The organism is Bradyrhizobium sp. 142 (genome assembly GCF_023074015.1).
GTDB lineage: Bacteria > Pseudomonadota > Alphaproteobacteria > Rhizobiales > Xanthobacteraceae > Bradyrhizobium.
Genome location: NZ_JADPKQ010000004.1, coordinates 1 through 57671 on the forward strand (window position 1 = coordinate 1; position 57671 = coordinate 57671).

Consider the following 57671-nt stretch of genomic DNA (forward strand, 5'->3'; position numbering starts at 1 on the left):
TCGCTCGGCTTCCTCGAATATTCCTTCATCGAGACCGTCGAGGCGATGCATCCCTTCTACATCATCCGTGCGGCCGGCGGGGCGTTGTTCCTGATCGGCGCGCTGATCATGGCCTACAATCTCTGGATGACCGTTCGCGTTGGCGAGGCGGAAGAAGTCCAGGTGCCCGTCGCTCTTCAGCCGGCGGAATGAGGAGCTAAAGCCATGTCGTTCTGGACACGCCACCAAGTCTTCGAAAAGAACTCGATCATCCTGGTCGTCGGCATCCTCCTCGTGATCGCCATCGGCGGCCTGGTCGAGATCACCCCGCTGTTCTACCTCAAGAGCACGATCGAGGCGGTCGACGGCGTCAGGCCCTACACGCCGCTGGAGCTCTCCGGCCGCAACGTCTACGTCCGCGAGGGCTGCTATCTCTGCCATTCGCAGATGATCCGTCCGTTGCGCGACGAGGTCGAGCGCTATGGGCACTTCTCGCTCGCCGCCGAGAGCATGTTCGACCACCCGTTCCAGTGGGGTTCGAAGCGTACCGGTCCGGACCTTGCCCGCGTCGGCGCCAAATATTCCGACGACTGGCACGTGACCCATCTGACCAACCCGCGCGCGATCGTGCCGCAATCGGTCATGCCCGGTTATCCGTTCCTCGCGCAGACCGAGGTGGATCCGGATACGATCGCCGATCACATGCGCACGCTGAGGACCGTCGGCGTGCCCTACACCGACGACCAGATCGCCAATGCAGGCGCCGACATGAAGGCCCAGGCCGATCCGGACAACGCCGGCAGCGATGCCTTCGGCAAGCGCTACGCCAAGGCGGTGGTGCGCAATTTCGACGGCAAGAGCGGAACGCCGACCGAGATGGACGCGCTGATCGCCTACTTGCAGATGCTCGGCACGCTGGTCGACTTCAAGCTCTACAACGAGAAAGCCAATCTTCGCTGAGAAGGCAAGAACGATGAAAGCCATCCTGACACTCGACAATCTTGCGTCCGGTCTCGTGACCACGATCTGGACGCCGGTCTTCGTCGCGATCTTTCTCGCGATCATCGCCTACGCATTCTGGCCCCGTAACAAGGCTGCTTTCGACGAAGCGGCACACCTGCCGTTGCGGGAGGAGTAAGAGATCATGACCGATCATCATAACGACATCGATTCCGTTTCCGGCAGGTCCACGACCGGGCATGAGTGGGACGGCATCAAGGAGCTCAACACGCCGCTGCCGCGCTGGTGGGTGATCACCTTCTACCTCACCATCGTCTGGGCGATCGGCTACTGGATCATCTATCCGGCCTGGCCGCTGATCTCCAGCAATACCCGCGGCGTGATGGGGTACTCCTCGCGAGCCGACGTCGCGGTCGAGCTGGCCAACCTCGAGACGATCCGTGGAGCCAAGATGGTGGCGCTGGGTGCGGCCTCGCTGGCCGAGATCGAGAAGGATCCGGCGCTGCTGGCGCTGGCCCGTGCCAAGGGCAAGACCGTGTTCGGCGACAACTGCGCGCCGTGTCACGGCAGCGGCGGCGCCGGCGCCAAGGGCTATCCGAACCTCAACGACGACGACTGGCTGTGGGGCGGCACGCTCGACCAGATCATGCAGACCATCCAGTTCGGCGCGCGCTCCGGCCATGCCAAGACGCACGAGGGCCAGATGCTCGCCTTCGGCAAGGACGGCGTGCTGAAGCCGGACGAGATCGTCACGGTTGCCAACTATGTCCGCTCGTTGTCGGGACTCCCGACGCGGAAGGACTTTGATGCCGCCAAGGGCGAAAAGATTTTCGCCGAGAATTGCGTCGCCTGCCACGGCGATGGCGGCAAGGGCAACCAGGAGCTCGGTGCGCCCAACCTGACCGACAAGATCTGGCTCTACGGCTCGGATGAGGCAATCCTGATCGAGACCATCGGCCAGGGCCGCGCCGGCGTCATGCCGGCCTGGGAAGGGCGGCTCGATCCCGCCACCATCAAGGCGATGGCCGTGTATGTCCACTCGCTGGGCGGCGGAAAATAGCGAATCGGCGAAAAACGGGGCGAACAAATTGCCCCCGCTTGCGCTGGATCAACTGACGCTCCGGCGCCGGGTCTACGTTTAATCGCACCTCTCGAAAAGCTCCAGGCGATGAACAAGACCGTGAACCCGAACGAACTCACATCGGACGACAATTGCGGGCCGCTCTACGCCGCCCGCAAGAAGATTTATCCGCAGAGCGTCTCCGGTACATTCCGCCGGATCAAATGGGGCCTGATGGCGTTCTGCCTCGGCATCTATTACCTCCTGCCCTTCGTGCGCTGGAACCGCGGCCTCGGCGCCCCCAGCCAGGCCGTGCTGATCGACCTGCCCAACAGCCGCTTCTATTTCTTCTTCATCGAGCTGTGGCCGCAGGAGGTCTACTACTTCACCGGCCTTTTGATCGTGGCGGCGGTGGCGCTGTTCCTGATGAACTCGGTCGGCGGCCGCATCTGGTGCGGCTATCTCTGCCCGCAGACGGTCTGGACCGATTTGTTCTACGCCGTCGAGCGCCTGATCGAAGGCGACCGGCGCGAGCGGATGAAGAAGGACGCCTCGTCCGATCCGATGAAGCTCGAGCGCATCTCCGAGATCGTGCTCAAGCATTCGATCTGGCTCCTGATCGCCTGGTGGACCGGCGGCGCCTGGGTGCTCTATTTCAACGACGCGCCGACGCTGGTGAAGGAGCTTGTCACCTTCCAGGCGCCGATGATCGCCTATGCCTGGATCGGCATCCTCACCACGACCACCTATGTGCTCGCCGGCTTCATGCGCGAGCAGGTCTGCGTCTATATGTGCCCGTGGCCGCGAATCCAGGCCGCGCTCACCGACGAATGGGCGCTCAACGTCACCTATCGCTATGACCGCGGCGAGAAGCGCACCTCGGTCAAGAAGGCGGCCGAACTGCGCGCGCTCGGCGAGCACGCCGGCGACTGCGTCGACTGCTATCAGTGCGTCGCGGTCTGCCCGACCGGCATCGACATCCGCAACGGGCCGCAGCTCGAATGCATCCAGTGCGGGCTTTGCATCGACGCCTGCGACAACGTGATGACGAAGATCGGCCGGCCGACCCGCCTGATCGGCTACGACAACGACATCAACATCCACCGCCGTCAGGAAGGCAAGGCGCCGGTCTATCGCATCGTGCGGGCTCGCACCGTCATCTACAGCGCGATCATCGCAGCCGTCGGCGGCATCATGCTCTATACGCTCGCAACGCGCAGCCTGCTCGACGTCAACGTGCTGCACGACCGCAACCCGGTCGCGGTCAGGCTCAGCGACGGCTCGATCCGCAACGCCTATACGGTCCGATTGCTCAACAAGAGCGGCTACGACCGCGTCATCGCGATCGATGTCGACGGTCCGGTCAACGTCACGGTTCACGTCGTCGGCGTGGATTCGGTGACGCCGGACCGGCCGATGATCGTCATCCCGCGCGACACCACCAGCGAGCTTCGGCTGCTCGTCACCGCGCCTGCGGACGGCAATCCGGAGAAGTCGATCCCCGTCCGCTTCCACGTCACCGATATCGGCCTCGGCGAGGCCGCTTCCGCCACCGACAATTTCGTCTCTCCTTGAGAAAGTCCCGGAGTTCGCCATGGCATCCGCACCGAAGCCGCTGACCGGAACAAAAGTCTTGGTGATGCTGGTCGCCTTCTTCGGCGTCGTGATCGGCGTCAACGTGACCATGGCGAAGCTCGCGATCGCGACGCTGCCCGGCACCGATGTCGACAGCCCTTATGCCGCCGGTCTCAGCTACGACCGGGAGATCTCGGCGGCGCAGGATCAGACCGCACGCAAATGGCAGGTCAATGCCCATATCGAGCGCCGTAGCGATGGCGGCGCCACGCTCGAGGTCGAGGCGCGCGATGCCGGCGGCCTTCCCATGAGCGGTTTGAAGTTCGGCGGCCGCCTGGAGCGGCCGACCGACAAGCGGGCCGATCTCACGGTCGAGCTCGCCGAGGCCGGAATCGGCATCTATCGCGGCAATGCCGCTTCCATCGCGCCGGGCCAGTGGGACCTGGTGATCGAGGGCGAGACGCGGGGCCAGCGCGTGTTCCTGTCGCGCAACCGCGTGATCCTGAACTGAAGGAATTCGTCATGCACGTCACGCGGGACTTCTCGCACTACGTCCGGACCGCGGGCGACGGCGTCCAGCACATCGATCTTGCGGTCGAAGGCGTTCACTGCGCCGGCTGCATGGCCAAAATCGAGCGCGGACTGTCCGCCATTCCCGACGTCACGCTGGCGCGTGTGAACCTCACCGACCGGCGCCTCGCGCTGGAATGGAAGCAGGGCACGCTCGACCCGTCTCGTTTCATCGATCGGCTCGAGGAGCTCGGCTACAAGGCCTATCCCTACGAGACGGAGAGCGCGGAGGCGACCGAAGTCGCCGAATCACGCTTCTTGCTGCGCTGCCTCGGCGTTGCCGCGTTCGCCACCATGAACGTGATGATGCTGTCGATCCCGGTCTGGTCAGGCAACGTCTCGGACATGCTGCCCCAGCAGCGCGACTTCTTCCACTGGCTGTCGGCGCTGATCGCGCTTCCGGCGGCGGCCTACGCCGGCCAGCCGTTCTTCCGCTCGGCTTGGCGCGCGCTGTCGGCGAAGACGACGAACATGGACGTCCCGATCTCGATCGGCGTGATCCTGGCGCTCGGCATGTCCGTGGTCGAGACCTTCCACCACGCCGAGCACGCCTATTTCGACGCGGCGGTCATGCTGCTAACGTTCCTGCTGGTCGGCCGCTTCCTCGACCAGAACATGCGGCGGCGGACTCGCGCAGTCGCCGGCAATCTCGCCGCGCTGAAGGCGGAGACCGCGGCGAAATTCGTCGGGGCCGATGAGATTTCACAGGTGCCGGTGGCGGCGATCCATCCCGGCGACATCGTGCTGCTGCGCCCGGGCGAGCGCTGCGCAGTCGACGGCACCGTGATCGAGGGGCGCTCCGAGATCGACCAGAGCCTGATCACGGGCGAGACGCTCTATGTTGTGGCCGAGCATGGCACACAGGTCTATGCGGGGTCGATGAACATTTCAGGCACGCTGCGGGTGCGGGTCTCCGCGGCCTCCGAGGCGACGCTGCTGGCGGAAATCGCGCGACTGCTCGACAACGCGCTGCAGGCGCGCTCGCGCTACATGCGGCTTGCCGACCGCGCCTCGCGGCTCTATGCGCCGGTGGTGCATGCCACCGCGTTCCTCACCATTCTCGGCTGGGTCATCGCCGGCGCTAGCTGGCACGATGCGATCGTGTCAGGCGTTGCCGTCTTGATCATCACCTGTCCCTGCGCACTCGGGCTCGCAATTCCGACTGTGCAGACCGTGACCTCGAGCGCGATGTTCAAATCGGGCGTGCTGCTCAATTCGGGCGACGCCATCGAACGGCTCGCCGAAGCCGATCATGTCATCTTCGACAAGACCGGCACGCTGACGCTGCCGGAGCTCGAAGTGACGAACGCAGCCGATATACCCGCCGACCTGTTCGAGCTCGCCGGTCGACTTGCGCTGTCGAGCCATCACCCGGTGGCTGCCGCGGTCGCGCAGGCCGCGGGCGCCCGATCGCCGATCGTCGGTGCGATTGAGGAGGCCGGGCAGGGCGTGCGGGCAACCATCGACGGTGTCGAGATGCGCCTTGGTCGTCCGTCCTTCTGCGGCGCCGAGGCGTTGATCGGCGCCGACGCCGCTCTCGATCCAGAAGCGTCCATCGTGGCCTTCACCAAGGGAACCGAAAAGGTCATCCTGACGGTGCGTCAGGGGCTGCGCCCGGATGCGCAAGTCGTGATCGCAGCACTGAAAGCACGCAACATCGGCATCGAAATTCTTTCCGGCGACCGCGAGCCGGCGGTGAGGGCTGCGGCCCATGCTCTCGGCATTATCGAGTGGCGCGCCGGCGTCACGCCTGCCGACAAGATCGCGCGGATCGAGCAATTGAAGCAGCGCGGCGCAAAAGTGCTGATGGTCGGCGACGGCATGAACGATGCGCCCTCGCTTGCGGCAGCGCACGTCTCGATGTCGCCGATCTCGGCCGCGCATCTCAGCCAGGCGACCGCCGATCTCGTCTTCCTCGGCCGGCCGCTGGCCCCTGTCGTCGCTGCGATCGACTCCTCGCACCAGGCGCTGCGCCTGATGCGGCAGAACCTCTGGCTTGCGATCGGCTATAACGTCCTGGCCGTGCCGGTAGCGATCAGCGGCGTCGTGACGCCGCTGATCGCTGCGGCAGCCATGAGCGGATCGTCGATCCTGGTCATGCTGAATTCGCTGCAGGCACGCCGCGCGTCGCGGGAGATCGCGTGATGGAGATCCTGGTCATCCTGGTGCCGCTGGCGCTGATGCTCGGCCTTGCGGGCTTGGTCGCCTTCCTCTGGTCGCTCCGAAGCGGGCAGTACGACGATCTCGACGGCGCCGCGTGGCGGGCAATCGCCGACGAGGAGCCGCCGGTCAAGCGCTAGCGCTTCAAGTCGAGCGTGAGCAGGGCCGCCGCCGCGAGGGCGAGACCTACTCCGGCGATGCAGGCGTGCCAGCCGAAGGCGTCGAACAGCCGCCCGAGCACGGCGGTGCCGACCAGCCCCCCACAGAAATAGCAGGCTAGATAGGTGCCGCTGGCAACGCCGCGATTCTCGCTCGCCACCTGTCCGACGAACCCGGTAGCAGCGGCCTGCGCGAAAAAGGTTCCGACACCAACGAGGACCATGCCGGTGAGCACCTCGCTCAGATGAGGCGCCAGCATCAGCGGCAAGCCGATCGCCGCCACGGCGATGCCGCCCCAGATCGCCGGCCGCGTTCCAAGGCGTGATGCGATCCGGCCGGCCAGCAACGTCGTGACCACCGACGGCAGGAAGACGAAGTAGACCAATCCGATATCCATCATGCCGAGTGACAGCGGCGGCCGAACCAGAACGAAATTGACGAAAGTGAAGGTGCCGATGAAGGCGAACAGAATGCAGAAGCCGATACCGTAGGCCGCCCGCAACCGCGGATTGCGCCAATGCGCGATCATGGCGGCAAGCGGCGACCCAGTCGGCATCATCGTGTGCATGGGTTGCGCGCGCTTGATCGTGAAATAGACCAGCATCGCGCCCGCCAGGTTGAGGGCCGCGAAGAAATAGAAATTCCACGCCAATCCGAGGCCGTCGGCGACCGCGGCCGAGATCAGCCGGCCGATAAGATTGCTGGCGACGTTGCCGGTGATGTAGGCGGCAAACGCGCCGCCCGCGTCCATTGCGCTGCATTGCTCGCCGAGATAAGCGAGCGTCAAGGCAAAGGCGGAAGCCATGCAGAGGCCCTGTGCGACGCGCAAGGCGGTAAAGACCGCAAGATTGGGCGCGGCCGCAAGCAGGGACGTGGGGATCGCGAGAAGCGCCAGGCTGAGCAGGATGCCGGTCCGGCGGTTGATCTGCGGACTGAGGAAGCCAATGACGAGGCTGGCGATCGCCATGCCAATGGTACTGGCATTGACGGCGAAGCTCATCGCCGCCGGCGTGACGCCATAATGCCGCGTCAACGACGGCAGGATGGCCTGGGTCGCGAACAGGTCGACCACAGTCAGGAATGCGGTCAATCCGATCACGAGGGAGCGAAAAGCCACGCCCGGCGAATGCTCACCCATCTGCGTGGCTGTCGGTTTCATCTGCGCGGACAGATCGGTCATGGCACGATTCCTGTGCAGCCTTTGCTGTCATTCCGGGACGGCGCACCGGGCGCCAGACCCGGAATGACGGGATACCAAAAGACTCGTTACATGTTGTGGTCGTGCGGATCCTTGCGGACGTCGCCGACATAAAGAATCACGGTTTCCTTGCCGAGGTTCTTCCACCAATGCGAGGTCCCGAACACTTCGGGGCGAAGATCGCCGGCCTTGTGCACGATCTGATCGACGCAGTTGGAGGCATATTCGACGATCTCCCCCTGCTGCACGAAGATCAGGGCAGGGCGATCGTCATGGCTGTGCCAGGGCACGATGCCGCCGGGCTCGATAGTCAGCTTGCGGAAGCGCAGCTCGCGGCCTTCGATATGCGCCGGCTGCTTGCCGAGGTCGATCATGCCGAGTGTCACGTCGGTAACGCCGACGGGCTTGTAGTCGACCATCTGCCGCGCGTTCGGCTTGATCTTGTCGGCCGGGCATTCGCCGGCGAACACCGGTTGCGTAGAGAGCATCAGCGCGCCGACGAGCGCAAAACCCGGTAAGATCGCCCGGGAAAGTCCGATGTTGTTGAACATAGGGAAGTCTCCTCTGTTGGCCGCGACCTCGAATGCCGCGGCTGCGATATCAGTTTGGTCGAGATCTCGTGTTGGTTTAAATGCCGTGTATCTCTCGAAACCATAGCAAGCCGCTATGCGTGCCCAAGCATGTGCTTGATGTCGGCGGAGAAGGTCGGATAGGCATAGACGTTGTCGCGGATCTGGCTGGCCGTGATGCCAAATTTGATCGCAAGCCCGAAGATGTTGATGAGCTCCTGGCCCGCATGGCCGAAAAAGTGCGCGCCGAGAACACGGTCGGTGGTGCGATCGACGATCACTTTGGACCATGCGACGGTCTCGGCATAGGAGCGGGCGGAAAACCAGTCGCGCATGTCGTTGACGTGAACCTCGATGGCGGATCCATTGTGCCGTGCCGTCGCTTCTGTCAGACCGACGGCAGCAAGCGCCGGCACGGTGTAGACCGCCGTAGCCATGCCGGCGTAGTCGGGCGCATGTCGTGGTCCGTCGACGATGTTGCCGCCGACGATGTCGCCTTCATAGCTTGCAACCGGGGAAAGCTGCGGCGAGATCGGCACGGCATCGCCGCAGACATGAACCCGTGGATTTGAGGTCGAACGCAAGTGGCCGTCGAGCGAGATTCGTCCGTTCGTATGTTCGACCTGGCCGGCCGCAAGGTCCAGCGAGCCTGTATTGGCCACCCTGCCGGAACCGTTGACGACACGATCGGCCTCGGCCGCGTGCTCGACCCCATCTCGGGTAAAGACCACCCTGAACCGGCTGCCGGTCCGTTCGATTCTCCGCACGCCCACGCCGGCCTCGACTTTGATGCCGATGCGCTCGCTCTCCGCCTGCAACTGGGCGACGGCATCGGCGTCCATTGCCGGCAGGAGTCGTGGCAGCGCCTCGAGAACCGTCACTCCGGCGCCGGCGCGCGCGTAGATGTGCGCGAATTCCAGCGAGATTACGCCGCCGCCGATAAAGATGACCGAAGCCGGCAAGTCGCGATCGCTCAACATCGCGTCCGACGTGATCATGTGCTCGGCGCCGGCGATCGGTAGCGGCCGCGGCTTCGAACCGGTCGCGATAACGACGTGGTTGGCCTCGAGCACGCGATCGCCGACGCGAATGGTGCTGGGCGCAACGAAGGTGCCATACCCCTTGATCACTTCGACCTCGCGACGCGCCATCGCGCGGGCGAGGTTGGCGGGGATATCCTTGATCATGTTTTTCTCGCGGTCGATCAGCGCCGCCCAGTCGAGCCGCGGCTTGCCGACTGCGATATGATGAACGGCAGCGCGCTCGATGTCGTGCAGCATCTGGCCGGCGGCGACCAGAACCTTCTTGGGCGTACAGCCGCGATTCGGACAGGTGCCACCGAGATCGAGCGGCTCGATCATCGCGACGGAGAGTCCGGCCCGCCGGACGGGGCCGGTCACTCCGATCCCGGCATTGCCGCCGCCGAGGATGACGACATCGAATGTTTGGCACACCATCGGACCCTCGCTATTTGGCGGTGATGGTGGCCGTGATGGACTTGACGACCATGGTCGCCATCTTGAACTGCGCCTCGCGATTCCGGATGTTGTGGCGCTTTGCGATCCAGTCGAAATCCGTCCAGACGGCCCAGACGTCGCCATTGCCATCCTGGGTCAACAACAGGCGGACCGGCCAGTCGAGCCCGGCGTTGGGGTTGGAGGTGATGAACTGCGTGCCGAGCGGCGGATTGCCGAAGACCAGCAGGGTGGAGGGGCGAAGCTTGATTCCAGCGTCGGCGGCAAGCTTGGACTGATCGACTTCGAGGAAGAATTTGATGCCCTTTGCGGCGATGTCCGCCTTGATGCGGCTGATCGCCTCCGACAAAGGGATCGCGCTCTTGACGCGGACGATGCCGTCATCACTGTCGGCTCGTGCAACCGATGTTGCGGCCGACAGCAGCAGGAAAAGCAGCAGAAGCGACGTGGCGAGGTTGGCAAGGCGCGATGCGATTTGACGGTTCATGGCAGTCCTCCTGTGAGTGGCAGCTTGGATCGCGGCTAGGATGGAGGCGGCGCTCTGCCGAGTGAAATGCGAAACGACTCTGAACGCGATAGCCCCGCGCTATCGTGGCGCGATACGTTTCGGCTATCGAACCGATTGTGGATCGGCATTTCCGCCGGGGCGGCTTCCACTGTTTGATGGCGGGGCGGGCGGACCCGTCTATCCGGAGGAGCGTCCCGTGAAACTGTCCAAGATTCTCATCGCCAGCGCCGCATTCGCGGTTGTCGCCACATCGGCCTTCTCCTAACGGCTTCCCTTGCGGGCGGCCGGACTACGCGAGTAGTATTTGAACTGAAAGCGGGAGCGCAAAATGACATCCCTTTCGCCGGCCGATGCCGAACGGCTCAAGCTTGCCTTCCAGCGCTGCAAGGACATGGAGGGCACGCTGAACGAGCAGCTCCGAGCTTATGCCGATGCCGGGCGCGAGATCTTTCCCGCCTATGGCGAGGCGGTCGATCATCTGGTGACCAGATTGAACGGAAACGGCGGCGGCGAGAGCGCGCCGCGTCCGGGCGATGCGATGCCGCCGTTCATGCTGCCTGACGAGAGCGGACGTCTCGTCACGTTGCCGTCGCTGCTAGAGAACGGGCCGGTTGCGGTGATGTTCTTCCGGGGCCATTGGTGCCCCTATTGCCGGCTCAATGTCCGCGCGGTGATCCAGGCACAGGATCGTATCGATGCGATGGGCGCGCGGGTCGTCGCGATCATGCCGGAGACGCAGGAATATACCAGGACGTTCAGGCTCGACGCTGGCGCGCCATTCCCGATCCTGACCGATCTCGACAACGGCTATGCGTTGTCGCTCAACCTGGCGATCTGGCTTGGCGCCGAGATCCAGCGGCTGCTGTCCTATCAGGACATGGCGAAATTTCACGGCAATGATGGCTGGATGCTGCCGATCCCGGCCGTGTTCGTCGTCGGCCGCGACGGGATCGTGAAGGCCCGCTTCGTCGATCCGGATTTTCGCAAGCGTATGGAGATCGACGATCTGCTCGCAGAGCTCGAGATGGCGAGTCGGGAGCGTTGATCTTCACCTCACCCCGCTTGTGCCAGGCAATCGCATATGGAGCGCACGATGCGGCGACATCGGCAGTGGGCTCCCTCTCCCGCTTGCGGGGGAGGGCTGGGGTGGGGTGTCTCCGCGTCGGGATTGTTGAGATTGGGGGAGGATATCCCGTCGTGGCGAGAGCCCCCACCCGCCGCGCTCTGCGAGCGCGTCGGCCTCTCCCGCAAGCGGGAGAGGCGGCCCATGGACAATCCTCGTGAAATCCATATGCGATTGCCCTGCCGCACGCGGGGAGAGGCGAAGAGGCTCCTACAACACAGCCGCCACTTCGGCCGCCGTCGGCATCGACGGCCCGGCGCCCATGCGCTGCACGCTGATCGATGCAGCCGCGTTGGCGAAGGCGAGGGCGTCGCGCAAGGCTGCGCCGCGGGCGAACTGCGCCGCCAGCGCGCCGACGAAGCAGTCGCCGGCGCCGGTGGTGTCGACCGCCTTCACCACACGGCCGGGCACGAAAAATTCCTCATGGCCGGCGAGCGCGAGCACGCCGCGCTTGCCGAGGGTGACGCAAATCGTCTGATCCTGATTAGCCTGAAGCTGACGTGCCGCATCGACGATCCGTACCGCATCGTCGTCCTCGGACAGTTCGACGCCGGCGAGCAAGCCGAGCTCGGTCTCGTTCAGCACGAGCACATCGACGAGCGCGAGCAGTTCGCGGGAGAATCTCTGCGCCGGTGCCGGGTTCAGCAGCGTCGTCGCCTCGGCTGCCCGTGCGCGCCGGAAGAAGGCGGCAATCGCGGGCAGCGGAATCTCGAATTGGCTGACGGCGACGTCGCCCTGCACCAGCGGCACGACGTTGACGTCGTCGGCGCCGACCAGCGCATTGGTGCCGGGAATGACAACGATGGTGTTGTCGGTCTCGGCGACCGTGATGATCGCAGTGCCGGTATGCGCTTCGGCGCTCTCCTGGAGGTAACCGAGATCGATGCCCTGATCGCGGAGGAAAGTCTTCAGCTCGGCGCCGAAGGAATCCTTGCCCAGCCGGCCGATCAGCGTGGTCCCGGCTCCGAGCCGCGCCGCTGCAACGGCCTGGTTGGCGCCCTTGCCGCCCGGAAAATACAGCACCTGCCTGCCGGCGACGGTCTCGCCGACTTTTGGGTGGCGATCGGCTGTCGCCACCACATCCATGTTGATGCTGCCGGCAACGAAGACGCGTCCCATGCGACACTCCAGGAAGAGCTAGACCCTGACTTCGAACTCGTGCCTGACTTTGGCGATATCGACGAGAGTGGGCAGGCCGGCCTCGTTGCCGAGGCGCTGGATCTTGTAAGTCGAAGCGGCGCGGGCGAAGTCGAAATGTTCGCGCCAGCTTTTGCCGGGATGGGCCAGGTACGAATAGACATAGGCGCCGTGGAAGACGTCGCCGGCGCCATTGGTGTCGATCACGCGCTCGCGCGGGATCGGCATCGCCGGCATGGTCTCGACCGCGCCGGTCTCGTTGTACCAGAGCAGGCCCTTCTCACCCATGGTGATGCCGCCGATCTTGCAGCCGCGGCCCTTGAGATAGTCGAGCATTTTCTCCGGCGTCAGATCCATCTGCTCGCACAGCCGCTCGGCGACGATGGCGACGTCGATGTATTCGAGAAGCTCGTGGGTGTTGGTGCGCAGGCCGCCGCCGTCGAGCGAGGTCAGAATGCCGGCCTCGCGGCAGACCTTTGCGTAGTGGATCGCGGCATCGGGCTGATGGCCGTCGACATGCAGCGCGCGGCAGCCGCCGAGGTTGAGCATCGGGAACGGATGGATGTGCTCGTCGTCGCGGCAGCGGACGATGGCACGCTTGCCGTCCTTGGGCATGATGAAGGACAGTGACGACTGGTTGACCTTGCGCCCATGCAGCGAGATCGCGTATTTCGCGCACATGTCCTGGAACATGCGCCCGAGCCAGTCATTGGCGACCGTGGCGATCATGTCGGGCACGATGCCGAGCTTGGCGCAGCAGAATGCCGCCGTCACCGCGTTGCCGCCGAAGGAGACCGCGTAGTCCGAGGCCACGTGCTTTTCGTCGCCGGTCGGCATGTGGTCGGTGATGAAGACGACGTCGATATAGGTCTGTCCGATAAAAAGAGCCTGCATTGCTTGTCCGTGATGCGCTTTGTGGTCCCGGCCGGCTGGCTTTACTCTAGCACCGGTTCCGCTGATGGGACGCTGAAATTATTCGCAAATCGGCCGCCCGAAGCGCTTGAGGTCAGCTTGGGGCCCGAATACGACCATCATCGGGCAATGCCAAGCCCGGACAAATGCCGTCTTTCGGACCGATGTTCCACGTCGACAAAAAGGGGGGGGAGCATGATCACCGGCCTCGATCACGTCGTCGTTCTGGTGAGCGATATCGGTGCGGCCAAGGCGGCTTATCAGACGCTGCTGGGGCGTCCGCCGGCCTGGCAGAATTCCGGCGAGGGCGCCGACCGGGTGCTGTTCACGCTCGCGAACATGACGATCGAGCTGATGGCGCCGAGTGGCTTCAGCGTGGCGGCGGACCGGACACGCGCGCTGCTGGATGACCACGAGGGCGTGCTCGCCAGCCTGTGCTTCCGTGTCGCAGACATGGGCCGGATGCACCGGCGGCTGGAGCGGGTGGCCTTGAGGCCTGAGCCCGTCGCGGAGGTCGAAAGCAGCGACGCCGAAACTGACGCCGTCCTGCACTGGAAGCGCACGCGTGCGGCCACCGAGTTGACGCGGGGCGTGCGCATGTTCTTCCTCGAGCTGGCCGAGGAGCGCCCGCTGTCGGCTGCGACCGACATCGCGCCGATCGATGCGCTCGACCACGTCGTGATCACGACCGAGGATTCCGAGCGTGCCGCCGCACTTTACGGCGCGCGGCTCGGGCTCGACCTGGCGCTCGACCGCTCGCATCAGGATTGGGGCCAGCTGATGTTCTTCCGCTGCGGCGACCTCATCGTCGAGGTGGTGCGCCGCCCGATCGCAGGCGGCGATACCCTGCATGATCGTCTGTGGGGGCTGAGCTGGCGGGTGACGGACATCGACGCCACACGCGCCCGCCTGATCGCCGCCGGCCTTGACGTCACCGAAGTCCGCAACGGCCGCAAGCCCGGCACGCGGGTGATGACGGTCCGGACCGGCACCTGCGGAATCCAGACCGTCCTCTTGGAGCGTTCGCCGAAGCCGGTGGATTAGCCGCCGTTCTCTCCACTCGTCATTGCGAGCGAAGCGAAGCAATCCAGACTGTCTCCGCGCTGGGATTCTGGATTGCTTCGTCGCAAGGGCTCCTCGCAATGACGGCGCCCGCATGTTACATGCGTGTTAACAGCACCTCAGCGAGCAACCGGTTTGGCGAAGGCAAAGGCAAAGCGAAATCCGAGATGGCAGCGCGACCCCGAGGGCATGCGGCTGCGCATCCTCGAAGCCGCCAAGCAGGAATTCTCGGCCCACGGCCTTGCCGGCGCGCGCGTCGACCGCATCGCGGCCCAGGCCGGCGCCAACAAGCGCATGCTCTACTATCACGTCGGCAACAAGGACGATCTCTATCTCGCGGTGCTCGAAGGCGCCTATGACAAGATCCGCAGCGAGGAGCGGGGGCTCGATCTCGAACACCTCGACCCGCCCGAGGCGATCCGGCGCTTGATCGAATTCACCTGGAACTATTTCCTGCGCAATCCCGAATTCCTGTCGCTGCTCCAGACCGAGAACCTCGCGCGCGCAAAACATCTGAAGCGCTCGGCCAAGGTCAAGTCGATGCACTCGCCCTTCGTCGAGATGATCCGCACCGTGGTGCGCCGCGGCGTCGAGAGCGGCGACTTCCCGGTGGCGGTCGACCCCGTCCAGCTCTACATCTCGATCGCGGGGCTCTGCTTCTTTTATCTATCGAACTCGGCCACGCTGAGCGTGATCTTCGGCCGCGACCTGCTCGCCAAGGACGCCAAGGCCGAGCGGCTGGCGCACATGGTCGGTCTCGTGCTGGCGGCACTGACGGGGCAGTCCGCCGCGCTGTTCGATGTGGTGAAGCCGCCGAAGAAGGGCGCGGCTGTGGCGCAGACGGTGTAGCGGCTGCGATTTCGTCGCTTCGGCCCTCGCGCTGATGAGTGCGTTTGACGCGATATGCCTCTCCATCGTCGTCCCGGCGAAGGCCGGGACCCATACCGCGTGATCTATCGACTGTGCGCGGTGCTAATCCCGAACGACCGGTCTTCGCCAAATTTCACCCTGTGGCTATGGGTCCTGGCCTTCGCCAGGACGACGCCGAGGATTTGGCCAGGTCTTCGATCTCAAAAGCCCAAACTTGCCCGGAACCCCCGCGCAAAAGGTCACACGGAAAGCTCTGGACAGTATTTATCCAACGGGTTAATTTCTCCCCGAACGAACAAGAATACCGGGAGTGAGACGTGGCTGAGTTGAAGCCGCAGAGTGCGGTGTCCAAGATGCTGAATGCGGCCTGGATTCGGCCGTTTCTGTTCCTGGTGTTCATCGTCGTGGCCTGGGATCTCGCGATCCGGCTGTTCAAGATCCCCGCCTACCAGATCCCGTCGCCGGGCGATGTCATCGCGGTGCTGCGCACGGACTGGCCGGAACTATTGCGACAGTCCTGGCCGACGACCTATGCCACGGTCTGCGGCTTCGCGCTTTCCGCGCTGTTTGGCATTCCCGTCGCGATGCTGATCGCGGGATCGAAAACGGTCGAAAGCTACGTCTATCCGCTGCTGGTGTTCTCGCAATCGGTGCCGAAGATCGCGATTGCGCCGCTGTTCGTGGTCTGGTTCGGCTTCGGCATCATTCCAAAAGTGATCTCGGCCTTCCTGCTCGGCTTTTTCCCGGTGGTGGTCTCGGCCGTGCAGGGTTTCAAATCGGTCGACCCTGACATGGTCGATCTCGCCCGCGCCATGCAGGGCAGCCGGTTCCAGGTGTTCTGCGCGGTAAACCTGCCGCATGCGCTGCCGGCGATCTTCTCCGGCCTCAAAGTGTCGGTGACGCTTGCCGTGGTCGGCGCTGTCGTCGGCGAGTTCGTCGGCTCCAATTCCGGCATTGGCTATGTGATGCAGCGCTCGATCGGAACCTTCGACCTGCCGACGATGTTCGCAGCCCTCGTGATCCTCGCGCTGCTCGGCGTCGTGCTGTTCTGGATCGTGGACCGGATCGAGAAACTGATCATTCCCTGGCATGTCAGCCAGCGCGAGGACGTGATTTTCGCTTCTTAAAACAGAGCAACCAACGGCCACCAACGGCCGGGCAACAACGACAAGGGAGAGTGACGATGAAGCGGTGGATAGGAGCTGCATCAGTGGCGCTGATGGTGTTCGCGGCGATGCCGGCACAGGCGGCCGACAAGGTCGTACTGATGCTGAACTGGTACGTCTATGGCGAGCACGCGCCATTTTACTATGGCAAGGCCAAGGGTATCTATGCGGCCGCGGGCATCGACCTCGAGATCCAGGAAGGCCGCGGTTCGGCCGCGACCACGCAGGCTGTGGCCGCCAAGACCGCCGACTTCGGCTATGTCGACGTGCCCACCATGATGCGCGCCGCGATCAAGGGCGCGCCGGTGATCGCAACGGGCGTGCTGCTCCAGACCAGCCCGATGTCCGCCATGGGTTTCTCCGACAAGAACATCAGGAAGCCCGAGGACATCAAGGGCAAGACGGTGGCGATCACGCCGGCGGATTCCATGACCCAGATCTGGCCGCTGTTCCTGAAGAAGACCGGCCTGAAGGAGAGCGACTTCCAGACCGTTGCCGGCGACGGCCAGACCAAGCTCAACGCCGTCATCAACGGCCAGGCCGATCTGTTGCTCGGCTACGTCATGGACCAGTCGATGAAGATCAAGGACGCCACCGGCAAGGACGTCTATCCGATCAAGTTCGTCGACTACGGCATCAACATGGTCTCCTCGGGCATCATCGCCAACTCCGACTATGTGAAGGCCAATGCCGATCTCGTCCGCCGCTTCATGTCGGCGACGACCAAAGCGGTCGAAGCCGCGGAGAAGGAGCCGAAGGCGGCGGCGCAGTCGATCCTCGATGCCAACCCGAAGGGCGGCAAGATCGAGACACTGACGCAGGGCTTTGAGTTGACGATTCCGCTCTACCGGACGCCCGAGACCAAGAGCAAGCGGCCATTCCAGGTCACCGACCAGAACATGACCGATAGCGTCAACCTGATGGTCGAATATGGCGGCCTCGATGCCAAGGCCAAGGAGAACCCGAAGGCCTTCTACTCCAACGACTATCTGCCGAAGGGCGATTCGTGAAACCAGCGCCCCTAGCAAATGATACCGTGCAGCCGGCCGCGCATCTGAGACTGGTGAGCGACCGGGCCGCGAGCGGCGCGTCGGGCATCACACTGTCCGGCGCGTCCAAAACCTATCGGACGCGCGATGGCGACGTGCCGTCGCTGCGGCCGCTCGACTTCCACATCAATGACGGCGAGTTCTTCGTCGTGGTCGGCCCAAGCGGCTGTGGCAAGTCCACGCTGCTCAAGCTGATCTCGGGATTGCTGCCGCCGACATCAGGCGAGATCCTGGTCGAGGGCGAGAAGGTGACGAAGCCGCACGGCAATGTCGGCATCGTCTTCCAGAATGCGCTGCTGCTGCCGTGGCGCAACATTCTCTCCAATGTGATGCTGCCGATCGACATGAAGCGGCTGCCGCGGCAAACATATCTCGATCGCGCCAAGGCGCTGTTGAAGCTGGTCGGGCTGGAAGGCTTCGAGAAGAAACTGCCCTGGCAGCTTTCCGGCGGCATGCAGCAGCGCGCCTCGATCTGCCGCGCGCTGGTGCACGATCCCAGGATCATGCTGATGGACGAGCCGTTCGGCGCGCTCGATGCGCTCACGCGCGAGCGCATGAACGTAGAACTGATGCGGATCCAGCGCGAGACCAGGAAGACGGTGCTGCTGATCACGCATTCGATTCCCGAGGCGGTGTTCCTCGCCGACCGCGTGCTGGTCATGACCGAGCGGCCCGGTGCGGTCGCCGCAATCTACGACGTGCCGCTGCCGCGCCCGCGTTCGCTCGACGTGATGGCCGATCCGGTCTTCACCGAGCTCGTGCAGCGCATCCGCAAGCATTTCTTTTCGCAAGGGGCATTGGATTAGATGGGGATGGTCTTCTCTAAACGGACCACATGCTCGCTACGCTCCCTCCCCCGCCTGCGGGGGAGGGTTGGGGAGAGGGTGTTCCTGCATCGGGACTGTCCCACTGAGGAGAGAACCCTCACCCGGCGCTACGCGCCGACCTCTCCCGCAAGCGGGAGAGGCGAGCCGCCCGCGGCCATGCCTGTCGCATCAAATTCACCTCGCGTGGTTTTAGCACCATGGCTCCGCGCCTGAAGCTGCGAGAGATCGCCTTCTTCGAACGTCCCGTGCATTTCGCGCGGCCGTTCCGCTTTGGCGCGATCACGATCAATGCGACGCCGCAGCTGTTCGTGCGGGTCGAGATCGAGGTCGAGGGCAGGGGAAGCGCGGTCGGCGCCAGCGCCGAGCTGCTGGTGCCGAAATGGTTCGACAAGCGGCCGGAGCTGTCAGCGGCGCAGACGGTCGACGGGCTGCGAAGATCGCTTCAGATCGCACGCGAGCTTTATCTGGCGCAGACCGGATTCCAGACGGCGTTCGAACTGCATGCCTCGTGCATGGGCGCCCAGATCGCGGCTTGCGCGAAAGAGAACATTCCGCCGCTTGCCGCCGCCTATGGCCTGGCGGAGATCGACAAGGCGATCCTCGATGCGCTGCTTCGCGCCGCCGAGACCAGCTTTTTTGACGGCATGGCCGGCAACATTGCTGGTATTGATGCGCGGCTTTCGCCTGACCTGAAGGAAACGGACTTCACGACGTTTCTCTCCGGCCGAAAGCCGCTGCCGCGGGTTGCTGTCAGGCATACCGTCGGCCTCGACGACACCATTGAAGGTGAGGGCGGCGTCGCCGATGTCCGCGAGAACGCCGGCGCGCGTTACTTCAAGCTGAAACTCTCCGGTGATCCCGCGGCCGACACGGCAAGGCTGGCGCGTATCGGCAAGGAGCTCGACACGCTCGCTCATGACTACAAAGTCACCCTCGACGCGAACGAGCAATATGCCGATCTCGCCTCGTTGCATGCGCTGATCGATCGGCTTGATCGTGATGCCGCGCTGAGGTCGATCTCGTCACGCCTGCTTTATATCGAACAGCCGATGCCGCGCGACATCACGCGGCAGTCGCCGCTCGGCTCGCTCGCCGGGCGCGACTTCATCATCGATGAGGCCGATGATTCCTACGACGCGTTCCCATCCGCGCGTGCGCTCGGCTATCACGGCATCTCCTCGAAGTCCTGCAAGGGGCTCCACAAGTCCATCGTCAACGCGACCCGTGCGGCGAAATGGAGCACTGGCGGCGAAAAATTCTTCGTGACCGGCGAGGACCTGACCTGCCAGGCTGGGCTTGCCATTCAACAGGACCTTGCACTCGGCGCCTTTATCGGCATCGCGCACGCCGAGCGCAACGGCCACCACTATGTCGACGGCTTCGGCGATGCGCCCGCCGCGGAAGCCGAGGCTTTCGCGGCCGCGCACCCTGATCTCTACGCCGACACCGGGCAGGGCGTCCGCCTCAACATTCACCACGGCGATCTCCTGACGGGATCGCTTCACGCAACGGGCTTTGCGACGTCGGTCCATCCGGACTGGTCGGCGCTGGCCCCGCTCGAACAGCCAAAATCACCTTGGGAGTAATTGGCATGACCACCCAACGCCTCGGCCTCATCATGAACGGCATCACCGGCCGCATGGGGCTCAACCAGCATCTGATCCGCTCGATCGTCGCGATCCGCGACCAGGGCGGCGTCCGGCTGAAAAACGGCGACCGCGTGATGCCAGATCCGATCCTGGTGGGCCGCAGTGCGGACAAGGTCGAGCGGCTCGCCAAGCAGTTCAATATCACCCGCTGGACCACCGATCTCGATGCGGCGCTCGCCGACAAGAACGACACCATGTTCTTCGACGCCGCGACCACGCAGGCGCGGCCCGGCCTGCTGACCCAGGCCATCAATGCCGGAAAGCACGTCTATTGCGAAAAGCCGATTGCGACGAATTTTGAAGAAGCGCTCGAGGTCGTCAAGCTCGCCAACGCCAAGGGCGTCAAGCACGGCACGGTGCAGGACAAGCTGTTCCTGCCGGGCCTGAAGAAGATCGCCTTCCTGCGCGACTCCGGCTTCTTCGGGCGCATCCTCTCGGTGCGCGGCGAGTTCGGCTATTGGGTGTTCGAAGGCGGCTGGCAGGAGGCGCAGCGGCCGTCCTGGAACTATCGCGACGAGGACGGCGGCGGCATCATTTTGGATATGGTCTGCCATTGGCGCTACGTGCTCGACAATCTGGTCGGCGAGGTCGAGAGCGTCATGTGCATCGGCAGTACCGACATCCCCGAGCGCTATGACGAGCAGGGCCAGAAGTACAAGGCGACCGCGGACGATTCCGCCTATGCGACATTCCAGCTCAAGGGCGGAATCATCGCCCATATCAACATGTCCTGGGTGACGCGGGTCTATCGCGACGACCTCGTCACCTTCCAGGTGGACGGTACGCTCGGCTCGGCGGTCGCGGGCCTCTCCGACTGCGTGATCCAGGCGCGGCAGGCGACGCCCCGGCCGGTGTGGAATCCGGACGAGAAGCGGCTGCACGATTTCTACGGCGACTGGCAGAAGCTGCCCGACAACGTCACCTACGACAACGGCTTCAAGGAGCAGTGGGAGATGTTCATCCGCCACGTCTACGAGGATGCGCCCTACAAGTTCACGCTGCTCGAAGGCGTCAAGGGCGTGCAGCTCGCCGAATCCGCGCTGAAGAGCTGGAAGGAGCGGCGCTGGATCGACGTCGCGCCGATCAAGATCTGAGATCTATTGGATAAGTCTCGATGTTTGTTGAGTCGTCATTGCGAGCGAAGCGAAGCAATCCAGAATGCCTCCACGAAGAGAGTCTGGATTGCTTCGTCGCTTCACTCCTCGCAATGACGGGGAGAGGTCCGAAATCATGAACAAGCCCGTCCTGCCGATGTCGTCCCTGTCGTTGAAGCTGCCGAAGGCCGACCGCTCGATCGAGACTTACCGGCTCGCGGCGTCACGAACCTTTCCCGCCAAGCTCGATGGCACGCTGAACCGCATCGCGTTCTCGGCCGTGCATACCGTCGTCGATCCCTTCGCCGACAACGATCCCTGGCTGTCGGTCGCTGTCGACTGGGACAAGACCATCGCCTTCCGCGAGCACGTCTGGGATCTCGGTCTCGGCGTGGCTGAAGCCATGGACACCGCGCAGCGCGGCATGGGGCTGGACTGGCCAACCTCGCTGGAGCTGATCACGCGCTCGGTCGCGGCCGCCAAGCGGCGCAACGCGCTGGTATTCTCGGGCGCCGGCACCGATCACCTTGCGGTGGAGGATGCCAAAAGCCTGGACGACGTGATCCGCGCCTATGAAGACCAGATCTCGGCGGTCGAGAAGGTCGGCGGCCGCATCATCCTGATGGCGTCGCGCGCGTTGGCGAAGCTCGGCCGCAACGCCGACGAGTACGCAAAAGTCTATGACCGTGTGCTGTCGCAGGTCCGCGAGCCCGTGATCATCCACTGGCTCGGCGACATGTTCGATCCGGCGCTGACGGGATATTGGGGCACGAAAGATCTCGACAAGGCGATGGACACGGCCGTCGGCATCATCAACGGCAACGCCGCCAAGATCGACGGCGTCAAGGTCTCGCTGCTCGACAAGCAGCGCGAGATCGACATGCGCCGTCGCCTGGACAAGCGCATCAAGATGTACACGGGCGACGACTTCAACTATGCGGAGCTGATCGCCGGCGATAGCCAAGGATTCTCGCACGCGCTGCTCGGCATCTTTGATGCGATCGCGCCGGCGGCGTCCTACGCGCTGTCGCGGCTTGCCGCCAGCGACGAGGCCGGCTTCCACGACGTGCTTGGGGCGACCGTGCCGCTGTCGCGGCACATCTTCAAGGCGCCGACGCGGTTCTACAAGACCGGCGTGGTGTTCATGGCTTACCTCAACGGCCACCAAGATCATTTCACCATGGCCGGCGGCCAGGAGAGCACGCGCTCGATGCTGCATCTGGCCGAACTGTTCCGTCTGGCCGACAAAGCCGGCCTGCTCGCCAATCCGGAGCTGGCGACGCGGCGGATGAAGATCGTGCTGGCTTCGCACGGGATCGAACTCTGATGCGCGATTTTTCGTCCGACCATCGTTGGCTGTCGCTGAACACGGCGACAGTCCGCAAGCAGGGTGACCTCGTCGAGATCATCGACGCCTGCGTGCGTCAGGGCATCCGCGCCATCGATCCCTGGCGCGACCAGGTCGCAGCAGTCGGCTTAGAGCGTGCCGCGCGTGCGGTGCGCGAGGCCGGCCTCGAGCTTTCGGGCTATTGCCGTGGCGGCATGTTCACCTCGGACGCGTCGCGGCGCGGCGAGGTGCGGGATGACAATCGCCGCTGCGTCGATGAAGCCAAGGCGCTGGGCGCGCCCTGCATCGTGCTGGTTGTCGGCGGCCTGCCGCAATATTCGCGGCCGGGCAGCGAGACCTCGAAGGACATCGCCGGCGCGCGAACCCAGGTCGAAGAGGCGTTGGCCGAGATGCTCGATTACGCCAAACAGGCAAAACTGCCGCTGGCGATCGAGCCGCTACATCCGGCCTATGCGGCGGACCGCGCCTGCGTGAACACGACGAAGCATGCGCTCGACATCTGCGACCGGCTCGATCCTAGTCGCACCGGCATGCTCGGCGTCGCGCTCGACGTCTATCACATCTGGTGGGATCCGGAGCTGATGGGCCAGATTGCACGCGCCGGCCAAGATCGTCTGCTTGCGTTCCACGTCTGCGACTGGCTGGTCCCGACCAGGGACATCCTCAACGACCGCGGCATGATGGGCGACGGCGTCATCGACATCAAACGGTTGCGCGCCGCCGTCGAGGCGCAGGGCTTTGCCGGCTACTCGGAGATCGAGATCTTCTCCAACGAGTGGTGGGGCAGATCAATGAACGAGGTGCTTCGGACCTGCATCGAGCGGCATCGGACGGTGGTGTAGGGCGTGATGAAGTCAGGTTCGATCGGCTGTCTGGGCTCGCCGCAGGGCCAATCGCATATGGCCTGTTGGGCGGCTTGAGCGCGAGCCTCGTCCTTCGAGACGCGCGTTCCGCGCACCTCAGGATGAGGCTAGCGGCATCGGCGCCCGTTGAAACTGCTGCCGCGCATTCCATCGTCATCCTGAGGAGCCGCCAAAGCGGGCGTCTCGAAGGATCGGCCGCAGGGAAACCCGACTCTCAAATGCGATCACACTGTCTCCCTACGGGAGAGGTGATGTCAGTGAGCTCGAGGCTCGGCCGATTCAACCAAACTCATCCCGCTGTCGCGCTGCCCTCATGGGCCTGCGACCTGTCGCAGTGTGTTGAAGGGCGCCTTCTGCTCGCTGCTCAGTGTGGCACAGGACTCGTCCAGGGCTGGTTCGACCGGTCAGTATGGCCCTAATGCTCTGAACCGACTCCCGTTCTCGGCGGCAGTACGGACATTGGTCGGACTTGCTGCTGGCTCGACCCGGTCGCGAATGACCCTCAACAGACGGTATTTGTTTGGTCCGGGAACATGCGCGGCGGGGCTTCTGCCCGTATCCGTCCGAAGCGGGCGACCAAAATCTGAGCCGTCCGCCATTTGGATGAGGTTCGCGCAGGAACCTTGCCCCAGCCTGGGATGTTGGAGAGCGATACAATAACTCAGGAGGAAACTCTCATGAGAACGCTTTTACTGACTGGTGTGCTGGCGGTTGCTGGCTTCGCTATCGCCACGCCGATCTCCACTGTGCCCGCGTCGGCTCAAGTTGCCGTTGAGACTCCGCTCGGCGGCGTAAGAGTGGGCCCGGAGCACCGTTACTACCGGGACTATGATCGACCCGCTTATCGTGCCTACGGATATGATCGCGGATATCGCGGATGCCGCACCGTTACGATCGAGCGTGACGACGGTTCGGTCCGCAGGGTCCGCCGTTGCGACTAGCAGCACCGGGCTAGAAGATCGAGCCTCACAAGAGCGTCGAGCCGGTTCTCGCAATCGAGGAACTGGAACCCACCACTCGGGCCGCGTCGGTTGGGCGGCCTCTTTCATTTCGCTAGTATCGCTTGTTGACGAAGGGCGGCATCAGTACATCGCTCGCACAACGAAACCACCCGCGATGTCGGCATGCCTCAAGCCGGACGCCCAAGCACTTGAAAGATTGCGCGCAGCCTGCGAGTGCACTGGCACCGCTCTCAAGGCCTAGCGCGGGAATCGTTGGTATGCCAATGTAGGGTTGTGCCAAACCCGCGGGAGGTCAAGCATGCGAACGAACATAGTGGGAGCACTTTGCGCCATCGCAATGGTTGCGAGCGCACACGCAGCGGTCAGGGAAGAGCCGGTCACCTACACGGATGGCGAGACCACGATGAAGGGCTTCGTTGTCTACGACGACGCGACCCAGGCCAAGCGGCCCGGCATCGTGATGGTGCACGAATGGTGGGGCATCACCAAGCATATCCACAACGAGGCGCGGAAGTTCGCGGAGCAGGGCTACACAGCCTTCATTGCGGATATGTATGGCGACGGCAAGACCGCCGACAATCCGAAGGACGCCGGTGCGCTCTCGGGGTCGGTGATGAAGGACCCGAAGGTGATGGAGCAGCGCTTCAACGCCGCGCGGCAGCAGCTTGCCAAGCAGGCCTCGGTCAATCCCCAACGGATCGGCGCCGTTGGCTACTGCTTCGGCGGGGCGGTCGTGCTGAACATGGCGCGCGCCGGCGCCGATCTCGCCGCCGTTGCGGGCGTTCACGCAACGCTTGGTCTCAACACTCCCGCACCGGCGCCGGGAACCGTCAAAGCGAAAATCCTCATTCTGAACGGCGCGGACGACCCGTTCGTGAAGCGCGAGCAGTACGATGCGCTCAAGAAGGACTTTGACGCCGCCAAGGCGGATTACCGGATCATCGAGTACCCCGGCGCCGTGCACGCGTTCACGAACCCCGAAGCCACCGAACTCGGCAAGAAGTTCAACTTGCCGCTCAGATACGACGCCAAGGCGGATCAGGAAGCGAAGGCCGAAGCAGCCAAGCTGTTTGCCGCAAACCTTCAAAAATAAGCAGAGGGGCCGCTAGGCGGCCCCTTCTATCTGTGGCCGGTTTAGCCGCGGGATAGTCAAGTCAGGACTGCACCTTCGCGCCGGCACTTTCGCTGCGGACGAGATTGTGAACGTGAGTCCCGCTTCTGTGCCATCTCGGACCTTCGCCCTTCACCGCATTGGGCCGCTCTCGGCCGAATGCCGGACATGCGGCTAACGAGAAGCACGAAGCAGCCCCCCGCAGCGTTGCTATGCCCCGGTCCTGCATCGAGCGGCATAGATCGGTGGTGTAGGGCGTGATGAAATCAGGTTCGCCTGGGCTGGCCGCAGGGCAAATCGCATCTGGCCTTTTGGGCTGCCTGAGCGCGCGCCTCGTCCTTCGAGACAACCGCTGCGCGGTCTTTTCAGGATGAGGCTAAGCGGCAGCGTTCGCTCAACTGCGCTCTCTGCCACGGGCAAGGACTTCGCGATAATATTCACAGCGCTCATGTTCTTTGTGCCGGCGTTCTCGGCCCTGATCATCGGATTCCGTCGCGCCCGGGCATTAAAGCTCGCAAGCATTCCCGCGCAATGATCCAACTAGACGTTCGGCGAGGGTCAGCTTTTGGCCCGTCGCGTCAGTGGGCGCAATGCAGCGACATGTCCGGAGGCCGGGATAAACCGAAGGTCACTCGCCCAGCGGTAAACCGACGCGATTCACCCATCTCGACCATGCTCCGGCGAATGGCCCCTTGAAGCGACAGGCTCGCAAATTGTCGTACAGGCCCGCCGGAAGGTGCTGACCTCGTCACCAATAGCGTCCTACGGGGGACACATGCGACGGCGGGAATTCGTCGGAAATCTCGGCGTCATTGGCGCTGCAGCCGCCTCGACATTATTTGGCCGAGGCTCAAGCGCGCAGTCTGTGCCAAAACGTCCGCTCATCGCGTGGGCAGGAGCCGCGCCTCCGGGCGTGAAGACGCCGCAATTCATAGTGGACTTGACGTTCGGCAGTTTTGTTAAAGGGCTCTTTGAGTTCGGTTACGAGCAAGGCCGTAACCTTGATATCATTCGGCGAACGGAAGTCTTCCGGGACCATGTACCATCCATTGAGGAGATGGTGGCTCTGCTCAAACCCGATATTATCGCTGCGCCTGCAACACTGGAAGCCGTCGCTGCCCGCAAGGCCACATCGACAATACCGATTGTCTGTGCCGCTCTTGCCGACGCGGTTCATCTTGGCTTGATTGCCAGCGAAGCCCGCCCGGGGGAAACGTAACGGGCATTGAGCCCTACATCGTCGGTTTGCCGACCAAACAAATCGAACTCGCGCGAGAAATCGTGCCGACGGCACGGCGCGTCGGCCTGCTTACCAACATGAACGATCCCAAGGGCCCGCCTCAAGTCGGGGATTTGAAGGCAGCTTGCGGGGCTTTGAGCCTCAGCGTGGTCGAAGCCGATGCCAGTACGGTAAAGGACATTCCGAATGCGCTCGCTGCGTTGGCGAGCGGAGAGGTCGATGTCGCCGTTGTCCTTCAGACCAACCTGTTGCTTAACATGAGCGAGCAGATCGGCGCCATTGCTCTTGAAAAGCAACTGCCAACTGTCTTCGGATATCGCGAGCACGTTATCCACGGCGGTCTCGTCAGCTACGGGGTAGATTTGCGCTGGTGCTATCGTCGCGCTGGCTACTTTGTAGATAAAATCCTTAGGGGTGTTCGACCGGGTGACCTGCCCATCGAATTTCCAGCCGAATTATGGTTGGCGGCCAATCTTAAGACGGCAAGGGCTCTCGGCGTGACCGTACCGGCAGGGCTTCTAGCGCGCGCCGACGAGGTGATCGAATAGATATCGCCGATATCCGAGGCTAGCCCATCCGAGAAGCAGCCCACCGCAACGTTGCTGTGCCCCGTTGGATTTGGTTGGACATCAGTCCGTGCGACGCACCTAAGGCTTGCCTACGTCGTGTAGGGCGCCGAAGCGGCCAGATCGTGCGGTTCAGCGAGCTGGTCGGAGTACTACCAACCAAAGGTGGACAGCCATCAGCTTTCAGGCAGAATGTCATCACCCCGTTGCCGCAGCCTCGCCACAGTGTGCGCCAGATCGGATGCGGTAATCAGTGGCACAACGATCAGCAGGCACGGCGGATGTACCCATGCCTGATGATCTTGAATGGCCCCGACGTGTAATCGTCGGGGCCATCGTTGTGACCGCCGTGACAAGGCTGGCGATATTTGCCGAACGCGCCGGCGTGGTCCATCCCCGGACCCGTTTCGGTGCGTCGAAAAAAGAAAGACCGCCCCAAGGCGGTCTTGCAGTCCAATGCGCCGGGCCAAAATAGTTTCGGGATCAAACTTTGTCCGGTCCGGGCTGATCGGAAGCTAACCACCATGCAGGGACGGGCCGCTCACAATTAAAATTTCAGTCCTGAAATGGAATGCACCTGCTCTTAGGAACCGCTCGTCCAAAGCGAGCTTTGTTGCTGCGTACGCAAGCCGAAGGGAGGCGCGGCGCTGTCGGCTCGATTATTCGGTGAAAAGTCAGACGATTGCGCTGTCATCGATTCACCGTCAAACACCGGACTATCACTCCTCAATTCAATCTGCGAAGTTGTGACAACACAAATGCGTTTGTAAGCAAACAAGCGCGAAGGGAGGTTCGCAGTGGAGGCAGTAGAGAAGGTACGACGCTTGCGTGCGATGAGTTCGCTGTGCCGTCAACAGGCCGCGTACAACAGCATGAACAAATGGAAGCTGCTCGCAGAAGCAGAATACTGGGATCACCTAGCCCATCTTGAGCTGTCTTCTTATTTCCAGCAATGCAACGCCATTAGCTCGAATGAGATTGAGCGGCCTCAAGCGATCACGAACACGAATGACGCTCAAAGGGAGACGATTTCCGCCGCGTGAGGACGGAACGAACGAGGCTGTCGCTTGCATGCCGTGCCACCGCACGCCTCACAGGGAGCCGCGGCCCCGACACGGATATTCTCGTCAAGCGTCGAGCTTTGAGGCTGGGCGATTACGTCGTCGTCCACGTCGTTTGCCCGCGGCGCGTTGCAACGAGAGTGCGCGACGCAACCCTCACTCGCGTGCGACCTGTTGCAGCGTGTTGAAGCGCGCCTTCTGCTCGCTGCTCAGCGTGGCATAGAACTCGTCGAGGGCAGGTTCAACCAGCTTGGCGGCCGTCAGCATGGCCTCGAGCCGGTGCTGCATCGCTTCCAGCCGTCCGACCGGCGTCAGCGGCACATCGTTCGGGCAGGCCGCCTGCAGGTCCGCAACGCCCTTCGCCGTCGCTTCGCTGAGGCGGTCGAGCGCTTCCTTCTGCTTGCCTGCGGGGTGGAGCACAGCCTCGATCCGTTGGATCGGGAACTGGGTGAGACCGGACTTCGGCTCGCCGCAGGTCTCGGCACTGGCTTCCTGCTGCTGCGAGCGCTCGCCGACATTGGGGCCGAGCGCGTTGAAGCGGGCCTGCTGCTCGTCGCTCAGCGAGTTGTAGAAATTTTCCAGTGCCGGTCGCACGATCTTGACAGCTTCCAGCGTCGCGCTGATGCGGTTCATCATCGTTTTCAACCGGCCGGGCGGCGTCAGCGCGTAAGTCTCCGCGCAGGAATCCTTGAATACATCGGCAGCTTTGGCCGCCGCGGTCTTCAACTCGTCGAGCAGCGCGCGTTGCTCCGGCGTCGGCCGCACCGCCTGCGCGATATCGGCAAGCGGCCAGGCGGTGACGCCCTTGTCCGGTGTGCCGCACAATTGCCGCAGCGTTTGCGGGCTCACGCTGGCGCGCTGGCGCGCGCGGTAGCCGCCGCCGGCTTGCGGATAGTCATACGGATTGGTGCTGGCATAAGCGGAATACGGGCTGTCACCACCCCAGAACACGGTATCGACGAAATCGTCATACGCGTACGCCCAATAGCCGGGCTCGTAGGCATAGGACCAGAACGTGTAGTCAAAAATGTCGGAATAGGCGTAGGGCCAGAACACCGGCCCGAGCCACGCCACGAACGCCGCGGGATGGCGGTGTCGCCAGGCCTGCCGGGGAGCCCAGCCGCTCTGACGGGCGACGAGGGCCGCTTGGGTTTGCGCAGTGGCCTGCTCGCGGAAGCGCGCGGCAAACCGCCCGCGTTCGGCAGCCTGCGCGGCGGCCGCAGCAGCTGGGGCACGTCCGGCCGGAGCCTGTAATCCAAGCCGCTGCTGGCGCGCCAGGTCACTTTGCTGCGCGCGCTGCTCGCGCTCGAGCAAGCGGTTCTGCGTCTGGAGCATCCGTTGCTGCTGGCGTTGCGCCCGCGCGCCTTCCAGCTTCTGCGACTGCAATTGCTGCACGCGCTGCTGCAGGCGATCGATGCGATTCTGGCGATCCGCCGTCTGGCGCGACAGCATCTCGCGCTGCCGCTGCTGCACCATCTGCTGGCGCTGCTGGATCTGCTGCTGAGGCTGTTGCGCACGCTGTTGGATCTGCTCCCGTCGCGACAGCCGCTCGCTCACGGCCGGCGGTGCGCCTGGACGCGAGGGGGCGGCGATATGCGGCGTCGGCCGCGGTACCATGGCCGGTCGTTGCGGCGCTGCCGGCGCCCGGTGGAATTCAGGCCGGGGCGACGCCACGTGCGGGGCAGGGCGCGGCGGCGCAGCGAAATGTGGGGTCGGGCGCGGCGGCGGTGAGGCGATGTGCGGCGCCGGATGCGGTGCCATGGCGGGGCGCTGCGGCATGGCAGGTGGATGGAATGCGGGGGCGGAGGGACGCGTCATGGCGGGCGGCGCGGCGGGCCGCGCCATGGCCGGTGGCGCCGCCGGACGGGCCATGGCAGGTGGTGCGGCTGGCCGAGCGGCCGGCGCTGCGGCCGGCCCCGGTGGTCCACCCCTTCCGTGTCCCTGGGCGGACGCGTTGACATTCGCCGCCAGCATCGAGACACCTACCAAAAAAGCCGTCAGGCAAACGCCACGCGGCAGCATGATCGCCGCTCCCAGCTCGAAATCGCCCACAAGCATCAACGCACAGGTGGCGGAATCGTTCGTTAATGGCCGCGGCCGGCATTGCGATCTTCCGACGCAGGCAGCCTCAAGAGAAATCCTGCGTCAGGCTCGTGGCGAACTGCTCCAGCGCCCAGTCGGCTTCGTCGCTGGTGATCACAAGCGGCGGCGCGATCCGGATCGTGTGCTCATGGGTATCCTTGGCGAGGATGCCTTTGCCCTGGAGCGCCTCGCAGTAGCGGCGAGCGCGGCCGGCCTCGGGATGCAGCTCGACCGCCAGCATCAAGCCGCGCCCGCGCACCTCGCGGATCGTGTTGGCACGGATGTCTTTCAAGCCTTCGAAAAAGCGCGCGCCCTGCCTGGCCGCGTTCTCGATCATGCCTTCCTCGACCAGCACGCGCATCGCCGCGCGCGCCACCGCACAGGCAAGCGGGTTGCCGCCGAACGTCGAACCGTGCTGCCCGGGTCTCAATGTACCGAGCACGTCGTTGTTCGAGAGCACGGCTGAGACCGGATAGAAGCCGCCGGACAAGGCCTTGCCGAGCAGCGTCACGTCCGCCTCGATACCCTCGTGCTGTTCGGCGAGCAGCTTGCCGGTGCGGCCGAGCCCGGTCTGGATCTCATCGAGCACCAGCATGACGTTGTTGGCCGTGCAGAGCTCCCGCACCTTGGTGAAATAGCCGGCCGGAGGAATGATGACACCGGCTTCGCCCTGGATCGGCTCCACCAGAAAGGCGACGGTGTTTTGCGTGATCGCTTCTTCCAGCGCCGCCGCGTCGCCGAACGGGATGATCTTGAAGCCCGGCGCGAACGGCCCAAAGTGGGTGCGGGTCTCAGGGTCGGTTGAAAAGCCGACGATGCCCAGCGTGCGCCCGTGGAAATTGTTGGCACAGACGATGATCTCGGCCTGGCCGTCCGGCACGCCTTTCACCTCATAGCCCCATTTGCGCACCGACTTGATCGCGCTTTCGACCGCCTCGGCGCCGCTGTTCATCGGCAGCACCTTGTGGGAGCCCGTCAGCGCCGCGATCTCTTCGTAGAACGGGGCGAGCTGGTCGTTGTGAAAGGCGCGCGAGGTGAGCGTCAGCCTGCGGGCCTGTTCCACCATCGCCGCCAGGATCTTGGGATGGCAGTGGCCCTGGTTGACTGCCGAATAGGCCGAGAGGCAATCGAGGTAGCGCTTGCCTTCGGTGTCCCACACCCAGACACCTTCGCCGCGCGACAGGACGACACCTATCGGCTCGTAATTGCGGGCGCCAAAGCGCGCTTCGGTCGCGAGGAAATCAATGACCGACGAATTCATCTTCGTCACTCCATTGCTGCGCCGGCATCGGCCGTTGGCGAGGCGTGCGATCCCGCCGATTTGCCTCCCCTTGTCAAATGGTTATGCGGATCCACAAGGCAATCGTCCGCCGACCATCCGCTACTGTGCATGGGGTTGTTTTCGACTTTTTTGTCGCCAAGCCTCAGCCGATCGAGCAGGGCACGCTCAAAAAGCCGCGGAATCGCACCCGTCCGCCGCGCACCGGCTGGCCGCTCACGGCATAGTTCGGGAAGCGCGCCAGGAAACGCGAGATCGCAATCGCGCCTTCGAGCCGCGCCAGCGCCATGCCGGCACATTGGTGCGCGCCGGTGGCGAAGGCGAGATGCCGGTTCGGCGTGCGCGCAGCGTCGAAGCTTTCGGGGTCCGGAAACTGCGCGGGATCGCGATTGGCCGCGCCGATGCACAGCGTGATCGAGGTGCCGGCGTCCAGCATGACGCCGCCGAGCTCAACCCGTTCAGTGGTCATGCGGTTGCCGAGCTGGTTCGAGCTCTCGTACCGCAGCACCTCTTCCACGGCGGTCTTGATCAGCTCGGGGCTGTCGATCAGCCGCTGCTTCTGATCCGGATTTCGGTGCAGAGCCTCAAGGCCGTTGCCGATCAGATTGGTGGTGGTCTCGTGTCCGGCATTGAGCAGGAAGATGCAGTTGTGCAGCAGCTCCTTCTCGGTCAGCCGCTCGCCGTTCTCCTCTCCCTGGATCAGGCGCGTCAGCACGTCGCGCTCGGGGTTGCCGGGCTTTTGGCGGCGGCGCGCGACCAGCGTCGAGAGATAGGCGAGGAAGTCTTCCACTGCCTTGTTGCCGCGCGTGGCCGCTTCGCTCGACACCACCGGCTCGAGCGCTCCCAGGATCGCCAGCGACCAGTCACGCAGCGGCGCGCGCTGATCATGGGGCACGTCGAGCAGATTGCCGATCACCTCGATGGGAATCGAAGCGGCGAAGTCCTCGATCAGTTCGCAGCGGCCCTTGGCGGCGATGGCATCGAGCAGACCATCGATCAGCTTGATCAGGTCGCCCTCCATGCCGGCGATCGCACGCGGCGACAGCGCGCCCATGATCAGGCGCCGCACCCGTGTATGCGCGGGCGGATCGTTGAAGACGAGGCTCGTGGTGTGGTGCTCGTAGAGCGGGGTGTCACCGTATTTCGGCGCGAACTCGCGTTTCTTGTCCGAGCTGAACGACTTCGTGTTCTTGTAGGTGGCGACGAGATCGTCGTACCGGGTCAGGAACACGGTGCCGTTCGGCAGGCGCTTGACCGGCTCATTCTCCCGCAGTGCACGATAAGTCGGGTAGGGGTTGTCGTAGAATTGCGGCGTCAGCTTCTCAAGGTCGAAGCTTGCCGCCAACTCCTTCGCATCTGCATTCATCCCGTTATACCCGCCGGTTAAACCCGATATGCCGCTTTTGTGGTTCGATCGAGGCGTGCGTCCGTCTACAGTCATGCCGTGATTTGTAGCCGACGGACAGGAAAATGCACGCCCGCGCTGACGCAGCCGACACGGCCCCGAACTGGCCCGACGACATTTTCGCGACATTGCAACGCTACGACGTCCGGCAGGTGCCATACGTGCCCGATGCCGGCCATTCGACGCTGATCCAGCGGGTGCTGGCATCGTCCACGATGCGCGGCATTCCGCTGACGACTGAGGAGGAGGGCGTGGCGCTCCTGGCCGGCGCCTGGACCGGCGGCCAGCGCGGCGTGCTGCTGATGCAGTCGAGCGGGGTCGGCAATTGCATCAACATGCTGTCGCTGATCCCGATCCTGCGCTTTCCGTTCCTCACCCTCGTGACCATGCGCGGCGAGTGGGGCGAGTTCAATCCGTGGCAGGTGCCGATGGGATCGACCACGCAGGGCGTGTTCGAGCTCTCCGGCATCAAGGTGCTGCGCGCCTCCAATGCGGCCGAGGTGCCCGCGGTGTTAGAGGCGGCCGCAGCGCAGGCCTATAACGCGCTGACACCAACGGCCGTCCTGCTGTCGCAGCGCCTGATCGGCGCCAAGGTTTTCACCAAATGAGCAAGGCCAATCTCCTCGACCGCCGTCAGGTGGTCTCGACTCTGCTGGCTGACCGCAAGGATATCGTCGCGATCGGCGGCTTAGGTGCCTCCACCAACGACATCACCGCCGCCGGCGACCATCCGCGCAACTTCTATCTCTGGGGGGGCATGGGCGGCGCGGCGATGATCGGGCTCGGGCTCGCACTGGCGCTGCCAAAGCTGCCGGTGCTGGTCATCACCGGCGACGGCGAGATGCTGATGGGCATGGGCAGCCTCGCCACGATCGGCCTGCAGAAGCCACCCAACCTGTCGATCGTCGTGCTCGACAACGAGTGCTACGGCGAGACCGGCGGCCAGACCAGCCACACTTCAGCGGCGGCCGATCTCGTCGGCGTCGCCAGGGCCTGCGGCATCGCGGACGCCTGCGCGATCTCGACCATGGCGGAGGTTGAGAGCTTCGCCGCAGCCGTCCACGAGGCGTCGGCGGGACCGAAATTTGCCAATGTGAAGATCGCCAACGCCAATTTGGAGCGGATTTTGCCAAGCCGGGACGGGACTTACATCCTCAACCGGATCCGCGGTGAGCTCGGCTTCCAGCCGATTTAGAACCAATAGATACCTTTATTAGAACCAATAGATACCTTTAGGAGATTTCCTTGTAGGTTGCATCGCACCATTTAGCTTGACTTTTGCGTGGGTGAGTGCTTACTCACTCGCATGAGTTCACTGCGAATGACGGGCGACCTGAGGCGTCAATTGATCCTCGGCGCCGCAAAGCGCTGCTTTGCCCGACACGGCTATACCGGCACCACGACCAAGAGCGTGGCGGCCGCCGCTGCCATTTCCGAGGCGCTGCTGTTCAAGCATTTCCCGTCCAAAGCGGCGCTCTACGCTGAAATTCTCAGCGATGAGTGCGAGGCCGATCCGGCGCTGATGGAGTTGCTGGAACGGGAGCCCTCGACCGTCACCTTGGTCGAGCTGATCCGCGGCATGGTCCAGCATTTCCTTCATATCGCCGACGGCCCCGATCAGGAAGAGGCCCAGCGCCTGCGATTGATGGCTACGAGCCATCTGGATGATGGCGAGTTCGCGCGTTTGCTATATGCAAAGGTCGAAATGCTGATCGGCGCGGTCTTCGTCGCTTCGCTCGAGCGCGCGGTCGCCGCCGGCGACGCTCGGCCGTGCATCGGCGAGCCGCTCAATCTGTTCTGGTTTGCGCATCATTCGGTGATGACGGCTGCGCTGACCAGGCTGCCGGCCACGCCTTGCCTCGACTACGGCAAGGCGAACGATCTGGAGCGCCAGCTCTGTGAGTTTCTCCTGAGGGGTATCGGACTTAACGACGCCGCAATTGCTTCGCATCTGGACCGCGCTTTGGCGCCGGGTGTGGGCAAGAAGGCGATTGCAGAAAGTGCATGACATGAACATCGTAACCGAACACAAGATTTCGGGCGAACCGATCGACAAGGCTCCCAAGCGTCCGGTTCGACCGGTGCTGTGGTTCATCATCGTGGGCACGCTCCTGAGCGTGCTCGTCGGTGGTCTCGTCTGGTTCAATTATTTCCGCGGCCAGATGATCAAGCAGTTCTTCGCCAACAACAAGCCGCCGCCGGTCGCGGTCAGCGCGGCCGAGGCGAAGTCGGAGGTCATACCGAACCTGCTCACCGCGGTCGGCGGTCTCGCCGCCGTGCACCAGGTCGACGTCAGCGCCGACGTCAACGGCCGCGTCACCGAGATCAAGTTCGAGCCGGGCACGCATGTCGAGGCCGGCACGCCGCTGGTGCAGTTGTTCGACACGCCGGAGCAGGGCGATCTCGCCAACTTCAAGGCACAGGCAACCGTCGCACAGCTGTCGCTCGACCGCGCCAAGCAGCTGGCCTCGCGCCAGTTCGGTCCGCAGGCGACCGTCGACCAGGCGCAGGCGGCCTATGACCAGGCGCAGGCCGGCATCGCTAAGACTGAGGCGCTGATCTCGCAGAAGCTGGTGCGCGCACCGTTCTCCGGCGATCTCGGCGTCCGCAAGGTCGAGGTCGGACAGTATCTGACGGCCGGTACGGCCATCGTATCGCTGACCGACCTGTCGGAGCTGTGGGCGAACTTCACGGTGACGGAAAAGGACTCGGGCAACCTCAAGGTCGGCCAATCGGTTCGGCTGAGGGTCGACGCCTATCCGGGCCGCACGTTCGACGCCAAGATCACCACGATCGAGCCGCAGATTTCGGCCGACACCCGCAACATCCGCGTGCAGGCCACCGTCGCTAATCCGGAGAAGATCCTGAAGCCGGGCATGTTCGTGACCACCACGGTGGTGCTGCCGGATAAGCCGGCCGTGATCACCGTGCCGGAGACGGCGGTCGACTACACGCTGTACGGCGACTCAGTGTTCGTGATCACCGAGAAGAAGGAAGAAGACGGCAAGACCAGCCTGAGCGCGGTGCGCACCTTCGTGCAGACCGGTAGCCGAGTCGAGGGTCGCGTTGAAATCCTCAAAGGTGTGAAGCCGGGCGACAAGGTCGTCGCCGTCGGCCAGCTCAAGCTGCAGTCGGGCGCGCCGGTGTCGATTTCCACCGACCCGGCCCCGCAGATCCCGGCGCAACCGCCGCGCTACTAACCATACAATTGCGTGATCCGGCCCGGCCGGATCACGCTTCTTGAGACATAGAAATCGAGATCGCCGCGATGGCCCTTACCGATATTTTCATCAAGCGTCCGGTCCTGTCGGTCGTCGTCAGCCTGCTGATCCTGCTGATCGGCTTGCGCGCTGCGATGGTGCTGCCGATCCGGCAATATCCCAAGCTTTCTAACACGGTCATCAACATCACGACTGTCTATCCCGGCGCGTCGGCCGACCTGATCCAGGGCTTCATCACCACGCCGATCGAGCAGGCGGTCGCTTCCGCCGAGGGCGTCGACTACATCACCTCGTCCTCGGTGCTCGGCACCTCGACGATCCAGGTCTACATCAAGCTGAACTTCGATCCGAACCAGGCACTCACCGAGGTTCTGGCCAAGACGAACTCGGTCAAATATCTGATCCCGAAGGAATCCAACGACCCGATCGTCACCAAGACCACGGGGCAGACCACGGCCGTGATGTATCTCGGCTTCTCCTCGGAGGAGCTGTCGGGCTCGGCGATCTCCGACTATCTGACGCGCGTGGTGCAGCCGGTGCTGTCGACCGTCGACGGCGTCGCCTCGGCCGACATCCTCGGCGGCCAGACCTTTGCGATGCGGCTGTGGCTCGACCCAGCGAAGATGGCGGGCCGCAACGTGTCCCCGGCTGACGTCTCGGCCGCGATCGCCGCCAACAACTTCCAGTCCGCCGCGGGCCAGACCAAGGGCTACCTCATCGTCTCGAACATCTCGACGAACACGGGTCTCACCGACGTCAACCAGTTCAAGAAGATGATCGTCAAGGCCAAGGACGGCGGCTTCGTGCGGATGGAGGACATCGCCACCGTCGAGCTTGCCGCCCAAAGCACGGATGCGAGCGTTGCCTTCAACGGCGAGCACGCGATCTTTATCGGCGTGCAGGCGACGCCGCAGGGCAACCCGCTGACGCTGGTCAAGGGCGTGCGCGCGCTGTTCCCCGAGCTCGAGCGCAATTTGCCGCCGTCGATGAAGATGAAGGTCGCCTACGATTCGACCAAATTCATCCAATCGTCGATCGACGAGGTGGAGAAGACGCTGGGCGAGGCCGTGATCATCGTGATCGTGGTGATCTTCCTGTTCCTGGCGTCGTTCCGTTCGGTCATCATTCCCGTCGTCACCATCCCGCTGTCGATGATCGGCGTCTGCACGCTGATGCTGGCGCTGGGCTTCAGCTTCAACCTGCTGACCCTGCTCGCCATGGTGCTCGCGATCGGTCTCGTCGTCGATGACGCCATCGTCGTGGTGGAGAACATCCATCGGCATCTGGAAGAGGGCAAGACGCCGGTACAGGCGTCGCTGCAGGGCGCGCGCGAAATCGTCGGTCCCGTCATCTCGATGACGATCACGCTCGCCGCCGTGTACGCGCCGATCGGCTTCCTCGGCGGCCTCACCGGCTCGCTGTTCCGCGAATTCGCCTTCACGCTCGCGGGCTCGGTGATCGTGTCCGGGGTGATCGCGCTGACGCTGTCGCCGATGATGTGCTCGGTGCTTTTGAAGAACACCGAGGAGAGCCGGTTCGCAAAGCTGGTCAACAAGGTGTTCGGCGCCATGACGCGGTGGTACGGCCGCAGGCTCGATCGCTCGCTCGACTACAAGGCCATCACCGGCCTGTTCGCGGTGACGATCCTCGGGCTGGTCGGCTTCCTCTATATGCACACCTCGAAGGAGCTGGCGCCGGAGGAAGACCAGGGCATCGTGTTCGCGGTGACCAAAGCGCCGAAATACGCCAACATCGACTATGTCGATTTCTATGGCGAAAAGCTCGACGAGAAATTCCAGAAGTTTCCCGAGACCGATCTGCGCTTCGTGCTGAACGGCATCAACGGCCCGCAGGGCGGCATCGCCGGCATGCTGCTGAAGCCGTGGGAGGAGCGCAAGCGTTCGTCGATCCAGTTGAAGCCGCTGGTGCAGGCCGAGCTCTCCAAGATCGAGGGCGTGCAGGCCTTTGCGTTCAACCTGCCGCCGCTGCCGGGCGGACCGGGTGGCCTGCCCGTGCAGATGGTGATCAACTCCACCGCGGGATTCCAGACGGTGTATGAGCAGATGGAGAAGCTGAAGGACGCCGCGCGCAAGAGCGGCATGTTCATCGTCTCCGACAGCGATCTCGCCTACAATCAGCCGACAGTGACGGTGAAGGTCGACCGCACCAAGGCTCAGGATCTCGGTATCAACATGCAGAACGTCGGCAGCGCGCTCGCGGTGCTGCTCGGCGGCAACTACGTCAACCGCTTCAACCTCGAGGGCCGCTCCTACCAGGTGATTCCGCAGGTGCCGCGCGGCAAGCGGCTTTCGCCGGATTCGCTGGGTGGCTATTATGTGACAACCAACACCGGTCAGCAGCTTCCGCTGTCGACGGTGGTGTCGATTGATACCAGGACCGACCCGAACTCGCTGACGCACTACAATCAGCTCAATTCGGCGACCTTCTCGGCGGTGCCGATGCCCGGCGTGACCGTCGGCGCGGCGGTCGACTTCCTCGAAGGCGAGGCCAAGAAGCTGCCGCAAGGCTTCAGCCACGACTATCTCGCTGACAGCAGGCAGTATGTTCAGGAAGGCAATCAGCTCGCGGTCACCTTCGGCTTCGCGCTGGTGATCATCTTCCTGGTGCTGGCGGCGCAGTTCGAAAGCTTGCGCGATCCGCTCGTGATCATGATTTCGGTGCCGATGGCGATCGTCGGCGCCCTGATCCCGCTGTTCTTCGGCATGGCGACGATGAACATCTACACCCAGGTCGGTCTGCTGACCCTGGTCGGCCTGATTACCAAGCACGGCATCCTGATGGTGGAGTTCGCCAACGAGCTCCAGGTCAACGAACGGCTCGACCGCCGCTCGGCCATCGAGATGTCCGCGCGCATCCGCCTGCGGCCGATCCTGATGACCACGGCGGCGATGGTGACGGGCCTGATCCCGCTCCTGACCGCGACCGGTGCGGGCGCAGCCAGTCGCTTCTCGATCGGCCTCGTGGTCGTCGCCGGCATGTCGATCGGCACGCTGTTCACGCTGTTCGTGCTGCCCGCGGTCTACGTGGTGCTGGCGACCGACCATCGCGCGGTTGCCGATTCCGAGCGGAACAAGCAGGTCGCCGATCTCGACCTCGGCTCCAAGGCGCTGCGGCCAACCTGAAGCCTTGAGGCACCTGAATAAGAGGGCGGCAGCGGTCAATCCGTTGCCGCCCCCTTTCTTTTGGCCCCGGGCACCGGCCATGATCCCGCGCTCTTTCCCTTGCTTGCGAGAGACAAGGTCCGGCCTTCTTGCTAGGTTTGGTGGGATGAGCCTTTCCCTCCATCCCGACACCCAGCAAGCCAGGACGCTGCCGAGCGCCGCGGCGGAGGGCGTCGTGTCCGGTGTGGCGGGGCCAGGGATCAGGACCCGGCTATTCACCAAATATGTCGCCCTGTTCGTGGCCGTCGTCGCGGTCGCGCTGCTGGCAAATGGCCTATTCGAGGTGCTTTTTTACTATCGTGAGCACAAGGCGTCGCTGATCAGGGTCCAGCACGAGCAGGCCGAGGCGGCCGCGGCCAAGATCGGCCAGTTCGTCAAGGAGATCGAGAGCCAGCTCGGCTGGACCACGCAGCTACCCTGGTCAGCGGGCTCGATCGAGCAGCGCCGATTCGACGCGCTGCGGCTGCTGCGCCAGGTACCTGCCATCACAGAGCTCGCCGAGGTGGACGCGGCTGGCAAGGAGCGCCTGCGCGTCTCGCGCCTGGCCATGGATGCGATCGAGAGCGGCGTCGACTTGTCGGGCGATCCGAAGTTCACGGAGGCGGTCGCACGCAAAGTCTATTACGGGCCGGTCTACTTCCGCCGGGAGTCGGAGCCCTACATGACCCTGGCGCTGGCCGGCGCGCGCAAGGATGCCGGCGTCAGCATCGCGGAGGTGAACCTGAAGCTGATCTGGGACGTGGTCTCCCAGATCAAGGTCGGCGAGCATGGGCACGCCTACGTGGTGGGATCGCAGGGCCGCCTGATCGCGCACCCCGACATCAGTCTCGTGCTGCGCAACACCGATATGTCCGGACTGGAGCAGGTGCGCGGGGCTCAGGCCGGTGGTGGCACGATGCCGGACGCGTTGCAGGAGGCGACCAATATCCAGGGGCAGAAGGTTCTGACGGCCTCCGCGCCGATCGCGCCGCTTGGCTGGACCATGTTCGTGGAATTGCCAGTCGAGGAGGCCTACGCCTCGCTCTATGCCTCGCTGCAACGGCTCGCGATCGTGCTCCTCGCAGCGTCGATCTTCGCGGTGCTCGCCGGGGTATTCCTCGCGCGGCGCATGGTCGGTCCGATCCAGGCGCTGCGCACGGGCGCCGAGCGGATCGGCGGTGGCGATTTCTCGCAGCGCATCTCGATTCATACCGGCGACGAGCTCGAAGGGCTCGCCAATCAGTTCAACGATATGGGCGCGCGCTTGCAGGAATCCTACGCCGACCTTGAAAACAAGGTCGAGCGACGTACCGCGGAACTGAGTGAATCCCTTCAACAGCAGACCGCAACGGCAGAGGTGTTGAAAGTCATCAGTCGTTCGGCCTTCGACCTGCAAACCGTCCTGGACACTCTCGTCGAATCAGCGGCCCGATTGTGCGACGCGGACGAAGGGACGATTTTCCGTCCGATGGATGAGGGCTATCGGCTGGCGGCAAGCCATGGACTCGGAGACGTACAGAAAAATCACCTCGCCACATTCACGAGCGTGCCTGAGAGAGGAAGCGTGGTCGGACGCACCCTGCTGGAGGCCAGGACGATCCACGTCCCCGACGTGCAAGCGGATCCCGATTATGCCCCCTCTGCGGCTCGAAGGACCTCCAACGTGCGGACCATGCTCGGCGTGCCGCTGCTGCGCGATGGCGTGCCGATCGGCGTGTTCGTCTTGACACGTCACATGGTGCGCCCGTTCAGCACCAAGCAGATCGAACTTGCGACGACATTCGCCGACCAGGCTCTGATCGCGATCGAGAACGTCCGGCTATTTGACGAAGTTCAGGAGCGCACCCAGGAATTGTCGCAATCCCTCGACGAATTGCGCACTACGCAGGATCGCCTGGTCCAGACCGAAAAGCTCGCTTCGCTCGGACAGCTCACGGCCGGCATTGCCCACGAGATCAAGAATCCGCTCAACTTCGTCAACAATTTCTCATCGGTCTCGACTGAGCTGATCGACGAGCTCAATGAGGTCCTTGAATCGCTGGGCCTCGACGGCAAGACGAAGGAAGAGGTCGACGAGCTGACTCATATGCTTAGGGGCAACCTCGAAAAAGTTGTGCAGCACGGCAAGCGCGCCGACTCTATCGTCAAGAATATGCTCTTGCATTCACGCGAAGGCTCCGGCGAGCATCGGCCGGCGGACATCAATGCCATCGTTGAGGAGAGCCTCAATCTGGCCTATCACGGCGCGCGCGCCGAAAGGCCCGGCTTCAACGTCACGCTGAAGCGCGATTTCGATCCGGCCGCCGGCATGCTCGATATCTATCTGCAGGAGATCACGCGGGTCTTGCTCAACCTGATTTCGAACGGCTTCTACGCCACATCCAAGCGCAAGGAGGCGGAGAGTGACGGCTTCGAGCCGACGCTGAGCGCGTCGACGAAGAATCTCGGCAATAGGGTCGAGATCAGAATACGCGACAACGGGACCGGCATCCCGCCGGAGGTGAAGGAGAAGATGTTCAATCCCTTCTTCACCACCAAGCCGGCGGGCGAAGGAACGGGGCTCGGTCTTTCCATGAGCCACGACATCGTCGTGAAACAGCACGGCGGAACGATCGACGTGAAAACCGAGCCGGGTGTATTCACCGAGTTTATCATCACGCTGCCACGTATGCTGGCGGCGCGAGGCACTACTGGAGGCAGGACTTGAACGTTTATATTCTTGTCGTCGACGACGAGCCCGACGTCGAGGCGCTATTTCGGCAGCAGTTCCGGCGTGATCTGCGATCGGGACGCTTCCAGATGGAGTTTGCGCTTTCGGCGCCGGTCGCGCTCGAGCGCGCCGCCAATGTTCGCGACCCATCGCTGATTCTGATCCTGTCGGACGTCAACATGCCCGGCATGAGCGGGCTCGACATGCTGCCGAAGGTGCGCGCCGAGCGGCCGGACGTTCCCGTCATCATGATCACGGCCTACGGCGACGCCGAAACGCGCCGGAAGGCGATCGAGCGCGGCGCCGTCGGCCTCTTGACCAAGCCGATCGACTTTGCGCAATTGCGCCAGGAGATCGATACGAGGCTCGGGCAGGCGGCATGACCCCGACCATCCTCTTCGTCGACGACGAGCCGGACCTCGAGGCGTTGATCCTGCAAAAATTCCGCCGGCAGCTTCGCGATGGTTTGGTCACCTTCATGTTCGCGCGAGATGGGCTCGAGGCACTGGAGTCGATCGAGCGCCATCCGCATGTCGACATGGTGGTCGCCGACATCAATATGCCGCGGATGGATGGGCTGTCGCTGTTGCAGAAGCTCCAGGAGGCCGAGGACAAGAAGTCGACCATCATCGTCTCGGCCTATGGCGACATGAGCAACATCCGTACCGCCATGAACCGCGGCGCGTTCGACTTTCTGACTAAGCCGATCGACTTCGCCGATCTGGAGACCACGATCCAGAAGACCATCCGCCATGTCGAGGTGCTGCGCGAAGCGCGGCGCCGCCAGATGGAGGCCGAACGCGCGCACGCTTCGCTGTCGCGCTACTTCTCGCCGGAGATCGCTAGGCGCCTGGCCGCGGACGTCGGCGGCGACGGCATGGAGGTGCAGTGGCGCGATGTTGCCACCATCTTCACCGACATCACCGGCTTCACGTCGCTGGTGGAGAGCGTTGCGCCCGAGACGCTCGGCGAGCTCCTCAATGAATATGTCGGCGGCATGACCGAGATCGTGTTCGCACACGAGGGGACGGTAGCAAAAATCATCGGCGATGCGATCCAGGTGCTGTTCAATGCGCCCGGCGACCAGCCGGACCATGCGACGCGTGCTGTGGCCTGTGCCCACGATCTCGACGCCTGGGCGGAGGATTTCTGCGCGCGCTGGAAGGCCAGGGGCGTGAACTTCGGGACCACCCGCATCGGCGCCCATGCCGGGCCGGCGCTGGTCGGCAATTTCGGCGGCAACCGCTTCTTCGACTACACCGCCTATGGCGATACCATCAACATCGCTGCGCGACTGGAGGCCGCCAACAAGCATCTGGGCACCCGTATCTGCGTCAGTGCCAGCGTCGCGGAAGCGGCCGAGAATTTCCAGGGACGCCCCGTGGGCGAGCTGATGTTGCGCGGACGCAGCGAACCTTTGCGCGCATTCGAGCCGCTGCCGCCGGCGGAATTCGAAGCGCGGGCGACAGCGCTGTATTCCGAAGCCTTCGCCAAGATGGCGGCCGGCGACACGGCCGCCATGCCCGCCTTTGCCGCGCTGGTCGGGATGCACGCCGGCGATGCGCTGGCCGGCTTTCACCTCAAGCGCCTGCTCAACGGCGCCAAGGGCATCCGCATGCAACTGGACTAGGAGTTCATTCATGATCCGTGAATTCTCTCTGGGCAATTATCGCTTCATTCCGTCCGTGTTCCAGTATTCGGCCGGCGCGGCTGCGAATGACGGCTATGAGATCGAGCGCGTCCGGTTCGACCGTCTCGTGCCGCTCGCCGAGGGTTTTGCGCTTGCGGCGAAGTTCATCCAGGACGCGGGGAGGCCTTTGACTGCCTTCTGTGCCTGCGAGCTGCGCTCGCCGGCGGCCTTCAGCGAGGAAGGTTTTCGCGCGTTCAACCTGCATTATGTGAAGGCGCTGTCCGAATGGGGCATCTTCGACGGCACGACCAATCCGGTGGCTCGCAGCAATGTCTGTCCCGAGATCGATCCGCCGTCGGAGCCGTCATTCTATGCATTCTCGTTCACGCGCCCGACGGGAGCGAAGGCGCCAAGCTTCGTGATTTCGGGCGGGGCGGAGGCGCGCGAAGGCAGTGGCACCTATGTCGAGCGCACGGTGCGTTACCGCGATCTCAGCCCGGAAGGCATGCGCGAGAAGGTGCGGTTCACGACGACCTCGCAGATGGAAAGCCGCATGACGGCGTTCGGCTTCGGCTGGAAAGACACGACCGGGGTGCAGGCCTATTCCGTCCACGATTTCCATCACGCGCTTGCCGACGAGCTGGTTCGCCGCGGCGCGCTTCGCTCCGGTCTCACCTGGCATTTCGCGCGGCCGCCGGTGGTCGATCTCGAATACGAGATGGACTGCCGGCGCGTCATGCGCGAGACGGTGATCTAGCGCTGGCGGGGGTCCAGCGCGTCGCGCAGGCCATCGCCGAGCAGGTTCAGGGATAGAACGACCAGGAAGATCGCGAGCCCTGGCCAGATCGCCATCCAGGGCGCCTGGGTCAGGAAGCGCTGCGCTGCGTTGAGCATGCTGCCCCACGAAGGCGCGGGCGGCTGCTGGCCGAGGCCGAGGAAGGACAGCGCCGCTTCGGCGATGATGGCAGCTGCGATCGACAGGGTGGTCTGCACCAGCAGTGCGGGCAGGATATTCGGCAGGATATGCGAGAACGCGATCCGCCACGGCGGATTGCCGAGCGCTCGCGCCGCCTCGACGTAGTCTTCGGCCTTGACGCTCAGCACCTGCCCGCGGGTCAGGCGAATGAAGATCGGGGTTGCCGAGATGCCGATCGCGATCATGGCATTGGTCAGGCTCGGACCGAGGAAGGCCGCCAGCGCGATCGCCAAGATCAGGAACGGGCAGGCTAGCATCGCATCCGTGATCCGGCTAATCAGCGCATCGACAAAGCCACCGCGATAGCCGGCGAGCAAGCCGAGCGGCACGCCGATGCCGAGCGCGATCGCGACCGAGATGAGACCTGCGAGCAGAGAGGCCCGCGCGCCGTAGACCACCCGGCTCAGAATGTCGCGGCCGAGCTCGTCGGTGCCCAACCAATGCGTCGCGGTGGGCGGCTTGCGCACCAGGCTCCAACTCGTCGCAATGGGATCGTAGGGCACGATCAGCGGGGCGAGCAGTGCAAGGGCGATGAACATCGTGATCACGACGAGGCCGAATACGGCCGCCTTGCGTTTGAACAGCCGTCGTCGGGCGCGGCGCGCCGGGCTGTCCAGCTCGTAAGCTTGCGCGACGGGAACGGCGGGCAGGGCGGCGTCGGTCATGAGGCTAGCCCCGCAGCCGCGGATTGACGAGAATGTAGGCGACGTCGGCAACCAGGTTCAGCGTGATGTAGATCGTCGCCGTCACCAGCACGACGCCCTGCACGACGGCGTAGTCGCGGTTGAACACGGCGTCCACGATCAGCTTACCGAAACCGGGAATCGAGAAGATCTGCTCGGTCAGCACGGCGCCCGAGAGCAGCGTGCCGAGCTCGAGCGCGCCAAGTGTGATGACCGGCGTCAGCGCGTTGCGCAGGGCATGCTTGAGAATCACCGAGCGCTCCGACAAGCCCTTGGCGCGAGCGGTGCGGACATAGTCGCTTTCCAGCACCTGAAGCATCGCGCTACGCGTATGCCGCATCAGGACCGCGGAAATCGCATTGCCGAGCACGAAGGCCGGCATGATGGTGGCGGCAAGACTCGCGCGCCAGTTCTCGGTGAGGGGTACGTAGCCTGAGGCGGGCAACCAGCCGAGCTCGATCGAGAACAGGAAGATCATGAGAATCCCGAGCCAGAAATTCGGCGTCGAGATGCCCCACAACGCGAACAAATTGGCGCCGTAGTCCCAGGCGGTGCCCTTCTTCACGGCGGAGACGATGCCTGCGGGAATGCCGATGAGGAACGCGATCAACATTGCCATCGAGCCGAGCTGGAGCGTCACCGGCAGTTTCTGTGCGATCAGCTCGCGCACCGGCATCTTGTTGCGCAGCGATTCTCCGAAATTGCCGGTGAGGACACCCTTGAGCCAATAGGCGTACTGCACGGGGATCGGCTGATCGAGCTGGTATTGCTGGCGGATCTGCTCGATCACGGCCGGATCGCGTTCCTCGCCGGCCATCACCAGCGCTGGATCGCCCGGCAGCAATTGCTGGAGCGAGAAGATCAGCACCGACACAAAGAACAGCGTCGGCACGATCTGCACGATGCGGCGGGCGAGGAAGTTCAGCATGGTTCGGCTCGCGTCAGAGGCGTAGCCCCGATCACTTGAACTTCAGCCCGACAACGCGCACCAGCCCGTCAGGCATCTGCCGGTAGCCCTGGAGCTTGGTCGTGTGTGCAATCAGGAGCTTGCGGTGATAGATATAGATGATCGGCAAATCATTGAGCACGATCTTGGTTAGCTTTTCGTAGATCGCCTTGCGCTCGTTGGCGTCTGAGGTCAGCCTGCCATCTTCCATCAGCTTGTCGGCTTCCGGGTTCGCATACCCGCCGTCGTTCTGCGGAGCCTTGCTGCGCATGAAGATATAAGAGTTGCCGTCGGGATCGATGCGGCCGCTCCAGTTGATCTGGAAGACCTGGAATTCGCCGGCTTGGGCCTGCTTGAAAGTCGTCGCGAATTCGACGGCGCGGATCTTGATGTCGAAGCCGGCTTCCGCGGCCATGGACTGGATGACCTGGGCCACGGCTTCGTTCTCCGCGCCCTTGGGAATCATGTAGTCGACGGTCACCGGCGGGGTGATGCCCGCTTCCTTCAAAAGCGCCTTCGCCTTCGCAATGTCGCGGCCATGGACCGGAAATGCCTTCTGGTAATAGGGGTGCGTGGGGCTGACCCATTGATTGCCGGGGGTGAATTCGCCATTGAACACGACCTGGTTGATGGCTTCGCGATCGATGGACAGGTCGAGCGCCTGACGCACTTTCGCCGACTGGCTCAGCGGCCCCTTCGCCTTGTCGTTGCCGATATTGACGGTCAGGCCGTAATAGCCGAGCTCGGGCGCCGTCGACAGCACGAGGCGCGAATCCGCACGCACATCCTTGATGTCGGTGGCGAGCACCCGCTCGATCAAATCGAGGCCGCCGGACTTGAGGTTGGCGAGGCGCACCGTTGCATCGACGATCGGCAGGAATACGACGCGATCGATGTGGATGTTGTCCTTGTTCCAGTAGTCGGCGAATTTCTCGAAGACGATGCGGTCCTGCTGGATGCGCTCGACGAATTTGTACGGACCCGCGCAGACCGGATGCAGGCCGAACTTGTCGCCGGCCTCCTTCGCCGCCTTTGGCGAGACCATCATGCCGGAGCGGTCGGTCAGCTGGGCGATCAGGGGCGAGTAGGGGGTTTTGAGCACCAGCTTGATGGTGAGGGGATCGACGACCTCGACGTGATCGACGCTGGCAAGCTCCGACTTTCGGAACGAGGTCGGCAGTGTCATGTGACGCTCGATCGAGAATTTTGCGGCTTCAGCATCCAGCGGTTCGCCGTCGTGGAACTTGACGTTGGGCCGCAGCTTGATCGTCATCTCTTTGCCGTCGGCGGAAGTCTCGTGGGACAGCGCGAGTTGCGGCACGATGTTGAGCTTCTCGTCGATGTCGAACAGCTTGTCGCAGAAGGCGGAGAATACGATGCGCCCGACATAGGTGCGGCCGATGCTGGGGTCGAGGATATCAGGGTCTTCGGCGATGCCGATGCGAAGCGTGGTCTGGGCGTGGGCTGCGCCCACCAGCGATGTCAGCAGTGCCGACGCCAGGATTGCCAAACGCATAGGACTCATCGCTCTCAACCTCTGTTTTACGGCTATGCCGGGTCCGTTCCCAATGAACTAACCCCGCTGCCGCGGACTGCTTCCGGGCCGCCGCTGAAGGCGGCAACCAATTTTTCAAGAACGGGCGAGAAGCCGCCGTCCGCTGGGACGATCGCAGCGGACGACGGTAGTTCCGTCATTCGGTGGCAGGCCGTTGCATGTCCGATGCCATCCGGCAGGAGTTTCGGCATGTCGCTGCGGCAGCGTTCGACCACGTAGGGGCAGCGGGTATGGAAGCGGCATCCGGGCGGCGGGTCGAACGCACTGGGGATCTCCCCCTGCAGCACAATCCGGCTGCTTTTTGCCCGCGGTTTGGGCACAGGGATCGCGGACAGCAGCGCCCGGCTATAGGGATGGCGAGGCGCAGCGAACAGCGCATCCGCCTCCGCCGTCTCGACGATCTGGCCAAGGTTCATCACCGCGACGTGGTCGGCGATGTGCTTGACCACGGCCAGATCATGCGAGACGAAAATGTAGGCAAGGCCAAGCCGGTCCTGGAGCTCGCGCAGGAGATTGAGTATCTGCGAGCGGATCGAGACATCCAGGGCCGAGACCGGCTCGTCGCAGATGATCAGCTTCGGCTCGACCGCGAGCGCGCGGGCAATGGCGATGCGCTGGCGCTGACCTCCGGAAAACTCGTGCGGGTAACGCCGTGCCAGCCGTGGCTCGAGCCCCACCAGCCGCAGCAGCTCCTCGACGCGTTCGCGCCGCTGCGTCGGCTGCACCAGATCGTGCAGTGCCAGCGGCTCGGTCAGGATCTGGCCGACGGTCATGCGCGGGTTGAGCGAGGCGTAGGGATCCTGGAAGATGATCTGCGCCTCGCGGCGGAAGGCGCGCAAGGCGCCCGCGTCGAGCGAGAGCAGATCACGGCCGTCGAAGCGAACGCTGCCCGCATCCGGCTCGATCAGCCGCAGCACGAGGCGGCTGACGGTGGATTTGCCGCAACCGGATTCGCCGACCAGTGCCAGCGTCTTGCCGGCGTCCAGCGCGAAGGAAACGCCGTCGACTGCTTTGACGTGCGCCAATGCCCGGCCGAACAGCGAGCGCTCGGCGACGAAATGCTTGACCAGTCCTTCGACCTCGAGCAGCGCCATCACGACACCAAAAGTTCGAGCGGCGCCCGGATGCAGCGCGAGAGGTGGCCGGGGCTGATTTCCACCAGGGGAGGCGGCGCTCTGGTGCAGGCGTCCAGCACGAACGGGCAGCGCGCGGCGAAGCGGCAACCGGCAGGCGGCTGCGCCATGTTTGGAACCATGCCTTCAATCGTCGCCAGCTGATCGGCGCGATGATCGAGCCGCGGTATCGAGCCGAGCAAGCCGACCGTATACGGGTGCTGCGGCTTGGAGAACAGTTCGTCGACCGGCGCACGCTCGACGATCTCGCCGGCATACATCACCGCAACCTCGTCGCAGACTTCGGCGACCACGCCGAGATCGTGGGTGATCAGGATGATGGCGGCGCCGCTCGCCGCCTTCAACTCGCGCATCAGCTCCAGGATCTGCGCCTGCAGGGTGACGTCGAGCGCCGTGGTCGGTTCGTCGGCGATCAGGAGCCGCGGATCGCAGGCAAGCGCCATCGCGATCATCACGCGCTGGCGCATGCCGCCGGACAGCTTGTGCGGATACTCGTCGATCCGCCGCTCGGGCGAGGGGATGTGAACGCGGCGCAGCAGCTCGATTGCTCGCTCGCGCGCGCTGCGCCGCGCGCCGCCGCGATGGCGCAGGATCGTCTCGATGATCTGCTCGCCGATGGTCAGGCTCGGGTTGAGCGAGGTCATCGGCTCCTGAAAGATCATCGCGAGCCTGTTGCCGCGCAGATCGCGCAGGGTCTGGTCCGAGGTTCGCAACAGGTCAAAGCCGTCGAAGCGGATCGCGCCTGATATCTCCGCACTTTGCTTCGGCAGCAGGCCCATGATCGCCAGCGACGTCACGCTCTTGCCGCAGCCGGACTCACCGACGAGACCGAGTGTGGCGCCATGGGCGACACTAAGATCGACGCTGTCGACCGCATGGGTCACGCGGCCGTCATCGCCATGGAAACGGATGCGGAGATCCTTGATATCGATGAGAGGAGCCGCGCTCATGATTGCCTTGCGTGCGCCGCGGCGATGCTGGCCTCGATGACGCTGCGGTCGGTGTTGCCGGCTGGGTTCCGCCGCGTCGGCAGCGCGTCGCGGAAGTGCACCCAGAGCTCGTGGCTGACTTGCTCGAGCCGTTCAAGCTCGCCGACCGGATCAGGGTGGTCGTCGGCGCGCAGATCGAGTGCCGGCCATTCCTCCTCGCCGTGGATCAGGAGCGCTGCCGATTGCTTGCCGCGCTTGTCGCCACCCGCGGCCTCGCCGGCCCGCATGGCCGCAAGCAGGCGGCGCGGAAAGGGCAGGCTGTCATTGGCGAGAAAGGTTCTTGCCGTTTCGTCGAGCACGTCGCCGCCCGCGAGCATATTGCCGGCAATGGAAAAGCCGCTGCCGGCGATGTGGCCGCACCAGCCGACGCAGTCGCGGCCCGTGTGGGCCGCGATCGCGCCGCTGGCATCCATGATGTGGACCTGGCGGCTGTCGCGGCCATCGTCAGTCGCGAGCAGCGCGGCGAGCACGTCGTGCGCGTTCAGGCCCTCGCGCAACAGCTTGACGCCGTCGATGCCGTAATAGGGATTGACGAAGGCTTGCGTTGCGATGGCGCCAAGGCCGGCGGCGATGAAGGGAACGCGTGCGCCGACCGCAAAGAAGCGCGTCGCAACGCCAATGCCAAACTGGCCGGTGGCAGGATCGCGCGCGATGATCGACCAGGTCATATGTTGTCCATCAGCGCCCTGCCGCATAGCCCTGCATGCCGCGGGGATTGGCGGCGGCGCGGCGGCGTGGGCCGACGCGCGAGGCCGCGGTGAGGCGACCTTCCGACCAGTCGGGGCCGACCTCTACGATATGCCCGCGCTCGCGCAAATTCTCGATCGTAGCCTTCGGCACGCGGTTCTCGACCACGAGCACGCCGGGGCGCGAGGTCCGCGGCCAGAACGAGATCGGGAAATGTTCGGAATGCCAGGCCGGCGCGTCGATAGCCTCCTGGAGATTGAGGTTGCAATGGACGTGCCGCAGAAAGAACTGCGTGATCCACTGGTCCTGCTGGTCGCCGCCGGGCGAACCCCAGGCCAGATATGGCTCGCCGTCACGCAGCGCCATCGTCGGCGACAGCGTGGTCCGGGGCCGCTTGCCCGGCGCGAGCGAGGCAGGGTGGTTCTCCTCCAGCCAGAACATCTGGGCGCGGCTACCGAGACAGAAGCCGAGTTCCGGAATCACGGGCGAAGATTGCAGCCAGCCCCCGGACGGCGTCGAGGACACCAGATTGCCGGCCTTGTCAATGATGTCGAAATGCACGGTGTCGCCGCGCACCTCGCCGAAGCGCCCCACGGTCGGCTCGCCGGCGCCGAGCGCGCCGACCGCCTCGCGGCTGCCCTCGGCGCGGCGCAGCTTCACGACGCCGCCAAACCCTTCGACCGAGCCGGGTGTGAAATCGAGCGAAGCCTTGTCGGTGACCAGCTTGCGGCGCTCGTCGTTATAGGCATCCGACAACAATGTCGCGATCGGGATCTCGTTGAACTTGGGATCGCCGTAGAACTTTTCGCGGTCCGCGAATGCGAGCTTGGCACATTCGATCTGGAGATGGATGAACTCCGGCCCGGTCGGATCGAGCCCGTCGAGCGCAAAGCCCTTCAGTAGCGCGAGCTGTTGCAGCGTCACCGGTCCCTGGCTCCAGACGCCAGCCTTGCAGACGGTGTAGCGACCATAGTCGTAAGTGAGAGGAGCCTCGACCGTCGGTTCCCAGCGCGCCATATCGTCAGCCGAGAGCACGCCGCGATGGGGTGAGCCGCTGACGTCCATCATCTCTTGCGTACGGCAGAACTTGTCGATCGCCTCTGCGACAAAGCCCTGCGACCAAGCCTTTCGTGCGCGCTCGATCTCGGCATCGCGGCCGCCGCCGCTCTCGGCCTCGCTAAGAATGCGGGTGTAGGTCGCCGCGAGTGTCTTGTTGGTGAAGAGCGTGCCGGGTTTGGGCACTTCGCCGTTCGGCAGGTAGACCGCGGCCGAGGTCGGCCAGTGCTGACGGAACAATTGCTCGACGGTCTGGATCGTGGCGCAGGCGCGCTCGACCAGCGGATAGCCGTCGCCCGCGTAGGAGATGGCGGGCTCCAGCACGTCGCGCAGCCGCAGCGTCCCGTAGTCGCGCAGCAGCATCATCCAGGATTCAAACGTGCCGGGGACGCAGGCCGCAAGCAGGCCGGTGCCGGGCACCATGTCGAGGCCTTCGCTCTTGTAATGCGCGATGGTCGCGCGTGCCGGTGCCGGGCCCTGGCCGCAGATCACCTCGGTGCGGCCGCGCCTGACGTCGTGCACGATGATCGGCACGTCGCCGCCGGGACCGTTCAGATGCGGCTCGACCACCTGGAGCGTGAAGGCGGTGGCCACACCGGCGTCGAAGGCATTGCCGCCCTTTTCCAGAATGGCCATGCCGACGGCGGTCGCAATCCAGTGCGTGCTGGTAACGACCCCGAAAGTGCCCTCGATCTCGGGCCTCGTCGTAAAGGGATCAGGATTGACGATGCTAGCCATTGGGCTTCAGTACCTCATTTGCGGCGCGCGCAATTGATCACAGGCAATGTCGTGCCGCCAATGCGCAGGCCGCATGGCACGCGCGCGTCACGCCGGTACCGGCGCAGCGTTGACCGCATGGCAGGCGACGCCGTCGATCAGTTCCGGGGCTTCCTTACGGCAGAGATCGAATGCCAGCGGGCAACGCGGATTGAAGGCGCAGCCGGGGGGCGGATTGATCGGGTTCGGGATCTCGCCCTTGACCGGAATACGCTGGCGACCGCTCATCGCAAGATCGGGCACGGCCCCTAGCAGCATTTTGGTGTACGGCATGCGCGGACGGGCGAACAATTCCTTGCCATCGGCGATCTCGACGATGCGGCCGAGATACATCACGCCGACGCGGCTCGCCATGTGACGGACGACTGCGAGGTTGTGGCTGATGAACATGTAGGTCAGGCCGAACTTGTCCTGGAGGTCGCGCATCAGGTTCAGGATCTGCGCCTGAACGGAGACGTCGAGCGCCGAGGTCGGCTCGTCGCAGACGATGAACTCCGCCTCGGAGGCAAGCGCGCGCGCGATCGCGATACGCTGACGTTGGCCACCCGAAAACTCGTGCGGATATTTCAGCCGGTCGTCCGGATGCAGGCCGACGAGGCTGAGCAGCTCGCCGACGCGCACCTGGATGTCACGCTCGCCTTGAACGAGGTCGAAGGCGCGGATCGGCTCGGAGATGATGGCGTCGACCCGGAAGCGCGGGTTCAGGCTCGCATATGGATCCTGAAAGATCATCTGGATGCGGCGGCGCAGCTTTCGGCGTGCCGGCGCCTGCCGCGGGTCGGTCATTGAGATCCCGTCGATCAAGACGCTGCCGGAGCTCGGCGGCAGCAGGCCGACGACCATCCGCGCCGCCGTGGTCTTACCCGAGCCGGACTCGCCCACCAGCGCAAAGGTCTCGCCCTTCCTGATGTCGAAGGTGACGCCGTCGACCGCCTTGAGGTATTCGAGGTGGCCGCCTTCGAGCACGCGGTTGAGCCAGGGTTTCGAGACGTCGAACACGCGGCGCAGATTTTTGGCTTCGACGAACGGAGCGCTCATGCCGCGCTCTCCGCCGGCACGCTATCGTAAAGATGGCAGGCGACGGCCTGCGCGCCGCGCGGCAGCGGCTCCGGTCGCTCGACACGGCAGCGATCGAACGCAAATGCGCAACGCGGATTGAACGAGCAGCCGCGCGGGATCGCCGACAGCCGCGGCATCGAGCCGGGAATCTGCACCAGGCGCTTGTCGTCGCCCGCGAGCGTCGGGATCGCGCCCATCAGACCTTTGGCATAAGGATGCAGCGGATTCTTCACGACATCCTGCACCGGACCGATCTCGGCGACGCGGCCGGCATACATCACGGCGACACGGTCCGAGGTCTCGGCGATCACGCCCATGTCGTGGGTCACCAGCATCACGGCGGTACCGTGGTCGCGCCCGAGCCGCTTGATCAGCGAGATGATCTGCGCCTGTACGGAGACGTCGAGGGCGGTGGTCGGCTCGTCCGCGATGATCAGTTCCGGCTCGGCACAGATCGCCAGCGCAATCACCACGCGCTGGCGCATGCCGCCGGAGAATTCGTGCGGATAGCCGTCGATGCGTTTTTCCGGTGCGGGTATGCCGACCTCGGCCAGCAGGTCGATGGCGCGGCGGCGTGCGGCCGTCTCAGACAGGTTCAAATGGGTCCTGATCGTCTCGATGATCTGCTCGCCGACCCGGTAGAGCGGATTGAGCGAGGTGAGGGGATCCTGGAAGATCATGCCGATGCGTTTTCCGCGGACGCGGCGCATCTCCTCCGGCGGCAGATCGTCGATGCGCAGGCCCGACAGGCGGATCTCGCCGCCCGCGATGCGGCCGGGCGGATCGATCAGTCCGATCACGGACAGGCCGGTCACGGATTTGCCGGCGCCGGATTCGCCGACCACGCCCAGCACCTCGCCCTTGGCGATGTCGAAGGAGACGCCATCGATCGCGCGCAACGTGCCACGGCGGGAGGCGAACTCCACCTGAAGATTGCGGACGGAGAGAACGGGTTCGGTCATGAGCGAGGCTTGGTCATCGGAGCTTCGGATTTAGCGCGTCGCGCAGCCAGTCACCGAGCAGGTTGATGGACAGGATCAGCGCAGCGAGCGCAAGCCCCGGGAAGGCGACAATCCACCATTCGCCCGCAAACAGATAATTGTTGCCGATGCGGATCAGCGTGCCGAGCGACGGCATGGTGTCGGGCAGGCCGACGCCGAGGAAGGACAGCGTCGCCTCGGTGATGATCGCGAGCGCGAGATTGATGGTGGCGATGACCAGGACCGGGCCCATCGTGTTCGGCAACACGTGCCGCAACATGATTTTCGGTGCGGGCAGTCCAATCAGCTGCGCGGCGGCGACATAGTCCTTGTTCTTCTCGACCATGACGGACCCGCGCACCGTCCGGGCATACCCCACCCAGAAACTCAGGCCGATCGAGATCACCAGCACCACCAGCATGCTGGCGGCATCCAGCCGATTGCCGAGAATCGATTTCGCGATGCCATTGACCAGCAGCGCGATCAGGATGGCGGGGAAGGTGAGCTGCACGTCGGCGATTCGCATGATCACGCCGTCGACGGCGCCGCCGAAATAACCCGCGATCAGACCGAGCGCGATGCCGAGCGCACCGGCGAAGATCACGCCGGCCACGCCGACGGCGAGCGAGATACGCATGCCGTAAAGGATGGCGGAGAAGACGTCGCGGCCCTGCTCATCGGTGCCGAGCAGGAACGGACTCTGGCCGTCGGCGGTCCACAGCGGAGAGATTCGCGAGTTCATCAACTGGAGTTGCGCCGGATCGAAGGGGTTCTGCACCGCAAGCACGGATGCAAAGATCGCAAGCAGGAAAAACGCCACGGCAATGGCCGCCGCCACCATGGTCAGCTTGGAGCGCCGGAACGAATAGAAGACGTCGCTATCGAGCGCGCGGCTCAGCCAGCTGCGAGCAGCATGCGTCGGCGGCGCGCCGTGCTTGTCGGAATTGGAGGCGACTGCGTCGGACATACAGGTGGCCTATACGGCGCGGCCCAAGGTCGAGCGCAAGCGCGGATCGACCACGGTGTAAAGGATGTCGACCACCAGATTAATGGTGACGAAGATCAGCGATACCATCAACAGGTAGGCGGCCATGATCGGGATATCGACGTTTTGCACGGCCTGGACGAACAGAAGTCCCATGCCCGGCCACTGGAACACGGTTTCGGTAATGATCGAAAATGCAATAACCGAGCCAAACTGCAGTCCGGCCACCGTGATCACGGGAATGAGCGTGTTCTTCAGCGCGTGGCCGAAATGGATGGCACGGGTGGTCAATCCCCGGGCGCGGGCAAAGCGGATATAGTCGGTACGCAGCACTTCCAGCATCTCCGCGCGCACCAGCCGCATGATCAGGGTCATCTGGAACAGGCCGAGCGTGATCGAGGGCATGATCAACGCCTTCAGTCCCGACAGCGTGAGCAGGCCCGTGGTCCACCATCCGAGCTTGATCACCTCCCCGCGACCGAACGAGGGCAACCAGCCCAATGTTACGGCGAAGAGATAGATCAGGAGGATACCGATCAGGAACGTCGGCAGCGAAATGCCGATCAGCGAAACCGCCTGGAATAATTTGGCCAGCAGGGTGTCGCGCTTGAGCGCCGAATAGACACCCATCAGAATGCCGAGCACCATTGCGAGCACGGTCGCGCAGATCGCGAGTTCCAGCGTCGCGGGCATGCGCTCCATCAAGAGCGTCGAGACCGGCTGCCGAAACTGATAGGAGACGCCGAACTTGAACTGCGCGGCGTCGGCGAAATAGCGCACGAACTGCACCGGCACGGGATCGTCGAGGCCGAGCGCTTTGCGCACGGCTTCACGCTCGGCTGCCGACGTGTCGATCGAGACGATCTGGTTGACGGGGTCGCCGGCGAAGCGGAACATCGAAAACGCGATGATGCCGACCGCGAACATGACGCCGATGGCCTGAACGGCGCGGCGAAGAGTGAAAGCGAGCATTCCCTCCACTTTCCTTGAGTGTGCGACTGGCCGACGTCCTTGTCAGCCGAAAAAGGAAAGGCCCCGGAAGCCTGACGCCGCCGGGACCTCGTGTTCAACTGACGCTATTCCTGCTTGGTCGCCCAGTGGAACATGACCAGATTGTCGGCGCGCTGCGGCAGGTTGACCTTTTTCGATACGCCCCAGGCCAGCGCCTGCTGGTGGAGCGGGATGTAGGCCCAGTCCTTGATGCTGATTTCGTACGCCTGCTTGATCAGCTGGTTGCGCTTGGCAGTGTCGGTTTCGACCAGCACCTTGTCTGTGATGGCGTCGAACTCCTTGTTGCAGTAGCCGCCCAGATTGGCTTCGCCGCGCGAAGATTTCGGGTCGTTGCGGCAGCCCATGATGTCATACATTACGTTGTGGGAATCCATCGTGCTCGGCGTCCAGCCCAGCATGTAGAACGAGGTCTGATAGCCACCTTGCTTTAGCACCTTGGCGAAGTACTGCGCCTTGGGCTGCGCCAGCAGATTGATCTTGACGCCGATGCGGGCGAGCATGCCGACCACGGCCTGGCAGATCGCGGCGTCATTGACGTAACGATCGTTCGGACAATCCATGGTGACCTCGAAGCCGTCGGGATAGCCGGCTTCCGTCAGAAGTTTCTTGGCCCCGTCAGGATCCAATTTGGGGCGCGTGAAGTCCTTGGAGAGTGCGAACAGTTCGGGGGCGATCATCAGCGCCGACGGCGTCGACAGTCCGCGCATCACGCGCGTCTTGATCAGCTCGATATCGATCGCCTTGTAGAAGGCTTCGCGGACGCGGACGTCCTTGAACGGGTTCTTGCCCTTGATATTGGAATAGAGCAACTCGTCGCGAGTCTGGTCGAAACCGATGAAGATGGTGCGTAGCTCCGGCGCCTTCAGCACTTGGGCGTTCGAACTCGAATCGACGCGGGAGATATCCTGGATCGGCACCGGCTCGATGACGTCGACTTCGCCCGAGAGCAGCGCGGCGACGCGGGTAGCATCGGACGCGATCGGGGTGAAGATGATCTCCTTCAGGTTACCTTCCATCTTGCCCCAGTAATTGGGATTGGCCTTGAACACGGTCTTCACGCCGGGCTGATGGCTCTCGATAATGAAAGGACCGG

At 63.9% G+C, this 57671-nt stretch carries 50 protein-coding genes and 2 pseudogenes (1 of these 52 running past the window's edge); 31 read left to right on the forward strand and 21 right to left on the reverse strand.

What is annotated here, in order from left to right:
* The 8 genes and pseudogenes from IVA82_RS00135 to ccoS all read left to right on the forward strand — a co-directional run.
* A pseudogene (locus IVA82_RS00135) lies at positions 1-192 on the forward strand (cytochrome C oxidase); the annotation flags it as partial.
* Positions 193-204: 12 nt separating this feature from the next.
* Positions 205-939: a cytochrome-c oxidase, cbb3-type subunit II gene (ccoO, locus tag IVA82_RS00140; protein ID WP_247383545.1), complete on the forward strand. Its 735-nt coding sequence runs from the start codon at positions 205-207 to the stop codon at positions 937-939.
* A 13-nt stretch (positions 940-952) separates the two neighbouring features.
* Positions 953-1117 carry a CcoQ/FixQ family Cbb3-type cytochrome c oxidase assembly chaperone gene (locus tag IVA82_RS00145; protein ID WP_015687703.1) on the forward strand — a complete coding sequence of 55 codons (165 nt, stop codon included), beginning with the start codon at positions 953-955 and terminating at the stop codon, positions 1115-1117.
* Between the two features lie 6 nt (positions 1118-1123).
* Positions 1124-1999 carry a cytochrome-c oxidase, cbb3-type subunit III gene (gene ccoP / locus IVA82_RS00150; RefSeq protein WP_247383546.1) on the forward strand — a complete coding sequence of 292 codons (876 nt, stop codon included), beginning with the start codon at positions 1124-1126 and terminating at the stop codon, positions 1997-1999.
* Positions 2000-2107: 108 nt separating this feature from the next.
* Positions 2108-3574 carry a cytochrome c oxidase accessory protein CcoG gene (gene ccoG, locus IVA82_RS00155; protein WP_247383547.1) on the forward strand — a complete coding sequence of 489 codons (1467 nt, stop codon included), beginning with the start codon at positions 2108-2110 and terminating at the stop codon, positions 3572-3574.
* Positions 3575-3593: 19 nt separating this feature from the next.
* Positions 3594-4085 (forward strand): FixH family protein, encoded by a 492-nt coding sequence (locus tag IVA82_RS00160; RefSeq protein WP_247383548.1) that lies wholly within the window; start codon positions 3594-3596, stop codon positions 4083-4085.
* Between the two features lie 11 nt (positions 4086-4096).
* Complete coding sequence (locus IVA82_RS00165) at positions 4097-6289, forward strand: cation-translocating P-type ATPase (RefSeq protein ID WP_247383549.1); 2193 nt, start codon at positions 4097-4099, stop codon at positions 6287-6289.
* A complete protein-coding gene (ccoS, locus tag IVA82_RS00170) occupies positions 6289-6444 on the forward strand; it encodes a cbb3-type cytochrome oxidase assembly protein CcoS (protein ID WP_247383550.1) in 156 nt (51 codons plus the stop codon). The genes IVA82_RS00165 and ccoS overlap by 1 nt, the downstream gene beginning before the upstream one ends.
* Here the strand turns inward: ccoS and IVA82_RS00175 are convergent.
* The 4 genes from IVA82_RS00175 to IVA82_RS00190 all read right to left on the reverse strand — a co-directional run bounded on the left by IVA82_RS00175 (position 6441) and on the right by IVA82_RS00190 (position 10192).
* Positions 6441-7643 (reverse strand): MFS transporter, encoded by a 1203-nt coding sequence (locus IVA82_RS00175; RefSeq protein ID WP_247383551.1) that lies wholly within the window; start codon positions 7641-7643, stop codon positions 6441-6443. The genes ccoS and IVA82_RS00175 overlap by 4 nt on opposite strands.
* Before the next feature lie 86 nt (positions 7644-7729).
* A complete protein-coding gene (locus IVA82_RS00180) occupies positions 7730-8212 on the reverse strand; it encodes a cupin domain-containing protein (RefSeq protein WP_247383552.1) in 483 nt (160 codons plus the stop codon).
* A 113-nt stretch (positions 8213-8325) separates the two neighbouring features.
* The gene (locus IVA82_RS00185; RefSeq protein WP_247383553.1) at positions 8326-9687 is read right to left on the reverse strand and encodes an NAD(P)/FAD-dependent oxidoreductase; all 1362 of its coding nucleotides are present in this window, start codon (positions 9685-9687) and stop codon (positions 8326-8328) included.
* A gap of 10 nt (positions 9688-9697) precedes the next feature.
* On the reverse strand, positions 9698-10192 hold the full coding sequence (locus IVA82_RS00190; protein WP_247383554.1) for a DUF302 domain-containing protein: 495 nt from the start codon (positions 10190-10192) through the stop codon (positions 9698-9700).
* Between the two features lie 349 nt (positions 10193-10541).
* On the opposite strand from IVA82_RS00190, the gene IVA82_RS00195 reads away from it, so the two are divergent.
* Complete coding sequence (locus tag IVA82_RS00195) at positions 10542-11258, forward strand: peroxiredoxin-like family protein (RefSeq protein ID WP_247383555.1); 717 nt, start codon at positions 10542-10544, stop codon at positions 11256-11258.
* Positions 11259-11546: 288 nt separating this feature from the next.
* Here the strand turns inward: IVA82_RS00195 and rbsK are convergent, their stop codons facing one another.
* Positions 11547-12455 (reverse strand): ribokinase, encoded by a 909-nt coding sequence (gene rbsK / locus IVA82_RS00200; RefSeq protein WP_247389443.1) that lies wholly within the window; start codon positions 12453-12455, stop codon positions 11547-11549.
* Positions 12456-12473: 18 nt separating this feature from the next.
* Positions 12474-13367, reverse strand: coding sequence for a sugar kinase (locus IVA82_RS00205; RefSeq protein ID WP_148737417.1), 894 nt, complete (start codon positions 13365-13367; stop codon positions 12474-12476).
* 213 nt (positions 13368-13580) lie between these two features.
* On the opposite strand from IVA82_RS00205, the gene IVA82_RS00210 reads away from it, so the two are divergent.
* From IVA82_RS00210 to IVA82_RS00270, 13 genes and pseudogenes are all read left to right on the forward strand, one after another.
* On the forward strand, positions 13581-14429 hold the full coding sequence (locus IVA82_RS00210) for a VOC family protein (protein WP_247389442.1): 849 nt from the start codon (positions 13581-13583) through the stop codon (positions 14427-14429).
* Between the two features lie 153 nt (positions 14430-14582).
* A complete protein-coding gene (locus IVA82_RS00215) occupies positions 14583-15296 on the forward strand; it encodes a TetR/AcrR family transcriptional regulator (RefSeq protein WP_247389441.1) in 714 nt (237 codons plus the stop codon).
* 338 nt (positions 15297-15634) lie between these two features.
* Positions 15635-16444: an ABC transporter permease gene (locus tag IVA82_RS00220; RefSeq protein WP_148737411.1), complete on the forward strand. Its 810-nt coding sequence runs from the start codon at positions 15635-15637 to the stop codon at positions 16442-16444.
* 56 nt (positions 16445-16500) lie between these two features.
* On the forward strand, positions 16501-17493 hold the full coding sequence (locus IVA82_RS00225) for an ABC transporter substrate-binding protein (protein ID WP_247389440.1): 993 nt from the start codon (positions 16501-16503) through the stop codon (positions 17491-17493).
* The gene (locus IVA82_RS00230; RefSeq protein ID WP_247389439.1) at positions 17490-18338 is read left to right on the forward strand and encodes an ABC transporter ATP-binding protein; all 849 of its coding nucleotides are present in this window, start codon (positions 17490-17492) and stop codon (positions 18336-18338) included. The genes IVA82_RS00225 and IVA82_RS00230 overlap by 4 nt, the downstream gene beginning before the upstream one ends.
* Positions 18339-18556: 218 nt before the next feature.
* The gene (locus tag IVA82_RS00235; RefSeq protein WP_247389438.1) at positions 18557-19945 is read left to right on the forward strand and encodes a hypothetical protein; all 1389 of its coding nucleotides are present in this window, start codon (positions 18557-18559) and stop codon (positions 19943-19945) included.
* A 5-nt stretch (positions 19946-19950) separates the two neighbouring features.
* Positions 19951-21102 (forward strand): Gfo/Idh/MocA family oxidoreductase, encoded by a 1152-nt coding sequence (locus IVA82_RS00240; protein ID WP_247389437.1) that lies wholly within the window; start codon positions 19951-19953, stop codon positions 21100-21102.
* Positions 21103-21238: 136 nt separating this feature from the next.
* A complete protein-coding gene (locus tag IVA82_RS00245; RefSeq protein WP_247389436.1) occupies positions 21239-22429 on the forward strand; it encodes a dihydrodipicolinate synthase family protein in 1191 nt (396 codons plus the stop codon).
* Entirely contained in the window at positions 22429-23292 is an 864-nt protein-coding gene (locus tag IVA82_RS00250) for a sugar phosphate isomerase/epimerase family protein (RefSeq protein WP_247389435.1), read from the forward strand. The genes IVA82_RS00245 and IVA82_RS00250 overlap by 1 nt, the downstream gene beginning before the upstream one ends.
* A 698-nt stretch (positions 23293-23990) precedes the next feature.
* Positions 23991-24254, forward strand: coding sequence for a hypothetical protein (locus tag IVA82_RS00255; protein WP_247493119.1), 264 nt, complete (start codon positions 23991-23993; stop codon positions 24252-24254).
* Between the two features lie 319 nt (positions 24255-24573).
* Positions 24574-25368 (forward strand): dienelactone hydrolase family protein, encoded by a 795-nt coding sequence (locus IVA82_RS00260; protein ID WP_247389434.1) that lies wholly within the window; start codon positions 24574-24576, stop codon positions 25366-25368.
* 793 nt (positions 25369-26161) lie between these two features.
* Positions 26162-27174, forward strand: a pseudogene (locus tag IVA82_RS00265) (ABC transporter substrate-binding protein).
* An 815-nt stretch (positions 27175-27989) separates the two neighbouring features.
* Entirely contained in the window at positions 27990-28235 is a 246-nt protein-coding gene (locus IVA82_RS00270) for a hypothetical protein (RefSeq protein WP_247389431.1), read from the forward strand.
* A gap of 174 nt (positions 28236-28409) precedes the next feature.
* On the opposite strand, the gene IVA82_RS00275 is transcribed toward IVA82_RS00270, so the two are convergent.
* The 3 genes from IVA82_RS00275 to IVA82_RS00285 all read right to left on the reverse strand — a co-directional run bounded on the left by IVA82_RS00275 (position 28410) and on the right by IVA82_RS00285 (position 32980).
* On the reverse strand, positions 28410-29870 hold the full coding sequence (locus tag IVA82_RS00275; RefSeq protein WP_247389430.1) for a Spy/CpxP family protein refolding chaperone: 1461 nt from the start codon (positions 29868-29870) through the stop codon (positions 28410-28412).
* 511 nt (positions 29871-30381) lie between these two features.
* On the reverse strand, positions 30382-31596 hold the full coding sequence (rocD, locus tag IVA82_RS00280; protein WP_247389429.1) for an ornithine--oxo-acid transaminase: 1215 nt from the start codon (positions 31594-31596) through the stop codon (positions 30382-30384).
* A gap of 163 nt (positions 31597-31759) precedes the next feature.
* Positions 31760-32980 (reverse strand): cytochrome P450, encoded by a 1221-nt coding sequence (locus IVA82_RS00285; RefSeq protein ID WP_247389428.1) that lies wholly within the window; start codon positions 32978-32980, stop codon positions 31760-31762.
* A gap of 104 nt (positions 32981-33084) precedes the next feature.
* Here IVA82_RS00285 and IVA82_RS00290 point away from each other — a divergent pair, with 104 nt between their 5' ends.
* The 9 genes from IVA82_RS00290 to IVA82_RS00330 all read left to right on the forward strand — a co-directional run bounded on the left by IVA82_RS00290 (position 33085) and on the right by IVA82_RS00330 (position 44498).
* The gene (locus IVA82_RS00290) at positions 33085-33627 is read left to right on the forward strand and encodes a phosphonopyruvate decarboxylase (protein WP_148737380.1); all 543 of its coding nucleotides are present in this window, start codon (positions 33085-33087) and stop codon (positions 33625-33627) included.
* Positions 33624-34214, forward strand: a complete 591-nt coding sequence (locus IVA82_RS00295; protein ID WP_247389427.1) for a thiamine pyrophosphate-dependent enzyme — start codon at positions 33624-33626, stop codon at positions 34212-34214. The genes IVA82_RS00290 and IVA82_RS00295 overlap by 4 nt, the downstream gene beginning before the upstream one ends.
* A gap of 111 nt (positions 34215-34325) precedes the next feature.
* Positions 34326-35027 (forward strand): TetR/AcrR family transcriptional regulator, encoded by a 702-nt coding sequence (locus tag IVA82_RS00300; protein ID WP_247389426.1) that lies wholly within the window; start codon positions 34326-34328, stop codon positions 35025-35027.
* A gap of 1 nt (position 35028) precedes the next feature.
* Positions 35029-36219: an efflux RND transporter periplasmic adaptor subunit gene (locus IVA82_RS00305; protein ID WP_247389425.1), complete on the forward strand. Its 1191-nt coding sequence runs from the start codon at positions 35029-35031 to the stop codon at positions 36217-36219.
* Positions 36220-36287: 68 nt separating this feature from the next.
* The gene (locus IVA82_RS00310) at positions 36288-39383 is read left to right on the forward strand and encodes a MexW/MexI family multidrug efflux RND transporter permease subunit (protein ID WP_247389424.1); all 3096 of its coding nucleotides are present in this window, start codon (positions 36288-36290) and stop codon (positions 39381-39383) included.
* Positions 39384-39528: 145 nt separating this feature from the next.
* Positions 39529-42108, forward strand: a complete 2580-nt coding sequence (locus IVA82_RS00315; RefSeq protein ID WP_247389423.1) for a PAS domain-containing sensor histidine kinase — start codon at positions 39529-39531, stop codon at positions 42106-42108.
* The gene (locus IVA82_RS00320; RefSeq protein ID WP_148737366.1) at positions 42105-42494 is read left to right on the forward strand and encodes a response regulator; all 390 of its coding nucleotides are present in this window, start codon (positions 42105-42107) and stop codon (positions 42492-42494) included. Before IVA82_RS00315 ends, IVA82_RS00320 begins: the two co-directional genes overlap by 4 nt.
* Entirely contained in the window at positions 42491-43741 is a 1251-nt protein-coding gene (locus tag IVA82_RS00325; protein WP_247389422.1) for an adenylate/guanylate cyclase domain-containing protein, read from the forward strand. The genes IVA82_RS00320 and IVA82_RS00325 overlap by 4 nt, the downstream gene beginning before the upstream one ends.
* Positions 43742-43751: 10 nt before the next feature.
* Positions 43752-44498, forward strand: a complete 747-nt coding sequence (locus IVA82_RS00330) for a hypothetical protein (protein ID WP_247389421.1) — start codon at positions 43752-43754, stop codon at positions 44496-44498.
* On the opposite strand, the gene IVA82_RS00335 is transcribed toward IVA82_RS00330, so the two are convergent.
* The 12 genes from IVA82_RS00335 to IVA82_RS00390 form a co-directional block, all read right to left on the reverse strand.
* Complete coding sequence (locus tag IVA82_RS00335; RefSeq protein WP_247389420.1) at positions 44495-45382, reverse strand: ABC transporter permease; 888 nt, start codon at positions 45380-45382, stop codon at positions 44495-44497. The genes IVA82_RS00330 and IVA82_RS00335 overlap by 4 nt on opposite strands.
* A 4-nt stretch (positions 45383-45386) precedes the next feature.
* Complete coding sequence (locus IVA82_RS00340) at positions 45387-46328, reverse strand: ABC transporter permease (protein WP_247389419.1); 942 nt, start codon at positions 46326-46328, stop codon at positions 45387-45389.
* A 31-nt stretch (positions 46329-46359) separates the two neighbouring features.
* Positions 46360-47871 carry an ABC transporter substrate-binding protein gene (locus IVA82_RS00345; protein ID WP_247389418.1) on the reverse strand — a complete coding sequence of 504 codons (1512 nt, stop codon included), beginning with the start codon at positions 47869-47871 and terminating at the stop codon, positions 46360-46362.
* Between the two features lie 23 nt (positions 47872-47894).
* On the reverse strand, positions 47895-48995 hold the full coding sequence (locus IVA82_RS00350) for a dipeptide ABC transporter ATP-binding protein (protein ID WP_247389417.1): 1101 nt from the start codon (positions 48993-48995) through the stop codon (positions 47895-47897).
* Positions 48995-49984, reverse strand: coding sequence for an ABC transporter ATP-binding protein (locus tag IVA82_RS00355; RefSeq protein WP_247389416.1), 990 nt, complete (start codon positions 49982-49984; stop codon positions 48995-48997). Before IVA82_RS00355 ends, IVA82_RS00350 begins: the two co-directional genes overlap by 1 nt.
* The gene (locus tag IVA82_RS00360) at positions 49981-50691 is read right to left on the reverse strand and encodes a DUF1028 domain-containing protein (RefSeq protein ID WP_247389415.1); all 711 of its coding nucleotides are present in this window, start codon (positions 50689-50691) and stop codon (positions 49981-49983) included. The genes IVA82_RS00355 and IVA82_RS00360 overlap by 4 nt, the downstream gene beginning before the upstream one ends.
* A 10-nt stretch (positions 50692-50701) precedes the next feature.
* Positions 50702-52504: a gamma-glutamyltransferase family protein gene (locus IVA82_RS00365; RefSeq protein WP_247493120.1), complete on the reverse strand. Its 1803-nt coding sequence runs from the start codon at positions 52502-52504 to the stop codon at positions 50702-50704.
* Between the two features lie 87 nt (positions 52505-52591).
* Complete coding sequence (locus IVA82_RS00370; protein WP_247389413.1) at positions 52592-53581, reverse strand: oligopeptide/dipeptide ABC transporter ATP-binding protein; 990 nt, start codon at positions 53579-53581, stop codon at positions 52592-52594.
* Positions 53578-54564 (reverse strand): ABC transporter ATP-binding protein, encoded by a 987-nt coding sequence (locus tag IVA82_RS00375; RefSeq protein WP_247389412.1) that lies wholly within the window; start codon positions 54562-54564, stop codon positions 53578-53580. Before IVA82_RS00375 ends, IVA82_RS00370 begins: the two co-directional genes overlap by 4 nt.
* Positions 54565-54577: 13 nt before the next feature.
* A complete protein-coding gene (locus tag IVA82_RS00380) occupies positions 54578-55549 on the reverse strand; it encodes an ABC transporter permease (protein WP_247389411.1) in 972 nt (323 codons plus the stop codon).
* 9 nt (positions 55550-55558) lie between these two features.
* Positions 55559-56539, reverse strand: coding sequence for an ABC transporter permease (locus IVA82_RS00385; protein WP_247493121.1), 981 nt, complete (start codon positions 56537-56539; stop codon positions 55559-55561).
* A gap of 104 nt (positions 56540-56643) precedes the next feature.
* Positions 56644-57671, reverse strand: the 3' portion of a protein-coding gene (locus IVA82_RS00390) for an ABC transporter substrate-binding protein (protein ID WP_247389409.1). The gene runs 568 nt beyond the window's last position; the window shows 1028 of its 1596 coding nt (coding positions 569-1596); its start codon lies beyond the right edge, outside the window — the gene reads right to left on this strand; its stop codon occupies positions 56644-56646.

Bases quoted from the DNA above. Each gene is read 5' to 3' on its own strand.
- ccoO (WP_247383545.1), top strand. From the start codon at position 205: ATGTCGTTCTGGACACGCCACCAAGTCTTCGAAAAGAACTCGATCATC.
- IVA82_RS00145 (WP_015687703.1), top strand. From the start codon at position 953: ATGAAAGCCATCCTGACACTCGACAATCTTGCGTCCGGTCTCGTGACC.
- ccoP (WP_247383546.1), top strand. From the start codon at position 1,124: ATGACCGATCATCATAACGACATCGATTCCGTTTCCGGCAGGTCCACG.
- ccoG (WP_247383547.1), top strand. From the start codon at position 2,108: ATGAACAAGACCGTGAACCCGAACGAACTCACATCGGACGACAATTGC.
- IVA82_RS00160 (WP_247383548.1), top strand. From the start codon at position 3,594: ATGGCATCCGCACCGAAGCCGCTGACCGGAACAAAAGTCTTGGTGATG.
- IVA82_RS00165 (WP_247383549.1), top strand. From the start codon at position 4,097: ATGCACGTCACGCGGGACTTCTCGCACTACGTCCGGACCGCGGGCGAC.
- ccoS (WP_247383550.1), top strand. From the start codon at position 6,289: ATGGAGATCCTGGTCATCCTGGTGCCGCTGGCGCTGATGCTCGGCCTT.
- IVA82_RS00175 (WP_247383551.1), bottom strand. From the start codon at position 7,643: ATGACCGATCTGTCCGCGCAGATGAAACCGACAGCCACGCAGATGGGT.
- IVA82_RS00180 (WP_247383552.1), bottom strand. From the start codon at position 8,212: ATGTTCAACAACATCGGACTTTCCCGGGCGATCTTACCGGGTTTTGCG.
- IVA82_RS00185 (WP_247383553.1), bottom strand. From the start codon at position 9,687: ATGGTGTGCCAAACATTCGATGTCGTCATCCTCGGCGGCGGCAATGCC.
- IVA82_RS00190 (WP_247383554.1), bottom strand. From the start codon at position 10,192: ATGAACCGTCAAATCGCATCGCGCCTTGCCAACCTCGCCACGTCGCTT.
- IVA82_RS00195 (WP_247383555.1), top strand. From the start codon at position 10,542: ATGACATCCCTTTCGCCGGCCGATGCCGAACGGCTCAAGCTTGCCTTC.
- rbsK (WP_247389443.1), bottom strand. From the start codon at position 12,455: ATGGGACGCGTCTTCGTTGCCGGCAGCATCAACATGGATGTGGTGGCG.
- IVA82_RS00205 (WP_148737417.1), bottom strand. From the start codon at position 13,367: ATGCAGGCTCTTTTTATCGGACAGACCTATATCGACGTCGTCTTCATC.
- IVA82_RS00210 (WP_247389442.1), top strand. From the start codon at position 13,581: ATGATCACCGGCCTCGATCACGTCGTCGTTCTGGTGAGCGATATCGGT.
- IVA82_RS00225 (WP_247389440.1), top strand. From the start codon at position 16,501: ATGAAGCGGTGGATAGGAGCTGCATCAGTGGCGCTGATGGTGTTCGCG.
- IVA82_RS00235 (WP_247389438.1), top strand. From the start codon at position 18,557: ATGGCTCCGCGCCTGAAGCTGCGAGAGATCGCCTTCTTCGAACGTCCC.
- IVA82_RS00240 (WP_247389437.1), top strand. From the start codon at position 19,951: ATGACCACCCAACGCCTCGGCCTCATCATGAACGGCATCACCGGCCGC.
- IVA82_RS00245 (WP_247389436.1), top strand. From the start codon at position 21,239: ATGAACAAGCCCGTCCTGCCGATGTCGTCCCTGTCGTTGAAGCTGCCG.
- IVA82_RS00250 (WP_247389435.1), top strand. From the start codon at position 22,429: ATGCGCGATTTTTCGTCCGACCATCGTTGGCTGTCGCTGAACACGGCG.
- IVA82_RS00255 (WP_247493119.1), top strand. From the start codon at position 23,991: ATGAGAACGCTTTTACTGACTGGTGTGCTGGCGGTTGCTGGCTTCGCT.
- IVA82_RS00260 (WP_247389434.1), top strand. From the start codon at position 24,574: ATGCGAACGAACATAGTGGGAGCACTTTGCGCCATCGCAATGGTTGCG.
- IVA82_RS00275 (WP_247389430.1), bottom strand. From the start codon at position 29,870: ATGGTACCGCGGCCGACGCCGCATATCGCCGCCCCCTCGCGTCCAGGC.
- rocD (WP_247389429.1), bottom strand. From the start codon at position 31,596: ATGAATTCGTCGGTCATTGATTTCCTCGCGACCGAAGCGCGCTTTGGC.
- IVA82_RS00285 (WP_247389428.1), bottom strand. From the start codon at position 32,980: ATGAATGCAGATGCGAAGGAGTTGGCGGCAAGCTTCGACCTTGAGAAG.
- IVA82_RS00290 (WP_148737380.1), top strand. From the start codon at position 33,085: ATGCACGCCCGCGCTGACGCAGCCGACACGGCCCCGAACTGGCCCGAC.
- IVA82_RS00295 (WP_247389427.1), top strand. From the start codon at position 33,624: ATGAGCAAGGCCAATCTCCTCGACCGCCGTCAGGTGGTCTCGACTCTG.
- IVA82_RS00300 (WP_247389426.1), top strand. From the start codon at position 34,326: ATGAGTTCACTGCGAATGACGGGCGACCTGAGGCGTCAATTGATCCTC.
- IVA82_RS00305 (WP_247389425.1), top strand. From the start codon at position 35,029: ATGAACATCGTAACCGAACACAAGATTTCGGGCGAACCGATCGACAAG.
- IVA82_RS00310 (WP_247389424.1), top strand. From the start codon at position 36,288: ATGGCCCTTACCGATATTTTCATCAAGCGTCCGGTCCTGTCGGTCGTC.
- IVA82_RS00315 (WP_247389423.1), top strand. From the start codon at position 39,529: ATGAGCCTTTCCCTCCATCCCGACACCCAGCAAGCCAGGACGCTGCCG.
- IVA82_RS00325 (WP_247389422.1), top strand. From the start codon at position 42,491: ATGACCCCGACCATCCTCTTCGTCGACGACGAGCCGGACCTCGAGGCG.
- IVA82_RS00330 (WP_247389421.1), top strand. From the start codon at position 43,752: ATGATCCGTGAATTCTCTCTGGGCAATTATCGCTTCATTCCGTCCGTG.
- IVA82_RS00335 (WP_247389420.1), bottom strand. From the start codon at position 45,382: ATGACCGACGCCGCCCTGCCCGCCGTTCCCGTCGCGCAAGCTTACGAG.
- IVA82_RS00340 (WP_247389419.1), bottom strand. From the start codon at position 46,328: ATGCTGAACTTCCTCGCCCGCCGCATCGTGCAGATCGTGCCGACGCTG.
- IVA82_RS00345 (WP_247389418.1), bottom strand. From the start codon at position 47,871: ATGAGTCCTATGCGTTTGGCAATCCTGGCGTCGGCACTGCTGACATCG.
- IVA82_RS00350 (WP_247389417.1), bottom strand. From the start codon at position 48,995: ATGGCGCTGCTCGAGGTCGAAGGACTGGTCAAGCATTTCGTCGCCGAG.
- IVA82_RS00355 (WP_247389416.1), bottom strand. From the start codon at position 49,984: ATGAGCGCGGCTCCTCTCATCGATATCAAGGATCTCCGCATCCGTTTC.
- IVA82_RS00360 (WP_247389415.1), bottom strand. From the start codon at position 50,691: ATGACCTGGTCGATCATCGCGCGCGATCCTGCCACCGGCCAGTTTGGC.
- IVA82_RS00365 (WP_247493120.1), bottom strand. From the start codon at position 52,504: ATGGCTAGCATCGTCAATCCTGATCCCTTTACGACGAGGCCCGAGATC.
- IVA82_RS00370 (WP_247389413.1), bottom strand. From the start codon at position 53,581: ATGAGCGCTCCGTTCGTCGAAGCCAAAAATCTGCGCCGCGTGTTCGAC.
- IVA82_RS00375 (WP_247389412.1), bottom strand. From the start codon at position 54,564: ATGACCGAACCCGTTCTCTCCGTCCGCAATCTTCAGGTGGAGTTCGCC.
- IVA82_RS00380 (WP_247389411.1), bottom strand. From the start codon at position 55,549: ATGTCCGACGCAGTCGCCTCCAATTCCGACAAGCACGGCGCGCCGCCG.
- IVA82_RS00385 (WP_247493121.1), bottom strand. From the start codon at position 56,539: ATGCTCGCTTTCACTCTTCGCCGCGCCGTTCAGGCCATCGGCGTCATG.